We start from the raw sequence: 56,928 nt of genomic DNA on the forward strand, positions 1-56,928 counted from the left end.
ACGGGCGATGCGCCATTCGTCGGCAATTTCGCGACCTTTGTGGGCGTGGCCATGATCGTGGCTTATTCCTTCCAGGGAACGGAGCTGGTGGGCGTGGCGGCGGGCGAATCCGAGAATCCGCGCGAGAACGTGCCGCGTGCGATTCGCCAGGTCTTCTGGCGCATCCTGCTGTTCTATGTGCTGGCGATTGTCGTCATCGGCTTTCTGATTCCCTATACCGATCCGCAGCTGCTGCGCACCGATGTGGCCGATATCGCCGTGAGTCCGTTCACGCTGGTGTTCCAGCATGCGGGTCTGCTGTCGGCGGCCACGGTGATGAATGCGGTGATCCTGACCTCGGTGCTGTCGGCCGGCAACTCGGGCATGTATGCGGCCACGCGCATGCTCTACAACATGGCAACCGAGGGCAATGCACCGCGCATCTTCTCCCGGCTGACCCAGAACGGCGTGCCGCTGGTGGCCTTGATCGGCAGCACGCTGGTCGCCAGCCTGTGCCTGTTTTCCTCGCTCTACAGCCCGCAGGCCGTCTATATCTGGCTGCTGAACCTGGCCGGCATGACGGAGTTCATCGTCTGGCTGGGCATTGCCGTCAGCCACTACCGCTTCCGTCGCGGCTATGTCATGCACGGCCATGATGTGGGCCTGCTGCCCTACAAGGCCGGCGCCTTCCCCTTCGGACCCATCTTTGCCTTTGTGCTGTGTCTGGTGGTGACGCTGGGCCAGAACTACCAGGCCTTCCTGGAAGATCGCATCGATTGGGGCGGCGTGGTCTCGACCTATCTGGGCATTCCGCTGTTCCTGCTGTTCTGGCTGGGTTACTGGCTGGTCAAGCGCAAGACCTGGATCAGCTATGCGGATATGCGCTTTGACGAGCTCGAAGACATCAAGCAGGGCAAGGTGTCGTCCTGAGGCGGTTTGAGCCTTCCCCTTCTCCAGGCGGGTAGGGGTAGCGGCAGGGGCCGGCGCTGCTTGCTGTTTCCCGGTGCCCGTGTGCTTGTTTGACGCATGGCTGCTGTCTCTTGCCAGCGCAGGCAAAATCGGCACTGTGAGCGATCTACCCACCAGCCCCGAGTCCAGGCCCAGGCGCATAGCGCATCTGGACATGGATGCGTTCTACGCCTCCGTGGAGCTGCTGCGCTACCCGCAGCTCAAGGGGCTGCCGGTGGTGATCGGCGGCGGGCGGCGCAGCTTTGACGAGGAGCTGCTGGCGCGGCATGCGGGGCGGCCGCTGTCCGAGATTCCGGTGGCGGATTTTCCGCTGCTGCGCGATTACACGGGGCGCGGCGTGATCACCACGGCCACCTATGCGGCCCGGCAGTTCGGCGTGGGCTCGGCCATGGGCATGATGAAGGCCGCCAGGCTGTGCCCGCAGGCGATTCTTCTGCCCGTGGACTTTGCCGAGTACCGGCGCTTTTCGCGGGCCTTCAAAGAGATCATCGTGTCGATTGCGCCGCTCATGGAAAACCGTGGCGTGGACGAGGTCTACATCGATTTCACCGACGTGCCTGGCGGCCAGCGCGAAGGCGGACGCGTGCTCGCCCGGCTGATCCAGAAATCCATCTTCGACGCCACGGGCCTGACCTGCTCGGTCGGTGTGGCGCCCAACAAGCTGCTGGCCAAGATGGCCAGCGAGTTCAACAAGCCCAACGGCATCTCCGTCGTCCAGCCCGAAGACCTGCAAAGCCGGATCTGGCCGCTGGCCTGCCGCAAGGTCAACGGCATAGGGCCCAAGGCCGATGCCAAGCTCAAGAGCCTGGGCATAGAAACCATTGGCGACCTGGCCGCGCAAAGCCTGCCGCAGCTGCTGCACTGGTTTGGCAGAAGCTATGGCCACTGGCTGCACGAGTCGGCCTGGGGGAGGGACGAGCGTGCCGTGGTGACCGAGAGCGAACCGGTGTCCATGAGCCGCGAGACCACCTTCGAGCGCGATCTGCATGCCGTGCGCGACAAGGCCGAGCTGGGTGCCATCTTCACGGACCTGTGCGAGCGGCTGGCCGAGGATCTGCGGCGCAAGGGCTATGTGGGGCGCACCGTGGGCATCAAGCTGCGCTATGACGATTTCAGGATCGCCACGCGGGATCAGACCCTGAACCTGCCGATACAGGATGCGGCCGCCATCCGTCTGGCCGCAGGCCAATGCCTCAAGCGCGTGCCGCTGGGCAAGCGCATCAGGCTGCTGGGGGTCAAGGTCTCGGGCCTGATCGCCGAGCAGCTCTGGCAGGCCAGTGCCCACGATCCGGTGGCGCGAGAGTTGCTGCTCAGGCCTCCTGGTTTGATCTCCATCAAGCATGCGGATCCCTATACCGCATCTCTGTTCTGAGCCTGGGGGCTCGGGAATCCTCACTGTGCGATGATCCAAGTGTGAATTTGTGTATCTGGTTAACCAGCTGCCTGCGGGATGCCTGATCGCTCACTCTCGAACAAAAACTACATAGGCCTATTGGAGGAGTGCAAAGCATGCGCCTGAACCTGCCGGTATCTCAACAAAACTACGACTTTCCGGGTGACGAGCTGCTGGTCTCCAGCACCAACACCAAGGGCGAGATCACGCATTGCAATCCCGCCTTCGTGCGCGTCAGCGGCTTTGGCTACGAAGAGCTGATCGGCCAGCCGCACAATCTGATTCGCCATCCCGACATGCCGGCTGCCGCCTTCAAGGACATGTGGCGCACCATCGCCCATGGCTATCCCTGGACGGCACTGGTCAAGAACCGCCGCAAGAACGGCGATCACTATTGGGTGCGCGCCAATGTCACGCCCATCATGGAAGGTGGCAAGCCAAGCGGCTATCTGTCGGTGCGCACCAAGCCTTCGGCCGCCGAAGTGGCCGCAGCCGAAGCGCTGTATGCGCGCATGCGCAACGAGGAAAAGCAGGCCCGGGCCAGCTTCCGGCTGCGTGCCGGCGCGGTGCGCCGTCTGGGGCTGATGGGCTGGTGGGACGGCCGCAAGGATGTGGGTCTGGTGGCGCGCATGGCCTGGCTGCTGGCCATCGTGGCCTTGATCGCCATGCTGCCCGATTTGCTGGGCTGGCAGGGCGCGGCGGCCTGGGGCTGGCGTGCTGCCAGCCTGGTGGCCGGCGGCGCATTCGTGCTGTGGCGCTTTCAGCAGCGCTGCGTGGCGGGATTGGAGGAAGCCAGCCGCTTTGCGGCCGATGTGGCGGCCTGCAATCTGAGCACCGAATGCAGCCAGAGCTACAGCGGCGCCATGGGGGCGCTGATGCTGAGGCTGCAGCAGATACAGATCAATCTGCGCGCCGTGGTGGGCGATGTGCGCACCGAGGTGCAAGGCTTTGCCCGGACCGCCCATGAAATCGCCCAGAGCAGCTTTGACCTGGCAGGGCGTACCGAATCCCAGGCCACCAGCTTGCAGCAGACGGCGGCCTCGATGGAGGAAATTTCGGGCACCGTGTCCCAGACGGCCGATACGGCCCAGTTCATGGCCGGTGCCAGCGACGAGAGCAGCAAGGTGGCCAGCCGCAGCGGCGTGGCCATCAGCGAGGTGGGCCAGGCCATGGAGCATATCCGCGGCTCCTCCACCCGCATGAGCGAAATCATTGGCGTGATCGAGAGCATTGCCTTCCAGACCAATCTGCTGGCGCTGAACGCGGCCGTGGAAGCGGCGCGGGCCGGCGAGCAGGGGCGCGGCTTTGCCGTGGTGGCGGGCGAGGTGCGGGCACTGGCCCAGCGCAGTGCCGAGGCGGCCAAGGAGATCAGCGTGCTCATCAACCGCACGGTCGATGGCATCAACGATGGCAATGCGCGCATGCGTGCTGCAGGCCAGACCATAGACGGCATGGTGCAGGCAGTGGACAAGGTCGGCTCCCTGGTGCACCAGATCAGCATTGCCACGCGTGAGCAGTCGATAGGCATCTCCCAGGTCAACGAGGCCGTGGCCCAGCTCGACTCCGTGACCCAGCAGAATGCGGCGCTGGTGGAGCAGTCGACCAGCGCAGCGCAATCGCTGCGCCAGAGTGCCAAGACACTGGAGCGTTCGGTGGACGTGTTCCATCTATAGGCTTTTGTGGTCTTGCTCTGAAAAGGCAGCCGTGGAGCTGCCTTTTTCGCATCGGCTTTCGGTAGGATTGCGGCATGAGTGTTGTGCTGACCCTGATCGCCATTGCGGCGCTGGCCCTGTGTTTGCTGATCTGGCTGATATCGCGTTTGCGCGCTGACGCCAGACCCGCGTCGTCTGCAACTGCCGGCCAGGAGGCCGAGCCGTCCGTGGCCCAGGCCAGAACGGCGTCGGAGGTTGCGGCGCAGACGCTCTCCGATCAAGAGCTTGCGGCGCAGGCGGATATGGCGTCAGAGGCCAGCAGGGATGTGAATTTTCGTCCCCAGGGCGAGCGCGGCATGGGCGGCCCCATCTATGGCGATGTGCTGTGTGCGGACGGCGTCTACCTGCCCCATGTCTGGGAGATGGACATGCACACCTCCTATGACGGGCGCTGGCTGCGCACGGGCTTTTATGACAGCGAGACCGCCCATCTGGTCGACCGCAAATCGCGTCGCAGCTGGGTGATCAGCAAGCCTGAAGGCGAGCTGCTGGATGCCATCCACTGGCGCATGCCGCGCTGGAGTGGCGAGAGCATCAACGAAAGCGGCATTGCCGACGATGCGCATGTGATCATGTCCGATGCCAGCTTCGAGGCCTGGCTGGGCGAGCATATGTCTGCGCAGCCGCAGCCCCTGCTGCAGGTGGTGGATCTCTGGGTGCCGGCAGACTGCCTGCCGGCCGAAGTTGCCCGGCCCATGCCGACTCTGCCGCAACCGGCTCAGCCCACCCCGGTGCCGCCGGTGCTGCTGCAGCGCCACTGGCCGGCTTCGCTGCGCAAGCTGCGCTACCCCATGGCTCCGCTCCAGAATCCGCACTGGCAGCTGATGCTGGGTGAGACCGCCCAGCCCTGGGTGCTCGATGAGAGCCACAGCATGGTCTGGCGTGCCGATGCCCAGGCCTTTGCGCTCTATGCCTACCCTACCCAGGGCGATGCCAGCCAGGCCAGCCTGCGGCTGGCCGTCTGGATGATGGAGCGAGGCTGGCAGCAATGGCCGCAGCTGATGCCCGAGGATCGCAAGCCCTGGGCTCTGGGCCTGCCGGATCTTGAGCCGCCGAGCGAGCCGCAAGCGCCAGCGGTTTTGCCGCTGAGCTGGCTCAATGAACTGCTGCTGCAGAGAGTGCAGCTCGATAGGCCCGAGACCGAGCGCCTGCACGATGGCACCAGCATCAGCTGCGCCATGAGCGAGGTGGATGTCTGCGCTGCCCATCAGCGCGATGGACTGCCCATCCTCAAACCCTCGCTTCCCGTGAGCTTAGACTGGCTGCGTGATCCGGCGCAGCCCGCGCTGTGGCGCGCGCAGAGCGAGCCACTCAAGGGGCAGCGCCTGATCTGGACCCTGTCCAAGCCCGCCCGGGAGGAGCTGGGCGAAACGGCGGCCTACAACCTGCAATGGGGTGAACGCCATTTGCCCGGCACCTGGGCGCTGGAACATGTGATCGTGCAGGGGCGCTGGGCGATTCTCATGCCGCATGGCCGTGCACCGATTCGCGGTGGCAGCGGCAGCCTGCAGGTCTGGGACGGGGAGCGGCTGCAAAGCGTGGACCTGCCCTGGCCCGTGGTGCGGCTGGCCGCTGTGCCGTCGGTCAAGGGCGGCATGGCCGCTCGCCTGCGCGTGTTGGCGCTGACGGCCAGTCTGGCGGACAAGGACTGGGACCCCTCGACCGCATCCTGGCGCTGGCCTCTGCAGTCCGTATCGGCCAGCCATCTGGCAAGACCCGACTGGCGTCCGCTTTACTCCGAGCGTGAACTGGCGCCCGATGCGCAAGGGCGCTGGCAGTTGCTGCCGCGCTGGCGCGAGGTGAGACAGATCCAGCATCCCTGCTCCGACGGTGACTATGTCTGGCGCGACGATGTGCGCGGCGACACCGTCTGGTGGTGGGGCGGCGTGAACGAGCGCGTCAACCACTATTGGCAGCATGATGAACCTCGCAAGGACGGCGTGATCATGACGCGAAGCGGTCTGGCGTTCTGCGGTGTCGGGCCCTGCGCCTGTCCCCATCCTTCAGGCGAAGGCTGGGCCTTGCTGGAGCCGGTGGAGACACGCTACGGCGAACTGGGTCAATGGCAGCTGCACTGGCTCAACCCTGTGGAAAAGGAAGTGCGCACGCTGACGCTCAAGGCGCGCATGCCGGTGCTGCAGGGCTGGGATGCCCAGGGCCTGCATTGGCAGGATCTCCCCTTGCCTGACGAAGCGGCGCTGCAGGGCGAGGCCAGCGCGGTTCACAAGCCCCAGTCGGAGCCCGCAGCGGCGCGTCAGCTGGTGGTGGCGCAGACCTGGCAGCGTGCTGGCGTCGAGCCTCTGCGCCAGGGCATCAACGGGCTGTGGCTGCGCATTCAGGATCTGCGCTATGCAGAGGCTTTGCTGGGGCAGGATGACTGCCCTTGGAAGAATTGATCCCCCTGAGCCGCTTTGCGGCTTCCCCCTGAGGGGGGCGGCAGCCTTGCTGTGGGCCGCCCCTTGCTTGCTGCCCTTGACTGGGCAGTGCCGGTGCTACTGGCGTGCCGTACGCACATTGGCGGGCAGGGCGCCCGGGTGGCTGGTGCGCAAGGGGTTGATGTCCAGGCCGCCGCGGCGCGTGTAGCGGGCGTAGACGGCCAGCTTGATGGGTTGGCAGCGGGTCCAGATGTCCATGAAGATGCGCTCCACGCATTGCTCATGGAATTCGTTGTGGTTGCGAAAGCTCACCAGGTACTGCAGCAGACCTTCCTGCTCGATCTGCGCACCGCTGTATTGAATCTGCACGCTGCCCCAGTCGGGCTGGCCGGTGACCAGGCAGTTGCTCTTGAGCAGATTGCTGACCAGGGTCTCGCTGACGGGTGCTTCGTCGTGGTTGGCACGCAGCAGCTCGGGAGCCGGCGTGTACCGGGTGCACTCCACATCGAGGCGGTCCAGCAGCAGGCCGTCCAGCTCATGCACTTGCTGGGCATCGAACTGCTCTGCCTGCAGCAGCCGCACGCCCACGCTGCCCTGGACCTCGCTGCCGCGCCAGGTGGCTTCGGACAGATCGGTGCGCAGGCGCGCCAGCACCTCGCTGGCATCGGCAAAGCGGGTGTTGTTGAAGCTGTTCAGATACAGCTTGAAGGACTTGCTTTCGATCAAGTTGGGCGTTTCACAGGGGATGGTGAAATGCGCCAACGCCACCTGGGGCTTGCCACGCAGATTGAGCCAGGAAACTTCGAATGAGGTCCACAGATCGGCGCCAAAGAACGGCGGGTTGATGGCAGCGCCGATTTCCTCGCGCTTGGTCAGGCGTGGCAGGGGAAAGAGCAGGGACGCGTCGTACTGGTCCACATAGGCCGAGCTTTTGCCCAGCTGCGATTGTTCAGGGGTGTGCATGATTCAAAAACAGAATGGCAAGCAGTAAAAAAGATAGCTGCTGGCGCTTTGTGAGTAAGGGCTGGAGCCTGTTTTACTTGAACTCTCGTTCGCGTAGCCACTTGGTGGCAATCCATTTTTCGCCCTCCAGCACGGGAGCGCCGCCGTGCAGGGTCTTGGTCGCCGGGTCGGGCCGGTTGTAGCTGAAGAATACGGCATTGCCACGGCGGGGAACGACCTGCAGCCCTACATCGGGAAAGGTGGTTGCGCCGCCGCGCGCGGGCTCGTTGAGATACATGACCAGGGTTCCCACGCGCTGGCCGCCACGCTTGAGTATGGTCGGCGTGCCGGGCTCGTTGGGGGCGAAGTAATCGTAATGCGGCTTGTATTCGGCGCCTGGGCGGTAGTGCAGCACCTGCATGCCTTCGCCGTTTTCCAGCGGCCAGTTCAGCAGCCTGGCAATGCGCTGTTCCACACGGCAGATGAGGTCGTTTTCTCCACGCTGGAAGAACATGCCATTGCTGGTGCGGTCGTCGTTGACGGCCTCGCCACCGCTCTGGTTGTCCACGGTCAGCGAGCGCTGCATGCGCGGGCCGGCGGCGGCGATGATGGCATCGCACTCCTCGTCGGAGAGCAGGTTGCCGAACACCACGACCCGGGGGTGACGCATATTCATCAGCACATGGACCTCGCGATCGCCGGCGTTGATGCAACAGGGATCGGTCTGCAGATCGGGCTCGGGCACGCCGGACTCGTGAATCTGCACGTTCACCCCGGCCTCGGGCCTGGCCGCCGCGAACGCCTGGGGCAGCTCCCCTTCTTCGGGCAGGGCCAGTGCCCGGCGTGCCAGGTGCTCTGCCCAGCCAGCCTTGCGCATGGATTGCAGCAGCGATGGCAGCGGCACGCCGGAGGCGCTTTGCGTGCGTACCCATTGCATCAGCTCGGGTGTCAGGCCGGGAGGTGTGACGAACTCGTCTTGGGTGGAGGTGCTCATGCCGACAATGCTAGTGTGCACTGATGCCGATTTCAATGCGCGACGTCAGTCTTGCAGCTTGCGGCGGAACACCAGCTTGCCGGGCGTGCTGGCCTGCTCGGCCAGCGCATAGCCTTCCAGATCGAACTTGCGCAGGTCGGCCACCTTCCTGGCCTTGTGCCGTACGGCCCAGCGCACCATCAGCCCGCGCGCGCGCTTGGCATGGAAGCTGATGATCTTGTACTTGCCGCCCTTGAAGTCCTCGAAAACGCATTCGACCACGGGGGCCTTGAGCGTCTTGAGATCCACGGCCTTGAAATATTCCTGCGATGCCAGGTTGACGACAATGCGCTCGGCCTGGGCGGCACTGCGCTCGTTCAGATAGTCGGCAATCTGGGTTCCCCAGAACTGATAGAGGTTGCTGCCCTTGGCGTTTTCCAGCCGGGTACCCATCTCCAGGCGATAAGGCTGCAGCAGGTCCAGCGGGCGCAGCACGCCATAGAGGCCGCTCAGGATCACGACATGCTCCTGGGCCCAGTCCAGTTCCCCGGGCTTGAGGCTGGCGGCATCCAGACCTTCGTAGACATCGCCATTGAAGGCCAGCACGGCCTGGCGCGAGTTCTTGGCGGTGAATCTGGCACTGAACGCTTCGTAGCGGCCCACATTGAGCACGGCCAGCTTGTCGCTGATGCTCATGAGCTCGGAAATCTGCTGGGGCGACTTCTCGCGCAGAACTTCAATCAGTTCCAGGGGCTGCTTTTTGAATACAGGCAGCGTGTGTGGCAGCTCGGCGGAAATAGGGCTTTCATAGTCCAGCGATTTGGCCGGAGAGATCAGAAACAACATGGCTTGACGTTCACTCAATCAAAGAAAGGGCGCATGAAAAAGGGCCAAGGCCCCATCCACGGAAGTGGACAGTCCCCTTGGCCCTGTGATGCCGCAAGGCAGTCTGCTTAGGCGTTGACGCCTGCAGCCTGTTCTTCCTTCTCGAATGGCAGCTGCATCAGGCTCAGATCCTTGCGGGTCTCGACCAGAATCAGCGGGCCTTCGTCGAGCACCACCACGGGCGGGCGCTCGCGCGGAATGCGCACGGGCTTGGGCTCGGCGGCAATCGCAGCCTGGACGGCGGCGATCTTTTCGGCATCGGAGTTGATCCATTCCAGACCCGATGCGGCTGCCAGGGCTTGCAGCTCTGCAATCGGCAGCGCATAGCTCTGTGCCTTGGGCGTTGCGACTGCGGGAGCAGGAGCCACGGTTTCAGCCACAGGTTCCACGGCGGCTACGGCTACGGCAGCAGCAGGCTCTGCCTGCACGGGCTGGGCGGGCTCTGCCGCAGGAGCGACAGCCGTCACGGCTTCTTCTGCAACCACGGGTGCCGGCACTTCTGCAGCAACAGGCGCATGTTCTGCCTGAGCCTGAGGTGCAACAGCATCAAAGTAGCTGCGGCGTGCCGGCTGCTCGCCAGCGTCTGCGGCAGGCACTTCGACGGGGGCCTGGGCTTCGGCTGTCTGCTCGGCAGCCTGGCCTTCTGCCTGGGCGTCGCGCGGTGCACGGTCGCGGCGGTCACGGCCATAGCGATCGCGCGAACGGCGCTGACGGGGCTCGCGAGCCTCGCCGCCTTGTGCGCCATCCTGCACCTGAGCGTCAGAACCTTCGACCTGGGCGGTGTTAAGTGCCGCTTCGTCGGCCACGGCCTGCATGGCGGGCTGGGCATCGGGGTTGCGATTCTGGCGCTCGCGGCGGCCTTCACCGCGTTCGCCGCGCTCATTGCGTTCCGAACGTTCCCCGCGTTCCTGGCGGTTGCGCTCGGGCTTGGGGGCTGCAGCCTGAGTATTGAACTCTTCGCCATTCAGCGCGGCTTCTGCCACCTGGGGCTGGCGGTCGTCGCGGCGCTCGTTGCGTTCGCCACCGCGGCGGTTGCCGCGCTCGGGGCGGTCCTGGCGCTGTTGCTGCTCGGGACGCTCGTTGCGTTGCTGCTCATCACGGCCCTGGGCATTGCGGCGGTTGTTGCGGTCCGTGCGTTCGCTGCCATTGCGCTCCGCGCTGTTGCGGTCGCTGCGCTCGTTGCGGTCACCGCCACGGCGGTTGCGGTCACCGCCACGGCCTTCGCCTCGGCGGGCGTCGCGGCTGCCTTCACGGGCGGCAGGAGCGGCAGCCTCGGCTGCGGGAGCGGGTGCCGCCACGGGAGTCGGTGCGCCAAAGCCGAACAGATTCTTGAGCCAGGCAAAGAAGCCTTGCTCGCGCACCACGGGGCGGGCCGCTACGGGAGCGGGCGTCGCAGCGGCAGCGGCAGTGCGCGGCTGGCGCGGTGGGCGAGGCTCGGCAATCGGCGCGGGAGCATCGGGCAGCACCCCCTTGATGACGGGAGTCTGCTTGTTGGTGGGCTCCTGCGAGCGGCGGGTGACGGTGGTCACCTCTTCGGGCTCGTCGGCCAGCTTGTAGCTGGCTTCCATGGATTCCAGACGCGAGTCGTCGTGCTTGAGGCGCTCGAGCTTGTAGTGCGGCGTGTCCATGGACTTGTTGGGCACCATGATCACGTTGACGCGCTGCTTGAGCTCGATCTTGGTGATTTCGCTGCGCTTCTCGTTGAGCAGGAAGGAGGCCACTTCCACGGGCACCTGGCAGTGCACGGCGGCCGTGTTGTCCTTCATGGACTCTTCCTGGATGATGCGCAGAATCTGCAGTGCCGAGCTTTCCGTGTCGCGGATGTGGCCGGAGCCGCCGCAGCGCGGGCAGTTGATGTGGGCGCCCTCGGACAAGGCGGGCTTGAGGCGCTGGCGGCTCATTTCCATCAGGCCGAACTTGCTGATGGTGCCGAACTGCACGCGGGCGCGGTCCTGGCGCAGCGCATCGCGCAGGCGGTTTTCCACTTCGCGGCGGTTCTTGGCCTCTTCCATGTCGATGAAGTCGATCACGATCAGGCCGCCCAGGTCGCGCAGGCGCATCTGGCGCGCCACTTCGTCGGCTGCCTCGAGGTTGGTGCGGGTCGCGGTTTCCTCGATGTCGCCGCCCTTGATGGCGCGGGCCGAGTTCACGTCCACGGAGACCAGGGCTTCGGTGTGGTCGATCACGATGGCGCCGCCCGAGGGCAGGGTCACGGTGCGCGAATAGGCGGACTCGATCTGGTGCTCGATCTGGAAGCGCGAGAACAGGGGAGCGTCGTCGCGGTAGCGCTTGACGCGGGCAGCATGCTCGGGCATCACATGTGCCATGAACTGCTGGGCCTGTTCGTAGATGTCATCGGTGTCGATTAGGATGTCGCCGATGTCATTGTTGAAATAGTCGCGGATGGCGCGGATCACCAGGCTGGATTCCTGATAGATCAGGAAGGCGCCCTTGGAGGCCTTGGCGGCACCGTCGATGGCGCTCCACAGCTTGAGCAGGTAGTTCAGGTCCCACTGCAGCTCGGGAGCCGAGCGGCCGATGCCGGCGGTGCGCGCAATGATGGACATGCCCTTGGGGTACTCGAGCTGGTCCATGGCCTCCTTGAGCTCGGCGCGGTCCTCGCCCTCGATGCGGCGCGAAACGCCACCGCCACGGGGGTTGTTGGGCATCAGCACCACATAGCGGCCGGCCAGCGAGATGAAGGTGGTCAGGGCTGCGCCCTTGTTGCCGCGCTCTTCCTTTTCGACCTGGACGATCAGCTCCTGACCCTCGCGGATCACGTCGTTGATGCGGGCCTGGCTGGGCGAAACGCCTTCGGCAAAGTATTGCTTGGAGATTTCCTTGAAGGGCAGAAAGCCGTGGCGGTCTTCACCATAGTCCACGAAGCAGGCTTCGAGGGAAGGTTCGACGCGGGTCACGACGGCCTTGTAGATATTGCCCTTGCGTTGTTCGCGACCTTCGATTTCGATCTCGTAGTCCAGCAGCTTCTGGCCGTCCACAATGGCCAGGCGGCGTTCTTCAGACTGCGTCGCGTTAATCAGCATCCGTTTCATGATGCGCTTCCTTTATTCGTTTTATGGGGCACGCTGGTCACAGACCAACGTGCCTTTGACTGGTAATCAAAGACAGGCTCAACAGGAGCCGTGATGCCAGACGAACGCGTTGAAACGGATGAGGAATCTGGGGCGGTACAGGACGGCGCTACTGGCCTGATCTCAAGTCAGTAGCGGAGGTACAGGCCGGGGGACGAGCGGGAGAGGACGCGCATGCAGACAGGGTACAAAAGAAGCCGATGCGCGTGCTAGGGAGGTGGGTGGTTTCTTCGAGACATGACTCGTCCCGGGGGCCGGCCGTGCCTTGCCCCAGAGGTTGATCAGCAATGTCCAAAAGATCCACATGCTCGTTGAGAGAACCGGCAGTTGCAGGCTGCTTTTGCCTGGTCAACTGCGCGGTATGAGATTCCGTATCAGTGTTTCAATTCGTCAGCCTTTGCCAGGCTTTCACAGGCTGCTGCAGCTCTTCTTGACTGCAATTTGCGTGTGCAAAACTGGCGGGCATCGACCTGCCTGTGCGGTGGGAAATGATTGTTTGGACTAAACTCCATGCGAATCAATCACTTACAACTAAGCTCGGCACAGGTGAAACACATTATAGAGGGCAAACCGGCGCAGGACCGGTCACAGAATACGGCCACGGCCTCGGTACGGCTGATCGAGGTCGATGAAGACTCCGCCGGACAGCGACTTGACAACTTTCTCATGCGCCACCTCAAGGGGGTGCCCAAGACCCATGTCTACCGCATCATCCGCAGCGGTGAAGTGCGTATCAACAAGGGACGCGTGAGTGCCGAGACCCGGGTCCAGCCCGGCGATGTGGTGCGTCTTCCCCCGGTCCGGATTTCCGACAAAGTGGCTGAAAAGGCGGAACGCCCGGCGCCGGCTAAGGACTTTCCCGCCCTGTTGGATGACGAACACATGCTTGCATTGTCCAAGCCTGCCGGTGTGGCCGTGCATGGAGGTTCGGGCGTGAGCTTTGGCGTCATCGAGCAACTGCGCCAGGCACGTCCCGATGCCAAGTTTCTCGAGCTGGTGCACCGGCTGGATCGCGAAACTTCGGGCATTTTGCTGGTCGCCAAAAAGCGCTCCGCACTCATCAATCTGCAGGACCAGTTTCGCGAGCGCGAGACCGGCAAGACCTATCTGGCACTGGTGCAGGGGGCATGGCCGGCCAACAAGAAGGTCATCGACCTGCCGCTGCACAAGTATCTGCAGGCCGACGGCGAGCGCCGCGTGCGCGTGACCACGGCCGATGACCCGGATGGAATGCGCTCCATCACCCTGGTCAAGGTCAGAAAGCTGATCGAGCCGCGCCCTTTGCAGGGACTGCCAGCCATGAGCCTGCTGGAGGTGACCATCAAGACGGGGCGTACCCACCAGATTCGCGTGCATCTGTCATCGCAGGGCCATCCCATCGTGGGCGACGATAAATATGGCGATTTTGATCTCAACCGTCGTGTGCAAAAGCAGGGGCTCAAACGCATGTTTCTGCACGCCTGGCGGCTACAGTTCAATCATCCCGCCAGCGGCGAGCGTGTCGAGCTGCGCGCCGAGCTGCCGCCGGAACTGGCGGATTTTGTGAACTGACTAGGCTTCATGACTACTGAAAACCATAGCGCCCGGCGACCACGCCGCTTCGATCTGATTGCATTCGACTGGGATGGGACCGTGGCGGACTCCACGGCCATCATCAGTCGCAGCATCCAGGAGGCGGTGCGTGATGTGGGCGGTACCGTACCCAGCGACGAGCAGGCAGCCTATGTGATCGGCATGGCGCTGATGCCGGCCCTGGCCCGCGCGGCACCCGATGTGCCGCCCGAAAAATATCCTGAGCTGGCCAATCGCTATCGCTTTCACTTCTTCAAGCATCAGGACGATATCTGCGTGTTTGACGGCATCCTGCCGTTGCTTGCCGAACTGCGCGAGCGCGGCCACTGGCTGACCGTGGCCACGGGCAAGAGCCGCATGGGGCTCAACCATGCGTTGCAGGACCCGCAGCTCAAGGGATTGTTCGACGGTTCGCGCACGGCCGACGAGACCGCCGGCAAGCCCAGTCCGCTGATGTTGCACGAGCTGATGGCCGAATTCGGTGTGGAGCCCGAGCGCACGCTGATGATTGGCGACACCACGCACGACTTGCAGATGGCGCAGAATGCCGGCTGTGCCTGTGTAGGGGTGTCCTATGGTGCCCATGCACCCGACGGCTTTGCCCAGTTCGATCCGCTGTTCGTGGCCGATTCCGCGGCGCAACTGCGGGCCTGGCTGTTGGCCAACGCGTGAAACCGGATATGACAGATACCGTGGAGCTGTGCGCCAGTGCGGATCTGGTCGACGGTGGCCGGGCGGTGGGCTTTGATGTGCTGTATGCCGGTCAGAGCAGCCGCGCTTTTGCGATTCGCTACCAGGGGCAGGTTTATGCCTATCTGAATCGCTGCAGCCATATCCCCATGGAAATGGACTACCAGGAAGGTCAGTTTTTTGACGAGTCCGGTCGCTGGCTGTTGTGTTCTACCCACGCAGCGGCCTACGAACCTGACAGCGGTGCCTGTGCAGGCGGTCCTTGCCGGGGCGGGCTGGTAAAAATCGCCTTGAGCGAAAGCGGCGGCTTGGTGCACTGGCATACTGGGCCACAACTGAAACCTCTGAAGTTTTGAGATGAGTACTCCTGACAACCATGATTCCCAGTCGCATGTGACGCCGGGCGCGGACCTCTGGTCCAAGGCGCCTGCTGCGTCCGCTGAGGCGTCCGCCGCTGCGGCCAAGGCCTCCGGGAACGGGGGCTGGGAGCGCGATGTGCTGGAAAAGCTGGTGTTCGCCTCCATCAAGGAGCAGCGGGCGGCCCGGCGCTGGCGCTTTTTCAGCCGTCTGCTGTGGTCTGTGGTGGTGCTCCTGGTGCTGTGGGCCGTGTTCTTCAAGGATACGGCCACCAAGACCAGCACCTCACCCCATACTGCGGTGGTGGAGATCAAGGGCGAGATTGCCTCGGGAGCGGACGCCAGTGCCGAGTTCGTGGTGGCGGCCATGCGCAGCGCCTTTGAGGATTCGGGCTCGCGCGCCGTGGTGCTGCTGATCAACTCGCCCGGCGGCAGCCCCGTGCAGGCCGGCATCATCAACGACGAGATGACGCGTCTCAAGGCCAAGTACAACAAGCCTCTGTATGCGGTGGTCGAAGAGTCTTGTGCCTCGGCGGCCTACTACATTGCGGCGGCGGCCGACGAGATCTTCGTCGACAAGGCCAGCATCGTGGGCAGTATCGGCGTGCTCATGGACGGCTTTGGCTTCACCGGCGTGATGGACAAGGTCGGCGTGGAGCGCCGCCTGTTGACGGCCGGCGAGAACAAGGGCTTTCTCGACCCCTTCAGCCCCATGTCGTCGCAGCAAAAGGAATTTGCGCTGCAGATGCTGGAGCAGATTCACCAGCAGTTCATTGGCGTGGTCAAGGCCGGTCGCGGTGACCGCCTGCATGAGAGCCCCGAAATGTTCAGCGGACTGTTCTGGACCGGTCAGCAGGCCGTGGAGCTGGGTCTGGCCGACAAGCTGGGCAGCCTCGACTATGTTGCGCGTGAGGTGGTCAAGGCCGAGGAAGTCATCGACTACACCCGCCGCGACAACGTGGCCGAGCGTCTGGCCAAGCGCTTTGGCGCCGCCATCGGCGAGGGCTCGGTCAAAGCCATGCGCGGCCTGATGCCCAGTATTCGCTGATCAAGCGTTGAGAATGCCGCCAGCACTTTCGGAAGAAGCGCTGGTAGCTATCAAAAAAGCCTGCGGTATTGGCCGCAGGCTTTTTTGATTTCAGGCGCTTAGCGGCCTATGGCAAACACCACCGGTGTGCGGTTGTCGGGAGGTGTATTGCGCTGGCGCCATTCGCGCACCAGATGGCTTTCGATGCGCGCCGTCTCCAGCGTCAATCCGCTCGCCAGGGCCAGTCTGGTATTGGGCTGCAAGGTTTGCAACAGCGCCTGCCAGAGGGCAGCATTGCGGTAAGGCGTCTCGATGAACTGCTGGGTTTGGCCTTGTCGCAGGGCCAGGCTCTCCAGCTCCTTGATGCGGGCCGTGCGCTCGGCGCCATCCTGTGGCACATAACCGACAAAGGCGAAGTTCTGGCCATTGAGGCCGCTGGCCGCCAGGCCCAGCAGCAGCGAGACCGGTCCCGTCAGTGGTACGACGCGAATGCCCAGATCATGGGCGGCACGCACGATGGAGCTGCCCGGGTCGGCCACGGCGGGCATGCCCGCCTCGCTGATCAAGCCCATGTCCTGCCCGGCCAACGCCGGTGCCAGCAGGGGCTTGGGGTCGAAGACGGCGCCGCCCTTGTTGCCATGGTCGCCTTTTTTGTGGGCTTCGCGTGGCAGCTCGGCAATGTTCTGGGCCTGCAGCGGCGCAGCCAGCGGGAACAAGGCGTCGATGCGCTTGAGATAGGCGCGTGCCGTCTTGGCGTTTTCGCTGACCCAGTGAGTCAGGGAGGCGGCGCGGCGCAGTGTGCCCTCGGGCAGCACCTCGGTCAAAGCGGTCTGGCTTTCGCAGCCGAAATCGAGTGGAGCCGGCACCAGATAAAGGGTGCCGGCCTTGCCCTTAGATGTGTCGCTCATGGCAGAACCACTCCTGCGGCACGCAGCAACTGGCAGGTGCGGATCAGCGGCAGGCCTATCAGTGCCGTGGGGTCGTCGCTGACGATGGCCTCCAGCAGGGCGATGCCCAGGCCTTCACTCTTGGCCGAGCCTGCGCAGTCATAAGGCTGCTCGGCATGCAGATAGCGCTCGATCTCGAGGTCGTTCAGCGCGCGAAAGCGCACTTGCACCGTGACCACGCTGGACTCTAAAAAGCCGGTTTCGGCACAGCTCACGCAGACGCCGGTGTGGAAATTCATCTGGCGGCCGCTCATCTGGCGCAACTGCTCGGTGGCGCGCTCGTGGGTGCCGGGCTTGGACAGGGGCTGGCCGTCGAGCTCGGGCACCTGGTCGGAGCCGATAACGATGGCGCCGGGGTGCAGCTGGGCCACGGCTTGTGCCTTGGCCACGGCCAGACGCAGGCTCAGCTCGTAGGGTGTTTCGCCGCTGAGCGGGGTTTCATCCACTTCGGGAGACACCGTCTCGAACGGCAGTTGCAGACGGCTGAGCAGCTCGCGGCGGTAGCGCGAGGTGGAGCCAAGAATCAATGGACGCTCAAGTCGTCCGGCAATCAATAAGTCGGGCATTGCGGGATTCTCTTACACTGGCTGCATGAGCAAGGATTTTTCTGCGACCCGGCTGGACGTGCGTGCTTTCGCGCAGGCCGCAGGTCATCTGCATGGTCAGGCACCATTGTCGGACTTCAAGCGTCTGGCGGCCGATGCGCTGGCGATTACTGGCGAGCAGCCTCTGGTGCGCTGGGAAGCCGAAGGCGAGCTGGTCGAGCAAAAGGGCGGCAGCGGCCATGTGTGGCTGCACCTGAGTGCCGAGGTGGATTTGCCACTGACCTGCCAGCGCTGCCTGACCGAGGCCGATATTCCCCTTTATGTGGATCGGTCATTTCGCTTCGTTCCTGACGAAGCGACGGCAGAGCTGGAAGATGACGACAGCGATGAGGATGTGCTGGCATTGAGCAGCGAGTTCAATCTGCTGGAGCTGATCGAGGACGAGCTGCTGATGGAAGTTCCGGTGGTGCCTCGCCATGAGGTCTGCCCGGTGCCCGTCAAGCTGGAGGTCAGCGATGACGGCTTCGAGCAGGCCAACGAGCAAAAGGAGAACCCTTTTGCCGTGCTGCAATCTCTCAATGTAGGCAAGTCTGCCGACTGATCCAGCCCGGAGCACGGTGGGGATTTGATTTTGCGTAGGCCATGAAAAGCGTTTGCGCTATAATCGTGAGCTTCGCGCGAAACCCCCTCGTGTCTTTAATGGGCTGATCGCGTTTTTTTAGGACTTGCACAGACAAGAGCGCACTTACTCTCGGTAGGTGCGTCGAAAGGCAGAGTTTTTTGCCCGGTCTTGCTGTGTGGGTCGTGTTACCAACCCTTTCAAGATACACAGGAGCCATCATGGCTGTTCAGCAAAACAAGAAGTCTCCCTCCAAGCGCGGCATGCACCGTTCGCACAATGCACTGAATGTGCCTGGCATTGCTGTTGAAGCCACTACCGGCGAGACACATCTGCGCCACCACATCAGCCCCAACGGCGTGTACCGTGGCCGTCAAGTGCTGAAGAACAAGTCCGAAGCCTAAGCGACGACTGCATTCGCAAAGCCTGTTGCTACATTTTTTGTAGCAACAGGCTTTTGTTTTTATGGGAGATATTTGCAAAATCAGCCTTGGCTGGCCTTGCTGCACAATTCCAGGGCTGGTTTTGCAGATAACTCCTGTGGTGGTCCCTGGACCATTCAGTTCATTACCCCAAACCCGATTGGACCTGTCAGTCGCCCATGATTACTTTGGCTGTTGACTGCATGGGGGGCGATCATGGCCCCCGCGTCACGCTGGCCGCGTGTCGTCAGTTTCTGAATTTACACCCCGATGCGCATCTGTTGCTGGTCGGCAAGGCCGATGAATTGGCTGGCTTCAAGCACGAGCGTGTGACCGTCGTCCCCGCCACGGAAGTGGTGAGCATGGATGACCCCGTTGAAATAGCCCTGCGCAAGAAAAAGGACTCGTCCATGCGCGTGGCTGTGCAGCAGGTCAAGAATGGCGCGGCTCAGGCTGCAGTGTCTGCCGGCAATACCGGAGCGCTGATGGCGATCTCGCGCTATCTGCTCAAGACTCTGGATGGCATCGATCGTCCTGCCATTGCCTTTGGTTTGCCCAATGCCAAGGGCAGCGACACCACCATGCTGGATCTGGGAGCCAATGTGGACTGCACGGCGGAGCACCTGCTGCAGTTTGCGGTCATGGGCTCGGCCCTGGTGTCGGCGCTCAAGAACACCGAGGCGCCCAGCGTCGGCCTGCTCAATATCGGCGAAGAGCTGATCAAGGGCAGCGAAGTCATCAAGCGCGCCGGCGAGCTGCTGCGCGCTGCTGGCGATGCGGGCAATCTCAACTTCTACGGCAATGTCGAGGGCAACGACACCTTCAAGGGTGTGGTGGACATTGTGGTGTGCGATGGTTTCGTTGGTAACGTTGCACTCAAGACCACCGAAGGGGTTGCCTCGATGATCTCGGGGATTCTCAAGGAAGAGTTCAAACGCAATATCTTCACCAAGATTGCCGCCATCATTGCCTATCCGGTGCTATCTGCGCTGATGAAGCGTGTCGATCACCGTCGGTACAACGGTGCTGCCTTGCTGGGTCTGCGCGGACTGGTCTTCAAAAGCCATGGCTCGGCCGATGCAATGGCATTCGAGCATGCTTTGAACCGCGCGTATGATGCGGCACGCAACAACCTGCTTGACCGTGTCCGCAGCCGTATTGCTGCTGCCGCCCCCTTGTTGCTGGCAGCGCAGACGGAATCTGGAACTTCGGCGCCCTGATAGAAGACATGAGACGCTACGCACGCATCATCGGCACCGGCAGTTACCTGCCGCCCCGCCGCCTGACCAATAACGACCTCGCAGCCGAGCTGGCTCAGCGTGGCCTGGAAACCTCGGACGAATGGATCGTCGAGCGCACCGGCATTCGTGCCCGCCACTTTGCCGAACCCGATGTGACCAGCAGCGATCTGGCTCTTGAAGCCAGCCGCAAGGCCATCGAGGCTGCAGGCATAGAGGCTTCGGACATCGATCTGATCATTGTCGCCACGTCCACCCCGGACATGGTGTTTCCCTCGACGGCGGCCATCCTTCAGCACAAGCTGGGCATCAGCAATGGTTGCCCTGCCTTTGATGTGCAGGCGGTGTGCAGCGGTTTCGTCTACGCCCTGACGGTGGCGGACTCCATGATCCAGTCCGGCGCTGCCAAGCGCGTGCTGGTGGTGGGCTCCGAAGTCTTCAGCCGCATCCTGGATTTCAACGACCGCACGACCTGCGTGCTGTTCGGCGATGGCGCCGGCGCCGTGGTGCTGGAGGCCTCCGACGAGCCCGGCATCCTGTCCACCGAGCTGCACGCCGATGGCAGCCATGTCGGCATTCTCTGCGTGCCGGGCAATGTCTCCGGCGGCAATGTGCTGGGCGATCCCTTGCTCAAGATGGACGGTCAGGCCGTGTTCAAGCTGGCAGTGAGCGTGCTGGACAAGGCTGCTCGCTCCGTGCTGGAAAAGGCGGGCCTGACGGATGCCGACATCGATTGGCTGATTCCGCACCAGGCCAATATCCGCATCATGCAAAGCACCGCGCGCAAGCTCAAGCTGTCCATGGACAAGGTGGTGGTGACCGTCGATCAGCATGGCAACACCTCGGCGGCCTCGATTCCCCTGGCGCTGGACCATGGCGTGCGCAGCGGCCAGGTCAAGAAAGGCCAGACGGTGCTGCTCGAAGGCGTGGGCGGTGGCTTCACCTGGGGGGCTGTGCTCCTCAAGATGTAGCTGTAGACGCAATATAAATAAGCGTTTCAGGCAATTTTTATACTAAGAAATATGAAGAAATTCGCATTTGTATTTCCTGGCCAGGGTTCGCAGTCCGTGGGCATGCTGGATGGCTGGGGGGATCATCCCGTCGTGGCCCAGACCGTGGCCGAAGCCTCCGAGGCTCTGGGCGAGGATGTGGGTCTGCTGATCAAGCAAGGCCCCAAGGAAGCTCTGGCGCTGACCACCAATACCCAGCCCGTGATGCTGGTGGCCGGTGTGGCGGCCTGGCGTGTCTGGCAGGCCGAAGGCGGCGCGCTGCCCGATGCCGTGGCCGGTCACTCCCTGGGTGAATACTCGGCGCTGGTCGCCTCCGGCGTACTGACGCTGGCTCAGGCCGCTCCACTTGTGCGTCTGCGCGCCGCAGCCATGCAGGATGCCGTGCCCGTGGGCACGGGCGGCATGGCGGCCGTGCTGGCCCTGGATGCCGAAAAGGTAAAGGCGGTCTGCGCAGAGGTGACGGCCCAGCTGGGCGGCGCCGAAGTGGTGGAAGCCGTGAACTTCAACGATCCCGGTCAGACCGTGATCGCCGGCAGCAAGCTGGCCGTGGAAAAGGCCTGTGAAGCGGTCAAGGCGGCCGGTGCCAAGCGCGCCCTGCCTCTGCCGGTCTCCGCACCTTTCCACTCCAGCCTGATGAAGCCCGCTGCAGAAAAGCTCAAGACCGCGCTGGCCGAGCTGACGCTGGCTGCCCCCTTGATTCCCGTCATCAACAATATCGACGTCACCGTCCAGACGGACGCTGATTCGATTCGTGATGCCCTGTATCGTCAGGCCTTTGGCCCGGTGCGCTGGGTGGAATGCGTGCAGTCCATCAAGGCGCGCGGCGTCACCCATATCGTGGAATGTGGACCCGGCAAGGTGCTGGCCGGCATGGTCAAGCGTATTGACGCCGACCTGACGGGTGCTCCCCTGTTTGATACAGCCACCCTGGCTGACGTGAAAGAATTGCTCGCATGACTGATAACCAGACCAAGCCCCAGGTTGCCCTGGTCACCGGAGCCACTCGTGGCATTGGTGCCGCCATCGCGCAGGAGCTGGCCTCCAAGGGCTATCAAGTGATCGGCACGGCCACCTCGGATGCCGGTGCCGAGAAGATCAGCCAGGCGCTGTCCGCCTTCGGCGGCCGCGGTGTCACGCTGAACGTGACCGACGGCGCTGCCGTGGATGCCCTGATCGACTCCATCGTCAAGAACGACGGCGGCCTGCATGTGCTGGTCAACAATGCCGGCATCACGCGCGACACCCTGGCGATGCGCATGAAGGATGACGACTGGGATGCCGTCACCGACACCAATCTGAAGGCTGTTTTCCGAGTCAGCCGTGCGGCTATTCGCCCCATGATGAAGCAGCGTTTCGGCCGCATCATCAGCATCACCAGCGTGGTCGGTGCCTCGGGCAATGCCGGTCAGGCCAACTACGCGGCAGCCAAGGCCGGCGTGGCAGGCATGACCCGTGCTCTGGCCAAGGAACTGGGCAGCCGCGGCATCACCGTGAACTGCGTGGCTCCCGGCTTCATCGCCACGGACATGACTGCAGACCTGCCAGAGGCGCAGAAGGCTGCGCTCAAGGCGCAGATCGCCATGGGCGATCTGGGTCAACCCAGCGACATCGCGCATGCCGTGGCCTATCTGGCCTCTGCCGGTGCCGGCTATGTGACGGGGCAGGAATTGCACGTCAACGGCGGCATGTACATGTAAGAGATTTCGGCAGCTTGCGTGGTGTCTGCCACACTTGCTGCCAGAGGCTGAACATTTTTGCAAGTTCAGTGGCCGTTTCCTCGCGACGGCCAGCCGCCAAGGGGCTTCTCCCGAAACGGCTAGAATCGCGGGTTCATTCACAACCCCCTGAGGGAAACCATGAGCGATATCGAAGCACGTGTCAAAAAAATCATTGCTGAACAACTCGGCGTTGAAGAGTCCCAAGTGACCAACGAAAAGGCCTTCGTGGCTGACCTGGGCGCTGACTCCCTGGACACAGTGGAACTGGTGATGGCCCTGGAAGATGAATTCGGCATCGAGATCCCTGACGAAGACGCAGAGAAGATCACGACGGTGCAAAACGCCATCGACTACGCCAATACCCACCAAAAGGCCTAAGGTCTTTTTTCAGCGATCAGTTAAAGGTTTGAACGCATGAGCCGTCGTCGCGTTGTCGTGACCGGTCTGGGCTGCATCTCCCCCGTGGGTAACACGGTGGGCGAAGCCTGGGCCAATCTTTTGGCCGGCCAGTCCGGTATTGACCTCATCACCAAGTTCGATGCGTCGAACTTCTCCTGCAAGATTGCGGGTGAGGTCAAGGGATTTGATGTGGAGAAGTACATGAGCGCCAAAGATGCGCGCTCCATGGATACCTTCATTCATTACGGCATCGCGGCTGCGGAGCAAGCCGTTCTGGACGCAGGCCTGCCCACAGGCGAAGCCCTGTCCGAAGACCTTGCCACACGCATTGCCTGCGTGATCGGCTCGGGCATTGGCGGCCTGCCGCTGATCGAGAACACTCACGCAGAACTGGCTGCCCGCGGTCCTCGCCGCATCACGCCGTTCTTCGTGCCTGCTTCCATCATCAATATGGTGGCAGGGCATGTGTCCATGCGATTTGGCTTCAAGGGGCCGAATCTGTCGATCGTGACTGCCTGCACCACAGGTCTGCACTGCATCGGCGAAGCCGGACGCATGATCGAATACGGCGATGCAGACATCGTCGTGGCCGGTGGCACGGAAGCCACTGTCTCGCCTCTGGGTGTCGGCGGCTTTGCTGCCATGCGGGCGCTGTCCACGCGCAACGACGACCCCAAGGCTGCCTCGCGCCCCTGGGACAAGGACCGTGACGGCTTTGTACTCGGTGAAGGTGCCGGTGTGCTGGTGCTCGAAGAGTACGAACACGCCAAGGCCCGTGGCGCCAAGATTTACGCGGAGCTGGCAGGCTTTGGCATGAGTGCCGATGCCGGTCACATGACGGCTCCCAACATGGACGGCCCCCGCCGCGCCATGCTCAATGCTTTGCGCAATGCCGGTGTGAACCAGGATCAGGTCAATTACCTGAATGCGCATGGCACGTCCACGCCGCTGGGCGATGCGAACGAGTCCAATGCCATCAAGGCAGCCATGGGCGAGTTTGCGAAGAAGAATCTGGTGGTCAGCTCGACCAAGTCCATGACGGGTCACCTGCTGGGTGGCGCGGGCGGCATCGAGAGCGTTTTCACCGTGATGGCGCTGCACGATCAGAAGATTCCTCCGACCATCAACCTGATCAACCAGGATCCCGAGTGCGATCTGGACTATTGCGCCAACACGGCGCGTGACGCCAAGCTGGAAGTTGCCGTGAAGAACAACTTCGGTTTCGGCGGCACCAACGGCACGCTGGTTTTCAAGCGCGTCTAAGTCGCTGCTAGCCCTTCTGTACAAGCCCGCACAGGCCCAGGCCTTGCGGGTTTTGTTCTATGTGCGGCTTGATCGTGCTTTCCCTAGCTTTGCGGCAGCCGGGTTTTCGCACATGGTCTGCCCATGAGTGCTCGCTACCATGCTCCCGCCGTTGCCTATGTCTTCGAGCGGCCAGTCTGGGCTGCCGGGGTGCTGCTGTTGATCGGGGCAGGCCTTTTGACGGTCCTGCTGGCCTGGTGCCTGCAGGCCAGGGAGAACGGTCTGCAGCTGCTGCTGACCCTACCGGCTCTGACCTTGGCCGCGGCGCTGCTTTGCGCACAGTGGCGGAACTGGCCCCAAGGACGCCTGCTCTGGAATGGCGGGCATTGGTCGCTGGAGGCCAAAAACCTGTCAACTGCACAGTCATTGCCCGTGCAGCTGGGAGTGGGGCTTGATGGTGGCCATTGGCTTTGGCTCAGCGTTTCGGATGTCGTGGTGTTCAGAGCCAGGGGTGGCAGGCGCAGAGTGCTATGGATTTTCCTGTCCCAACGACACAGCCCCGAGCAATGGGGAGACTTGCGGCGTGCGGTATATTCCTCCATCGTGCCGCTGGCAGAGCAAGGCTAGGCCTTCGCCGGTTATGGCAGCACGCCGCTTGGCCTTTCATGACACCACCCGATTTTCCCACTCCCTCTGCCGACAGCGATCAGGCTCTGGTCGAACGAGCCAATGCTGGCGACACACGGGCTTTTGAGCTGCTGGTCATCAAATACCAGCGTCGCATCGAACGTCTGGTGGGCCGCATGGTGCGCGATGTCGATCTGGTGCCTGACATCACGCAGGAAACCTTCATACGCGCCTACAAGGCCTTGCACCAGTTTCGCGGCGAGGCCCAGTTCTATACCTGGCTGTACCGCATCGCCGTCAACACGGCCAAGAAGGCCTTGATGGAAATGCATCGCTCGCCGGTGATGACCGAGAGCGCGTTACACACTGGGGACGATGAGGATGAAACTTCTGTTCACAGACAGGAACTAACGACTCAGGAAACCCCGGAAACAGTATTGGCGGCGCGTGAAATTGCCGAAGCCGTCAATGCCGCCATGGAAGCTTTGCCCGAGGATTTGCGTCAGGCGGTTACGCTGCGTGAAATCGAAGGGCTCAGCTATGAAGAAATCGCTCAGGCGATGGACTGTCCCATAGGCACGGTGCGCTCGCGCATCTTTCGGGCACGCGAGGCGATCTCGGCCAGGGTCAAGCCCCTGCTGGAGCGCCAGGGCGGGAAGCGTTGGTAGTACAGGCAAGACGAGCAGGTGAACTTCATGAATGACGATCTGATCAAGCAGGAACAGTTGTCGGCCCTGGTGGATGGCGAGGCTTCCTCGGTCCAGATGCAGGCCGTGCTTTCCTATGCGGAAAGCGACGAAGGCCAGCAGTCCTGGGCCATGTATCACCTGATTGGCGATGTGCTGCGTTCTCCCGAGCTGGCCCATCACAGTCAGCACGATATTTTGAGCGGCGTGCGCGCCCATATGGAGCGCGAGCCTATCCGTGGCATTCATCTGCCCGGTGTGAGCGCAGATGCGGCCAGTTCCCTGGGTCTGGGCAGTCTGGAGCAGATTACCGCAGCCGAGGAACGCGAGCGGGCGCTGGGCAATGGCGCAGCCGTGGTCAGCCTGCCCGGTCGTCAGGCGGCCAATGCATCGGTCTTTCGCTGGAAGATGGCAGCCGGCTTTGCCTCGGTGGCTGCCGTGGCCGCCGTGGGATGGGGGGCGATGCTTGCGGGCTCGGGCGGCCTGTACGGTCGCCAGGGCGGCGCTCAGCTTGCGGCTCTGAGCCCGAATGTCGTCGTGGCCGCCGCGCCCGCTGCGTCGCTGGGTTTGAGCCAGCCGGTCTCCGGCGCTGAGGAAGCGGTCATGCCACTGAGCTCGGAAGCCCAGTCGTCCACCGTCGTGGCAGTTGCCAGCCCCAACGGCCAGACCGTGATGCTGCGTGATCCGCGCCTGGACGAGCTGCTGGCTTCGCACCCTCAGCAAAGCAGCGCACCGAATCTGCAGATGCCGGCCAGCTTCCTGCGCAATGCAAGCTTTGCCACGGCTACCCGCCATTGATGCTTCTCGGTATGGCAGTCCTCTGCCTGGATTCGTGGTTTTTCAGCCTTGAGTCTTGTGCAGACTACGCAAGCTGCTATTGATTTCAATACAGTTGGCCGCAGATGCTGTCTCATCTGCGGTCAATTCGATGGGGCAGGGCACTTTCGGCCGATGCCGGCTTTTGCCAGAATGAACGTTCGACGCTCCTACCCGCTTTCTCTCATGGGTCTGATTTCACGACCGCTTGTGTCAGACGATTCGAACAAGGAATAGAAACGATGCGCACACCCGCCCGGATGACGCTCAAGTCCCGTGTTTCGGCTACAGCCCTGGCCAGCGCCATGGCAATCGCGGCCCTGGCCGCAGGAGCCGTGCTGCCGGTCACCGCCGCTCATGCCCAAAGTGCTGCAACGGCGCGCGGCCTGCCGGACTTCACGGATCTGGTCGATCAGGTCGGCCCTTCGGTGGTCAACATCCGTACGCTGGAGAAGGTCTCCAACAACAGCGCCGAAGCTCTGGGCATGGATGAAGACATGCTGGAGTTCTTCCGCCGCTTCGGCCTGCCCGTGCCCAATGTGCCGCGCCAGCGTTCGCCCAAGGGCGGTCAGTCCGAGGAAGAGCAGCCGCGTGGCGTGGGTTCGGGCTTCATCCTCACCGCCGACGGCTACGTGATGACCAATGCCCATGTGGTCGATGGCGCCGATGAGGTCATCGTCACGCTGACCGACAAACGCGAGTTCAAGGCAAAGATAGTCGGCGCGGACAAGCGCACCGATGTGGCCGTTGTCAAGATCGATGCCAAAGGCCTTCCCGCGGTCAAGATCGGTGATGTGAGCAAGCTGCGCGTGGGCGAGTGGGTCATGGCGATTGGCTCGCCCTTCGGACTCGAAAACTCGGTGACGGCCGGCATTGTCTCGGCCAAGCAGCGCGATACCGGCGACTATCTGCCCTTCATCCAGACCGATGTGGCCATCAACCCCGGCAACTCGGGTGGCCCGCTGATCAATATGCGGGGCGAGGTGGTGGGGATCAACAGCCAGATCTACTCGCGCTCGGGCGGCTTCATGGGCATCAGCTTTGCGATTCCTGTGGATGAAGCGATCCGTGTCAGCGATCAGCTGCGTGCCACCGGCAAGGTCACGCGCGGCCGTATCGGCGTGCAGATCGGCCCCGTGACCAAGGATGTGGCCGAGTCCATCGGCCTTGGCAAGCCCGAGGGCGCACTGGTGTCGGCTGTCGAGCCGGACTCTCCTGCGGCCAAGGCCGGTGTGGAGGCGGGCGACGTGATCACCAAGTTCGATGGCAAGGCCATCGAGAAGGTCTCCGATCTGCCGCGTCTCGTGGGCAATACCAAGCCCGGCACCAAGAGCACCATTACCGTGCTGCGCCGCGGCAAGCTCAAGGAACTGAGCATGGTGATTGCCGAAGTGCCTTCCGACGAATCTGCCAAGGCCAAGGCTGGCAGCGGTGGGGCAGGCAAGACTCCCCCCTCCGGCACGCTGGAGAACAAGGCTCTGGGCCTGACGCTGAGCGAGCTGACGGCTGCCCAGAAGAAGGAGCTGGCCATCAAGGGCGGCGTGCGCGTGTCGGCTGCGGTGGATGCCGCAGCCCGTGCTGGCCTGCGCGAGGGCGATGTGATCCTGCAACTGGCCAATGTGGAAGTCTCCGATCTCAAGAGCTTCGAGGCGGCCTGGGCCAAGGCCGACAAGTCCAAACCCGTGAATGTGCTGGTGCGCCGCGGTGACTGGGCGCAATATGTGCTCATTCGCCCAGCCAAATAAGGGTGACGAAAAGCCGGCAAGAGCTTGTTGTCATTTCGCGATCTGAAATGGCAACAAGCCCTCAGCCTGCCAGTGCCCCTATGCCATTGGGTAGAATCCCACGCAAATGCATGGTGGTTGGACGCAAAAAATCACGCTGACAAGCGGTTTTCAAGCGGTGCAAAAGCCTTTGCAATCTCCTGCTGCTGATGGCTAAACGGCGTTTTCCGGTCTGTGGATAATTTGTTGATAAATGAATTTGAGAATCACAAACCGGAACTTGTCAAGCCTTGCTGGGTCTTGGTTTGCGGCCAGTTTTGCCTACAATAAAGTCCCAACTATCGCAGTTGCCAGAGATTGTTGGTTAAGGGCGCGCCGCTTGAGGGACGCGCCCTTTTTTCTTGCTGCTGCAGGCCACTTTTTTCAATTCCAAGCTGTCTTTCTCGTTGATGAATCACATCCGTAATTTCTCCATCATTGCGCATATCGACCATGGCAAGTCCACGCTGGCGGACCGCCTGATCCAGCGCTGCGGAGGCCTCGCCGACCGCGATATGGAAGCCCAGGTGCTGGACTCGATGGACATCGAGAAAGAGCGCGGCATCACCATCAAGGCCCAGACCGCGGCCCTGCAATACAAGGCCAAGGACGGGCAGGTCTACAACCTGAACTTGATCGACACCCCCGGCCACGTGGACTTTTCCTACGAAGTCTCGCGCTCGCTGTCGGCCTGCGAAGGCGGTCTGCTGGTGGTTGATGCCTCTCAGGGCGTGGAAGCCCAGACCGTGGCCAATTGCTACACCGCGCTCGACCTGGGCGTGGAGGTGTTCGCCGTCCTCAACAAGATGGACCTGCCTCAGGCCGACCCCGAGAATGCCAAGGCCGAGATCGAGGACGTGATCGGTATCGATGCCAGCGACGCCATTCCCTGTTCGGCCAAGACCGGCATGGGCATCGACGAGATTCTGGAAGCCATCGTGGCCAAGGTGCCGGCTCCAAAGGGCAATCCCGATGGCCCTCTGCGTGCCATGATCGTGGACAGCTGGTTCGATCCCTATGTGGGCGTCGTGATGCTGGTGCGCGTGGTGGATGGCGAGCTCAAGAAGAATGAGCGCTTCAAGATGATGGCCAGCGGCGCTGCCTATGAAGCCAACAGCATCGGCGTGTTCACCCCGGCCAACCAGCCGCGCGAGATGCTCAGGGCCGGCGAGGTGGGCTACATCATTGCCGGCATCAAGGAGCTGAAGGCCGCCAAGGTCGGTGACACCATCACGCTGGAAAAAAAGCTGCCCAACAACCTGGGTCCTGCCGAGAAGCCTCTGCCGGGCTTCAAGGAAGTCAAGCCCCAGGTTTTCGCGGGTCTGTACCCCACCGAAGCCTCTGAATACGACCAGTTGCGTGATGCGCTGGAAAAGCTGCAGCTCAATGATGCGGCGCTGCAGTTCGAGCCCGAGGTCTCGCAGGCTCTGGGCTTTGGCTTCCGCTGCGGCTTCCTGGGTCTGCTGCACATGGAAATCGTGCAGGAGCGACTGGAGCGTGAATTCGACCAGGATCTGATCACCACGGCCCCCAGCGTGGTCTATCAGGTGATCAAGGGCGACGGCGAGCTGATCGACGTGGAGAACCCCTCCAAGATGCCCGATATCGGTCGCATCCAGGAGATCCGCGAGCCCATCGTGACCGTGCATCTCTACATGCCGCAAGACTATGTGGGTCCGGTGATGACGCTGGCCAACCAGAAGCGTGGCGTGCAGATGAATATGCAGTACCACGGTCGTCAGGTCATGCTGACCTACGAGATGCCGCTGGGCGAAATCGTGCTGGACTTCTTCGACAAGCTCAAGAGCGTCTCGCGCGGCTATGCCTCCATGGACTACGAGTTCAAGGAATATCGCGCGTCCGACGTGGTGAAGGTCGATATCTTGCTCAACGGCGAGAAGGTCGACGCCTTGTCCATCATCGTGCACCGTTCGCAGTCCGTGTATCGCGGCCGTGCCGTGGTGGCAAAGATGCGCGAGATCATCAGCCGCCAGATGTTCGACGTGGCCATTCAGGCCGCCATCGGCGCCAACATCATTGCGCGTGAGACCGTCAAGGCCATGCGCAAGAACGTGCTGGCCAAGTGCTACGGCGGCGACATCACGCGTAAGCGCAAGCTGCTCGAAAAGCAGAAGGCCGGCAAGAAGCGTATGAAGCAGATCGGTTCGGTAGAAGTGCCGCAGGAAGCCTTCCTGGCCATTCTGCAAGTGGAGGATTGATGCAAGTCATGCAGTGGATCACGGCCGCCATCCTGGCGGCCTTTGTAGGCTATATCGCGGCCTGGTACACCGGCTCCATCGAAGGCAACTTCGCGCTGCTGCTGTTTCTGGCAACCGTGGTGACCGGTGTGTACTGGCTGGCCGAACGCTTTTATTTCTGGCCACGGCGCCGAGCGGCTGCGGCCGCGCTGGAGCAGGCTGCCGTCGAGCGCCGCGCCGAGCTGGACCGCATGGGCATTGCCAAGACTGACATCGAAGTCTCCGAAGACGCCAAAGGTCGCATTCTCATGCAACCCTGGTGGCTGGACTGGACTGCCGGTCTGTTCCCGGTGATCGCCATCGTCTTCGTGCTGCGTTCCTTCCTGTTCGAGCCGTTCAAGATTCCCTCGGGCTCCATGATTCCGACGCTGATGGTGGGTGACCTGATCCTGGTGAACAAGTTCACCTACGGCATCCGTCTGCCCGTGATCAACAAGAAGATCACCGAAGGCAACAAGCCCCAGCGTGGCGATGTGATGGTGTTCCGCTATCCCCCCCAGCCCACGCTGGACTACATCAAGCGTGTGGTGGGTGTACCCGGTGATGAAGTGGCCTATATCAACAAGCGCCTGAGCATCAACGGCAAGGAGCTGCCCGTGCGCGATCTGCCGGACTTTCTGGACCGCGACGTGATGCGTTACTTCAAGCAGTTCGAGGAAACCCTGGGCGAGCAGCCGCACCGTGCCATCGTCAACAACGATGTACCGGCCTTCATCCAGGGGGCGAGCAACTTCGAGTACAAGGAAAACTGCCGCTATAGCGTTGAAGGCGTGACCTGCAAGGTGCCCGAAGGCTATTACTTCATGATGGGCGACAACCGCGACAACTCGCTGGATTCGCGCTACTGGGGCTTTGTGCCGGACCAGAACATCGTGGGCAAGGCTTTTTTTGTCTGGATGAACTTCGGTGATCTGAGCCGTATCGGCCGTTTCCACTGAGCACCGGCAAACGTTTCGTCATTTTTCGGGGATACACGGGCAGGAACATGCCCGGCTTGAGAGGGGAAAAGCATGAAAAATCTGGCATTGCGCTCCAGGCAGCGTGGTCTGTCCTTCATCGGTCTGGTGTTTCTCGTGGCCATCATCGTGGCAGTTGCCGCAATTGGCGCACAATCGGTGCCCGTCTTCCTGGAGTACCAGGCCATCACCAAGGCGGCCAACAAGGCCGCCGCTGAAGGCAGTACCGTTGCCGAAGTCAAGGCCAGCTTCGATCGTTCGGCCTCCATTGATGACTTCAAGTCCATCTCCGGCAACGATCTGAACGTGACCAAGGTCAACGACAAGATCGTCGTGGGCTTCGAGTATTCCCGTGAGATTCATCTGGCAGGCCCTGCCTACCTTGTTTACCGTTTCAAGAAATAGACCTTTCAGGTGGAACCTGCTCTAGTCGCTCTGCAGCAAAGGCTGCAACATCAATTTGCCAACCCGGCGCTGCTGCAGCGTGCCATCACGCACCGCAGCTTTTCGGCCGACAACAACGAGCGACTGGAGTTTCTGGGCGACTCGGTGCTCAGTCTGGCCATCTCCAGCCTGCTCTATGCCAAGCTGGCCTCCATGCCCGAAGGCGATCTCTCGCGTGTTCGGGCCAATCTCGTCAAGGAAGGCACGCTGCACAAGATTGCGCTGAAGTTGCAGCTGCCCGATCTGCTGCGTCTGGGCGAAGGCGAGGCCAAGTCCGGTGGCAAGCAGCGCCCGTCCATCCTGGCCGATGCCGTGGAGGCGCTGATCGGTGCCGTCTACCTCGATGCCGGCTTTGCCGCAGGCGAGAAAGTCGTCCACCACCTCTTCGAGGGCGTGGACATCAACCCCCATATGCGTGCGGCCGACAAAGACCCCAAGACCGCACTGCAGGAATTGCTACAGGGCAAGCGCATGAAGCTGCCGCAATACCATGTGGTGGAAATAAGTGGCGCGGCGCACAAGCAGACCTTCAAGGTCGAGTGCACGATTGCCGAATGGAATATCAGCGCCCAGGGCTCGGGAGCATCCCGTCGCATGGGCGAGCAGGCAGCCGCCGCTGCCTTGCTGGAAAAAGTGAAAGCCAAAAATCCATGACCGATGCTGCTAAGAAAAAGATAGCGGGCACCGCAGGTGCAGAAAAAGCCAAGGGCCAAAAAGGCCCCAAGTCTGTGACTACCGATATCAGCGACCCCAGCCTGGACTACATCAGCGCCATGCTGGCCGCTGCCAAGCCCGGCAGCACGCCGACCGCCATCCGCGACCAGGAGGAAGAGGCTCCGGCTCGCGTCTACGCGCCCGAAGAGCAGCGCTGCGGCCTGATCGCCATCGTCGGCAAGCCCAATGTGGGCAAGTCCACGCTGATGAACGCGCTGGTGGGCCAGAAGATCTCCATCACTTCGCGCAAGGCCCAGACCACGCGCCACCGCATCACCGGCATCCGCACCAAGGACGAGACCCAGTTCGTCTTTGTCGATACCCCCGGTTTCCAGACCAAGCATTCCACCGCCCTGAACAAGTCGCTCAACAAGACCGTGATGGGCGCGATCGGCGATGTGGACCTGATCCTGTTCGTGGTGGAGGCGGGCAGCTTCACGCTGGCCGATGCCAAGGTGCTGAGCCTGTTCAAGCCCGGCATTCCCACGCTGCTGATCGCCAACAAGCTCGACACCGTGGGTCGCCGTGCCGAGATCGCACCCTGGCTGCGCGACATGCAGGAGCGCCATCCTTTTGCCGAGTTCGTGCCCATGTCGGCCAAGAACAAGAAGGATATCGAGCGCATGTATGGCATCTGCGCCAAATACCTGCCGCAGCAGCCTTGGTTCTACGGCGAGGATGAACTGACCGACCGCAGCGAGAAATTCCTGGCTTCCGAAACCCTGCGCGAGAAACTGTTCCGCTTCACGGGCGACGAGCTGCCCTATACCTCCACCGTGGTCATCGATAAGTTCGAGGAGGAGCCCAGCCCCAAGTTCGGCCGCTTCATGCGCGTTGCCGCCACCATCGTGGTCGAGCGCGACGGCCACAAGGCCATGGTGATCGGCCAGGGCGGCGAGCGCCTCAAGCGTATCTCCACCGAAACCCGCCAGGAGCTGGAAAAGCTGCTCAATGCCAAGGTGTTCCTGGAAGTCTGGGTCAAGGTCAAGTCCGGCTGGGCCGACGACGAGGCCCGGGTCAAATCCTTCGGCTACGAGTAAAGCTTTTTGACCCCCACGCTCGCTCACTGCGTGTGCTCGCTGCCCCCTGAGGGGGCCCTGACCCGGCTTAGGCCGGGTTTTGCCTTGGGGCGGCCCGGCGGCAAAACCGCCCCCTTCACATTTTTGTTGTGGTACGGAGCAAGTCATGGCTAGCGCCAAACGCGTCGGCGACGAACCCGCATACATCCTGCACCAGTACGACTGGAGCGAATCCAGCCTGATCCTGGAGGTGTTCACACGCCATCGCGGGCGTGTTGCGCTCGCGGCCAAGGGTGTCAAGCGTCATACCTCCAACTTTCGCCCTGTGCTGCTGCCGCTGCAGCCGCTCAAGCTCAGCTACACGCTGGGAGCAGAGGGCAATGCCGAGATTCACACGCTCAAGGGCGCGGAATGGGCGGGCGGCCATGTCATGCCCCAGGGCGATGCGCTGTGGTCGGGCATGTACCTGAACGAGCTGCTGCTGCGCCTGCTGGCGCGCGACGACCCGTATGCGGCGCTGTTCGACATCTATGCCGGGGTGGTGCGCGTGCTGGCGGGTCAGCATGGCGGCACGACCGAGGCCATCGAGCCCGTGCTGCGTGCCTTCGAGCTGGTGCTGCTGCGCGAGCTCGGCCATCTGCCCGATCTGAGGCAGGAAAGCGCCACGCTCAGCCAGCTCAACAGTGTTTTGCGCTACACGCTGGTGGCTGATGGAGGTCTGCGCCAGGCCGCCGGTTACGAGCGCGCGGCGCTGAGTGGCCAGCAGTGGCAGACCATAGAGCTGGCGCTGCAGGCCGAGCAGCCATTTCCGCGAACCCTGAACGCACTGGCTGAGCCCGAAGTGGCCCAGGCCCTGAAGCCGCAATTGCGCCATCTTCTGCAATACCATTGCGGCTCAACCATGCTGCGCACCCGCCAGCTGATGATGGATCTGCAATCGCTATGAATACCTCTGCCTTCCCCCGCACCGCGCTTTCGGTCAATGTCAACAAGGTGGCGCTGCTGCGCAATACCCGCCATCTGGGCATTCCATCGGTGACGCGTGCGGCGCAGATCTGCCTTGAAGCGGGAGCGCAGGGCATCACCATTCACCCGCGTCCCGATGAGCGCCATATCCGTGCGCAGGATGTGTTCGAGCTGCACGATCTGCTCAAGAACTGGCCTGAGGCCGAGTTCAATATCGAAGGCAATCCCACGCAGAACCTGATGGATTTCATCCGCCAGACGCGCCCGCACCAGGCCACCTTCGTGCCCGACAGCGAAGACCAGTTCACCAGCGACCATGGTTGGAGCTTTCCCCAGGATGCCGAACGCCTCCAGCCGCTGATTGCCGAATGCAAGGCCCTGGGCGTGCGCGTGAGCCTGTTCATGGACCCCATCCCCGAGCAGATGGCGGCTGCCAAGGCAGTCGGCGCTGACCGCGTGGAGCTCTACACCGAGCCTTTTGCCGCCAACTGGGGCAAGGCCGAGCAGGAGCAGCAACTGCAAACCTATGCCAGGGCCGCGCAGGCCGCGCTGGAGGCCGGGCTGGGTATCAATGCCGGCCATGACCTGAATCGCGACAATCTGGCCGCCTTTGTAGCCCGGGTGCCGGGTCTGGCCGAAGTCTCTATCGGCCACGCCCTGATTGCCGATGCACTGGAGCTGGGCTATGCCGAGACCGTCAAGGCCTATCAGGCCTGCATCGACGCTGGCATGGCAGGCAGGAATTCCTGAAAAGATAGCTGCCAGCGCTTTGTGGGTAAGCGTTTAAGGCCTTTTTCTCTGTAAGGAGCCATGGATGATTTACGGCATCGGCACCGATATCTGCGACGTGCGCCGCATTCGCGCCAGCCTGGAAAAGCATGGCGAGCGCTTTGCCCTCAAGGTGCTGGCCGAGGGTGAAATGGCGACCTGGAAGGCGCGCAGCGCCCGTTGGCCCGAGCGCGGCATCCGTTATCTGGCCACGCGCTTTTCGGCCAAGGAGGCGTTCAGCAAGGCCGTGGGAATGGGCATGGTCATGCCCATGACCTGGCGCCATTGCGAAGTCATCAAGCTGCCCAGCGGCCAGCCTGCGATTCGTCTGCATGGCGAACTCAAGGAATGGTTCGAGAAAAACAATCTGACGGCCCATCTTTCGGTCACCGATGAATCCGACTATGCAGCCAGCTTTTGCGTGGTCGAGAGAAAAGAATGAAATATGGAGCTGGCGCTTAATGGATAAGCGCTAGCAGCTATCAAAAACAAAGTACATCATGAGCATGCACGCCCCTCTCATCATCGATATTGCAGGTACATCGCTGACCGATGTGGACCGCGAGCGCCTGGCCCATCCTCTGGTCGGCGGCATCATTCTCTTCAAGCGCAACTGGCACGATCGCAGCGCGCTGGTCCAGTTGTGTGCCGATATCAAGGCCGTCAAGCCCGACCTGCTGATCAGCGTGGACCACGAGGGCGGTCGTGTGCAGCGCTTTCGCACCGATGGCTTCACGCATATTCCGCCGATGCGCGCCTTTGGCGAGATGTGGATGGATGACGGCGGCAAGGGCCGGAAATACCGCGAAGGCAGTGGCGCCATGCGGGCCATGAACGCCGCCACGGCCGCCGGCTATGTGCTGGGTACGGAGCTGCGCGCCTGCGGTGTGGATTTCAGCTTCACGCCCGTGCTGGATCTGGACTACGGCGAATCCTCGGTCATCGGTGACCGCAGCTTTCACCGCGACCCGCGGGTGGTGGCCACCCTGGCCAGGAGCCTGATGCAGGGTCTGCTGCAGGCCGGCATGGGCAATTGCGGCAAGCATTTCCCCGGCCATGGCTTTGTGAAGGCCGATTCGCATGTGGACATTCCCGTCGACAGGCGCAGCCTGACGGCCATTCTCGACGAAGACGCCGCTCCCTATCCCTGGCTCTCCAGCGTGCTTACCGCCGTCATGCCCGCCCATGTGATCTATCCCAAGGTGGACAAGCGCCCGGCAGGCTTCAGCGAGAAATGGCTCAAGGAGATCCTGCGCGCCCGTCTGCGCTATGACGGAGCCATCTTCAGCGACGACCTCAGCATGGAGGGTGCACGCCGCATCGATGGCGCACTCATCAGCTACACCGATGCCGCGTTGACGGCCCTGAATGCGGGCTGCGACATGGTGCTGCTGTGCAACCAGAGCCTGGGTCTGGGGGAGCATGTGGACGAGTTGCTGGACGGCATGGATGCCGCGCTGCGCGATGGCCGCTGGGTGCCCGATATCGACTCCGAATCGCGCCGTGTCTCGCTGCTGCCCGACACCGAGCCCCAGGCCTGGGACGATCTGATGCGTCAGCCCGCCTATCTGCAGGCGCTGGATCTGTTGCCCTAGGCGGCACTGAGCCGGCCCCGCCATCCGCTGCCTTTGACGCAAGGGCAGCGGATTTTTTGATGTCTTTCGAAGGCCGGGCAGGGCGGCTGCCGGCATTTAAGTCTGGCCTCAGCTAGCCGGCTTAGGGTGAGTTCAGGAGCCTGGCAGCGGCATCGCCGCGGCACCAGTTGTTCATGAATCACCGAAAGCCTGCATGACTTCCAAGAGCCTGGGACCTGAGTCCCGCAAACACCGGTCGGGCGTTCTGCGCCAGGCCTTTTCGCTGACCCGGCCCTATTTCCAGTCCGAGGAGAAATGGAAGGCCTGGGGGCTGCTGGCCGCCATCGTGGGCCTCAATCTCGCCGCGGTGTTCATGCTGGTTCAGATCAATGAATGGAACCGGGTGTTCTATGACGCATTGCAGAACAAGCAGGCCGAGGTGTTCTGGCAGCAGCTATGGCGCTTTCTCTGGCTGGCCCTGGTGTATATCGTCATCGCGGTCTACAAGTTCTATCTGACGCAGTTGCTGCAGCTCAACTGGCGGCGCTGGCTGACCGAGCACATGTTGCAGCGCTGGCTGTCGGCCAAGGCGTTCTACCGGCTGGAGCTGGGGCGCTATGGCGTGGACGGCAGTGCCAAGGCCCCCGACAACCCCGACCAGCGGATTCAGGAGGACCTGAATCTGTTCACCACCTATACCGTGTCGCTGTCCATGGGGCTGCTGAATGCGGCCGTCACCTTTGTGAGCTTTGTCGGCATTCTGTGGAGCCTGAGTTCCGTCGTCGATATCGGTCTGCCGGCACTGCTCGGCGGAGGGCAGCTGCAGGTTTCCGGTTTCATGGTCTGGATGGCCGTGCTGTACTGTCTGGTCGGCAGTGCAATCACCTTCTGGATCGGCAAACCCCAGGTCTGGCTCAACAGCCGCCAGCAGCAGTTGGAGGCCAACTTCCGCCATCACCTGATCCGCGTGCGCGAACATGCCGAAGCCATCGCCCTGGACGGTGGCGAGCGCGTGGAGGGTGCCCAGATCGGCCTGCGTTTCGGTGATGCCCTTGGCAACTATCTGAACCTGATCAAGAAGCAGAAGAGCCTGGGCTGGTTTACCAATTTCTTCGGCCAGGCAGCCGTGGTCTTTCCCTTCATCATTGCCGCACCGCGTTTTTTCAGTGGCGCCATCCAGCTGGGCCAGCTGATGCAGATAGGCTCGGCCTTCAATCAGGTGCAGGACTCGCTGAGCTGGATCGTCAGCAACTACTCCGATATTGCGGCCTGGCGGGCCACGACCTTGCGCCTGGCCGGTTTTGATGAGAGCCTGCGCGAGCAGGAGGTGCATCCGGTCGGCGTGCAGCTTGCAGCTTCGAACCAGTTGCAGACCCGGAATCTCGATGTCTCCCTGCCCGCAGGAAGCCCCATCGTGGCGGACGCCAGGCTGCTGATACGCCCGGGCCAGAGGCTTTTGATCAGCGGGCCTTCGGGCAGCGGCAAGTCCACCTTGCTGCGGGCGTTTGCAGGCATCTGGCCCTATGCGCGAGGCCAGGTGGAGCGGCCTCTGGACGCAATGTTCATCCCTCAGCGCCCTTATTTTCCCGACGGCAGCCTGCGCGATGCCCTGGCCTATCCGGAGCCGGCGGCAAGCTACAGCGATGCACAGCTCAAACAGGTCTTGCGCGAGGCGCAGTTGCCGCAGCTGCAGGAGCGGCTGGACAGCCAGGCGGCCTGGAACAGCAGCCTGTCGGGAGGCGAGCAGCAGCGGCTGTCCGTGGCGCGGGTCTTGCTCAAGCGTCCGGCCTGGGTGTTTGCGGACGAGGCCACGAGCGCGCTGGACAATGCCGCCGAAGCGCAGATCTACAGCCGGCTGGTGCAACTGGTGCAGGGCAGAGGCGGGGCACTGGTTTCGGTGGCGCACCGCGACAGCGTGACGGAGTTCCACACGTCCCGCTGGCTGCTGCAGCCGCAGCAAGGGATCCGGGAGGCCGACCTGCCCGGGAGCCGCTGAAGCAGGCAGGTTCAGGGACAAGCAGTCTCAACCGGGGTGCAGGCATGGGAGGCGCTGGCAGCGGCTTTCTCGTGGGATGATGTGCATTCGAGAATCTTTGGAGAGCGAGCCCATGCGCGTTGGTGTGCTGACCGGTGGCGGCGATTGCCCCGGCCTCAATGCGGTGATCCGTGCGGTCACCAAGTCCCTGATCAACCATGGCCAGTGCGAGGTACTGGGCATTGCCGACGGCTTTGAAGGGCTGATGGATGCGAGCCCGCGCGTCAGAGCGCTGAGCTGGGACGAGGTCAGCGGCATTCTGCATATCGGCGGCACGATCCTGGGCACCAGCAACAGCGCCAATCCATTGCGCGATGCGGCCACGCTTGCCCAGGTGGGGCGCAATGTCAAGGCTCTGACACTGGATGTGGTGGTCGCCATCGGCGGCGACGGCACCATGAGTCTGGCCCATGGCCTGGCGCAGGTGGGACTGCAATGCGTGGGCGTGCCCAAGACCATCGATAACGACATTGCCAACTGCGAGCGCAGCTTCGGCTTCGATACCGCCGTGGCCACGGTGACCGAAAGCCTGCGCCGCATCGAGAGTACGGCCATGAGCCACCACCGGGTGATGATCGTGGAGACCATGGGTCGCCACGCGGGCTGGCTGGCGCTGGAGTCCGGCATCGCCGGTGCTGCCGACATCATTTTGCTGCCCGAGATCGATTACGACCTGCAGTCCATCATCAAGGTCTGTCAGGAGCGCGAGCGGCGTCAGCGCTACACCATCATCTGCATCGGCGAGGGGGCCAAGGAAAGCGGCCAGAGCCTGACGGTGCGCGAGCGGATTGCGCACAGTCCCGACCCCGTGCGTCTGGGCGGCGTCGGCCATGTGCTGCGCGAGCGCCTGCAACCCCATCTCCAGAGCGAGGTGCGCACCACGGTGCTGGGGCATGTGCAGCGCGGCGGCGATCCGACCCCGTTTGACCGGGTGCTGGCCACGCAGTTCGGCCACCATGCGGCGCAGCTGGTGCTGGGCGGCCAGCTGGGCCATATGGTCACGCTGCAGAACGGCCGCATTGGCAGTGTGGCGATTGCCGATGTGGCCAATACCCAGCGCACCGTGCCGCTGGACAGCCCGCTGCTGACCATGGCGCGCGATATCGGAATTTGCTTCGGCGAGGCCTGAGCTGCGCTAAGGTGTGAGCCTGCGCGCACTTTCGGCGCGCCGGAGAAATTCAGCATGGACCGACATGAAGAAGCCGTGATGCAGCTGCTCACGGCCAACGGTGAGACTTTTGTGGCCCCCAAGTACGAGGTGGCCGATGGCTGGCAATGTCCGGCTTTCGTGGCATTGCGCCCGGCTCGTCGCCAGGTCTATGTGGTCGAGGTATCGGCTTCCGGCTATCCGCTGGCGCTGGTCAACCGTCTCAACGAGCGGGTCGAGAAATGGTATGCCCCGCTACTGTCGCAGCTGCACGGCCTGGGCATCACGCAGCCCGACTGGGAGATTGCCTGTCTGGTGTTTGTGCGCAGCGACCAGATCGACTGGCTCAAGGAACGCGTCAAGGACTTGAGCGGCGTGCATGTGCTGGGTCTGGAGCAGGCCAGCAGCCCCTGGGTCTGGGACGATGCGGTCTGGACTTCCGAGATGCGATTCGACGCGGGAAGCATTCCGCAGCGTGGCGGCAAGGCTGTCGGTCTGACGCACTGATACCCACCGAAAAATTTCAAGATATGGGCCTCAATCCCTTTTTCTTGAAGCGGTTGAAGCTATCTGTTGGGTAGAGATGCTGGCCCATGAACACCACTCAGTTGCAGGTAGGCAGATGACTCTTTTCCGAATTCTGATCGTGGCGGCTTTGACCGCCTGCGCCGCTGCCGCCCAGGCTGCAGACTGGCAGATCTGCGATCTCAAGGTGCAGGTGCGAGAAAAGCAAAGCGGTGGCCGCGCGCTGCAGACCCGCGTGCTCGAAGCCAAAGCCAGCGGCGATGCCGAATGTCCGCAACCAGGCACGGCGCTGAGCTTCAGGCCCGAAACGATGGACTATCAAAGCGAGCTGCCGCGCAGGCAGTGGCCCAGTCCCGGTGCTGCCGTGACGGTACGCTTTCGCTATATGGACGGGCAATGCAAGAATCGCGGCGCCTGCCGCATCGAGCATTACTCGCCGATGCCGCATTGAATCTTCAATCAGCCGCGCCATGTGCTTCGTCGGTCGGCGCTGAAAGCGGCCGAATTGCCAAGCTGCAGTCACGAGAGGCTTGCCTGCTCGCCTATGATCGCAGGCTCGGCCCCATATATGCAGGATGCAACCATGACCACCCTAGGAACCCCTCTCTACCCCAATGCCACCAAAGTCATGCTGCTGGGCAGCGGCGAGCTGGGCAAGGAAGTGCTGATTGCCCTGCAGCGCCTGGGCGTGGAAACCATTGCCGTGGACCGCTATGAAAACGCGCCTGGCCAGCAGGTGGCCCACCATGCGCGCACCATCACCATGAGCGATCCGGCCCAGCTCAAGGCGCTGATCGAAGAGGTCAAACCCGATCTGGTCGTGCCCGAGATAGAGGCCATCGCCACGCCCATGCTGGAAGAGCTGGAGGCCGCAGGCGTCATCACCTGCATTCCCACGGCCCGCGCCGCGCGTCTGACCATGGACCGTGAAGGTATTCGCCGTCTGGCCGCAGAAACCCTGGGCCTGCCCACCAGCCCCTATCGTTTCTGCGACTCTCTGGCCGAGCTGCAAGCTGCGATCGACGGCAGCGACGGCCAGCCCGCCATCGGCTACCCCTGTGTGGTCAAGCCTGTGATGAGCAGCTCGGGCAAGGGCCAGAGCAAGATCGACGGCCCGGCCGATGTGGCCAAGGCCTGGGATTACGCCATGGCCGGCGGCCGTGTCGCCAAGGGTCGCGTGATCGTCGAAGGCTTTATCGACTTCGATTACGAAATCACCCAGCTGACCGTGCGCGCCAAAGGTGCGGATGCCCAGATCGAAACCCATTTCTGCGATCCCGTGGGCCATATCCAGCAGGCCGGCGACTATGTGGAGAGCTGGCAGCCTCACCCCATGCACCCTGCAGCGCTGGAGAAATCGCGCCAGATTGCCAAGGCGGTCACCGACGACCTGGGCGGCCTGGGCCTGTTTGGCGTGGAACTGTTTGTGAAGGGCGAGCAGGTCTGGTTCAGCGAAGTCTCGCCGCGTCCCCATGACACAGGTCTGGTGACGCTGTGCACGCAATGGCAAAGCGAGTTCGAACTGCATGCCCGCGCGATTCTGGGTCTGCCCGTGGATGCCAGCCTGCGCAACCCTGGTGCCAGTGCCGTGATCTACGGCGGTCAGGATGCAGAAGGCCTGGTGTTTGACGGCGTGGACCAGGCACTGGCCGTGCCCGATACCGATCTGCGCCTCTTCGGCAAGCCCGAGAGCTTCGTCAAGCGTCGCATGGGCGTGGCCCTGGCGCGCGCTGGCGATGTGGAGCAGGCTCGCGTGAATGCCAAGCTGGCCGCCAGCAAGGTCAAGCCGCGCCTGCCTTGAGGGAGTCAAAAAAGGGCTTCTCAGTAAGCCCTTTTGCATGGATGCCGGGTATCAGCCGGTCTCAGCCCGAGGCAGCGGCGTTGCCTCCAGGAGTCGTGATGGCCACGGCGCAAGCTTCCTCCTGGCTGGTGGCCGGCGTGTTCTCCGTCACCACCGGCATGCCGCCTTTCCAGCGGCGAATGACGCGCTGGAAGATCAGGGAGTTGGGAATCTGCAGCAGATTGGGCATGCCCGCCGGTGCGCTGTCATCCTGCAAGGTGATGTAGAGCATATTGAGGTCGATCACGCGGCCCTTGGCTCCAGGCTTCTCGGCAGTGTCGAGCACCTCGATATAGTCGCCCAGCCTGAATGGGCCGACGGTGACGATCAATAACGCGCAGAACAGGTTGGAGAGCACGCTCCAGGCCGCGAAGAAGGCAACGGCGCCCACGGTGGCAAAGCCGGTGAAGGCCGTCCAGAGCACGGTGGCCGACATGCCCAGGCGCTCGAGAATCGCCAGCACGGCGGCGGCGATGATGATCCAGCGAAACACGCCGCGCAACGGCATGAGCAGCTCATGCGGCAGGTCATAGGCCTTGCCTGCGCGCGAGATGATGCGCTTGATGAGCCAGTTGATCAGCCAGGCCACCAGGATGATGAGAAAGATCTGAATCCCGGGAATCAGGATTTCAAGCCAGTCCTGCATCCAATCGGGCAGGTGCATTTGAAGACGACGCATAACCAGTCACTCGAGAAAAACGGCAGAGGTCAGCGCCGAAGGGCTGACAGGACAATGCATCAATCCTAGCGTCTCTTGAGAGCACAACCGGCAAGTGCAGACCGGACAGCTTGCGGGCAGGAGCGGGCAAGCCGCTGCAGGCTGCGACGCAGCGGCCTCAGATCTGCCTTTGCTCTATGGTGTCCATCTGCATCTCGAAGCTGAAGAAGCGGTTGCGCCCTTGTGACTTGGCAGCGTACAGGGCTTCGTCGGCGCGCATCAGCATGGATTCGGCGCTGGTGTGTTCGTCGGGAATGCAGGTGGTGATGCCGCCGGAGAGGGTCAGCGGAATGTCCTCGACCGTTCCTGGCGGACGAATCTTGAGGAACTTGAGCATCTGGCCAAGCGCACGTGCGAACGTCATCGAGCCGGAGCGCGGGGTGTTGGGCAGGACCAGGGCAAACTCTTCACCGCCGTAGCGTGCAGCGATGTCGCGCGGGCGCACGCAGACCTCGCGCAGCAGACGCCCGACCTGCTTGAGGCATTCGTCACCCTGGACATGGCCGTAGGTATCGTTGAAATGCTTGAAGTGATCGAGGTCGCAAAGCATCAGCGTCAGCGGCCTGCTCTCGCGCCTGGCCGCTGCAATTTCGGCATGCAGCATGCGGTCCAGCCCTCTGCGATTGACCAGGCCCGTGAGCGCATCGAGCTCCACCATCTCGTTGAGTTTCTGATTCGCCAGATGCAGCTCTGCTGATACGGAGACAAGGCGGCGACGCATGTCCAGCAGGCGGCGCATGGCACGCAGTTTGGCGACCAGCACAATGGGCTTGACGGGTTTGACCAGATAGTCGTCGCCGCCCGCTTCAATGCCGCGCCAGACATCCAGGTCGTTATCCAGCCCGGAGAGAAAGATGATGGGCGTCCACTCGCCGGGTTCGGCCTCGCGCAGCTGACGAGCGACCCAGTAGCCGTCCTCGCCGGGAAGGCGGATATCCAGCAGCACCAGATCGGGTCTTTCGCTGCGAAACAGTGCCAGCGCAGTGCGGCCGTTTTCGGCTTCCAGAACCTGCGTCACACCGGCCTGGCGCAGTTCGGTCACCAGGGCAGCACGCATGACGGCCTGATCCTCGACAACCAGCACGGAGAACGGGGTCGCAGAATCGGGTGACGAGAACCGTGCCCCGCTGGATTCGATGGCAGACAAAGCTGATGCAGAAGATGGCAGAGCTGTCATGGGAGGAAGATCAGGGTCGGACGCATCTGTAGTTCAGGCATGTGCCGGGAAATATATTGTTACTTTATACGCCGGTTTCGAGCAACAGGCTTTGCGAATGGTCACGCAGAGACTCAGGCCAATGCCAGGGCAGAGTGCGCCTTGCTGGATTCATCGTGCCAGAGCACAAAAGTCCGTGCCGCCGAGCACTGCGTCGTTGCGCCCAGCTGATCGATATAGCGACAGGCCGCGAACCGTGCCGATCTGGCCTCATAGTCCGACACCCACTGCTGGCGCGAAGCCTGGGAGGCGGCAGGCAGGGGCCAGCGCCTCTCCTGAGTGGACAGGCCGTTCAGGCCCATGCGCCAGGGTTTGCCGCTGACGCGAGCGCGAAAGCACTGCTGCTGCTGGCACAGCATGGCATACAGCGGGTCGACCTCGAGCTGCTGGAACAGCGCCTGAACCTCGGGGGAAGAGGGGCTGAATGCGGCGTGAGTGACGATGACGCGCAAGCCTTTGGGTGTTTCGTAGACGCGCAGACCCCAGTCAGGGTGGCTGGCGGAGAACGCCTGAATCTTTGCCAGCGCAAGATCGACAGGCGGTGGCTGCCGGGCATTGTTGCGTTGCGCCTTGCGGGCATGCAGCCATTGCGCAAGGCCCGACCAGAAGACCAGGCCAATGCTGGCCACCAGCAGCATCAACACCACAGGACCCAGACTCCAGGTCAGCGGGGTCACCCACAGCCAGGGCAGGGCCAGGGCCAGCAGCAGCGACGAGATGAGAGGGAAGCGGGCAGGCTTTTTCTGCGGTGGAAAGTCGATATCGGCAATGGCCACATGCTCCGTGTTCAGGCAGTGCGCGCCATAGCTGTTGCGGGTCATGACGGATTCATCACGCCGCTCCAGCACCTCTTCGCGAATGGGCGTGCCGCCGTCCAGGCCGTATTCACCACGCCATTCCATGCGCTCGAATCCCGCATCGAGGTGGCGTTGCGTGGGAGCGGCCAGCACGGCGTCCAGCGCTTCCTGGGCACGTTGCTGCGCATGGTTCTCGGCTTCCTGCTGGCTGTGGTCGGACCAGCCCCAACGCTGGACGGTCGCGCCGTGGCGTTGGCCGGTTGCATGGCGCAGCCGCGCTTGCGCCCAGTATTGAGGGATATGCATGGTGGGCCAGTATAGCCACGGGGTTGATAACGCAGTTGCCGCCCGGATGGTGGCAGCGATTGGATGAACGTGCGCCGGGTTTGGGCTTGTGCGGCTGCGCACGCCCTCAGGGTTGAATGGGTGCGAACGGCAGGTAGTCGATCTGCATGCCACGCACGACGATTGCCGTGGACTCGGGCACCTGGGCCCAGGCCTGCGGCAGATCGACCAGCGGCTCGGAAACGATCAAATAGGCATCGTAACCAACGGCCGCGATGCGCGGGTCGTCGGGGTAGAGCGCGTGAAGATGCTTGAAGGAGGTGCTGTGATAGAGCGAGCGCGGCGACTGGCCTTCGCTCGCGTAGCGCACGGCCACCAGTTGCTCGCCATCGCTGGCGCACACGGTCATGCTGAGCGGGTGTGCGATCCCGTGCCTGCGCGCCGTGGCCTCGACAAAACCCGCCATGCGCGCGATGGCCGGCACGGGAGTGTGCTCCAGCCCGAAACTCATGGCCAGAAGGAACATGGTCTCCGAGTCCGTCGAGCCTTCCAGCGAGGTGAAGAGCTGCGGATCGATGGCCATGAGCAGATCGCGCCTCACGCGCGGAAAGTCCTCGATCATGCCGTTGTGCATGAACATCCAGCGCCGGTGGCGGAACGGATGGCAGTTGGTCTCCTGCACCGGCGTGTGCGTTGCCGCGCGAACATGCGCAAGAAACATGGGCGCCGACACGGCGCGCGACAGCTCGCGCAGGTTGTGCTCGTGCCAGGCCGGCTGGATGCAGCGATAGCGAAAGGGCATGTCGTGCGGGTGCTGGTACCAGCCCAGTCCGAAGCCATCGCCATTGGTCGTCGTCGCTCCAAATCTCGAATGCAGGCTTTGGTCGATCAGCGAATGGCGTGCGTGGAACAGCATTGTTTCCAGGGAAACAGGATTGCCGGTATAGGCCAGCCAACGACACATGGCGCTCTCCTTGTGGACATGGAACCGAGGATTCATCCTATCGGCACCAGGCACCACCGGGGCAATACCGGTTTTTGCTGATTTTTTAATAGCTAATAACGCTTGCCCTGCTTGGTTTTCAGTAATAAAAATATCTGAAAACCAAGACAGTCAAGCGTTAATAGCTATCAATTTTCAGGCTTACTGTTCGCGACGCAGGGCAGGGAACAGAATCACGTCGCGGATGCTGGCGCTGTCGGTCAGCAGCATCATGAAGCGGTCGATACCGATACCGCAGCCACCGGTGGGAGGCATGCCGTATTCCAGGGCGCGCACAAAGTCGTGGTCGAAGTACATGGCTTCGTCGTCGCCGCCGTCCTTGGCTTCCACCTGGGCATTGAAGCGGGCCGCCTGGTCTTCTGCGTCATTGAGCTCGGAGAAGCCGTTGCCGAATTCGCGGCCGGTGATGTAGAGCTCGAAGCGCTCGGTCACTTCGGGGCGCTCGTCGTTGGCACGCGCCAGCGGCGAGATCTCGGTGGGGTGCTCCATGATGAAGGTGGGGTTCCACAGCTTCTCTTCCACCACCTCCTCGAAGTACAGCACCTGCAGGCTGGCCAGGGTGCGGGTGGACAGCTTGTCCTTGTCTTCCTTCATGCCCAGCTTCTTCAGGGCATTGGTCAGCCATTCGCGGTTGGCCACGTTGTCGCCGGCTTCGGTGTACTTGATGATGGCTTCGGGGATGGTCAGGCGCTCGAAGGGCTTGGCCAGATCCACGGGCTTGCCGCCGTAGCTCAGCTCCAGCGTGCCTACGGCCTTGATGGCCGCGTCGCGGATCAGCTTTTCGGTGTAGTCCATCAGGTCCTGGTAGTTCCAGTAGGCCGCGTAGAACTCCATCATGGTGAACTCGGGGTTGTGGCGCACCGAGATGCCTTCGTTGCGGAAGTTGCGGTTGATCTCGAAGACGCGCTCGAAGCCGCCGACGATCAGGCGCTTGAGATACAGCTCGGGCGCGATGCGCAGGTACATCTCCTGATCCAGCGCATTGTGGTGGGTGATGAAGGGCTTGGCATTGGCACCGCCGGGAATGGGGTGCAGCATGGGGGTCTCGACTTCCAGGAAGCCGTGCTCGACCATGAAGTCGCGGATGCCGGCCACCGCCTTGCTGCGGGCCACGAAGCGCTTGCGGGCTTCTTCGTCGGTCATCAGGTCCACATAGCGCTGGCGCACCTTCTGCTCCAGGTCGGCCATGCCGTGGAACTTGTCGGGCATGGGGCGCAGGCTCTTGGTGAGCAGGCGGATTTTCGCGGCCTTGATCGACAGCTCGCCGGTCTTGGTCTTCATCAGCTGACCTTCGACAGCGATGATGTCGCCCAGATCCCACTTCTTGAAGTCGGCGTAGACCTCTTCACCCACGGCATCGCGGGTGACATAGGCCTGGATGCGGCCCGTGGCGTCCTGCACGGTGGCAAAGCTGGCCTTGCCCATCACGCGCTTGAGCATCATGCGGCCCGCCACGCTGACAGCCACGCCAGCGGCGTCCAGGGCTTCGGCATCCTTGTCGCCGTGTTCGGCGATCAGGGCAGCTGCGCGATGCTCAGGCTTGAAGTCGTTGGGGAAGGCGACGCCGCCATGGGCCTTGGAAGACTCGCGCAGGGCCTTGAGTTTTTCGCGGCGCTCGGCGATGAGTTTGTTTTCGTCCTGAGGGGCGGTGTTTTCTGCCGCAGAAGAGGTGTTTTGTTCAGTCATGAAAAGAGAGCGCCAGCGACAAGCGCCGGTTGGAGGCCAGAAACAAGGGGCAGCCAAGATGGCAGCTGCCCGAAACCAGTGATTTTAAGTTTTTTGCCGAAGCAGCGGTAGGCGAGCGGGCAAAGCGCTGACGGGAGCTGCGGTATGCGGTCTCCACGGCTCAGGCTGCATTCGAGCAAGTCAGCTTTATGCGATCAAAAAAGTAGCCTTGTCGACCGTCAGCAAAGGGGTTAGACGTTTTCAGGCATCGTCCTGCGGGGGCGATCCGGTAATGCCGCTTTGCTCCAGCACATCGGCGATCAGCTCCAGCCGCAGCAGCGGGGCGTCCAGCGTCATCAGCTGCTGCTTGATCCGCACCGGCAGGGGCAGCATCTCGGCCCAGCGATTGGCAACCCAGGCGCAGTCGTGCATCTGCGCCGGAGTGGGCAGCTGCGCGTGATCGGGGTCGTGGTCGTGCAGGTTCAGCAAGGCCTGAGCCAGCGCATAGGAGGTGCTCAGCAAATGCTTGGGGACGGTGACCTTGGGGTCGTCGGGCAGCATGGCGACATCGGCCACCCACAGGCCATGCGGCAGCTGCCAGCAGCGCTGGATGTGAAAGCGCTGGGCGCCCTTGCATTGCAGATGCAGCAGCCCGGGCTGGGGCGAGTCGAGCTGGGCGATACGGGCCAGCACGCCTTCCGAGTGCAGGCGCTCGGTCTGGGCGCCGGCCTTGCGCACCTCCTGTCCCGCCTGCAGCGCCACCACGCCGAAAGGGGCGTCGGCATGCTGGCATTTGCGGATCATGTCCAGATAACGCACCTCGAAGACCTGCAGACTCAGCAGGCCTTCGGGAAACAGCACCGTGTTCAGCGGGAACAGGGGCAGGGAATGCAGACTTTGCGTATCGGTCATGGTGCCCGGCTATCATCCCATGAATAGGTGAGTTGCTCACTGTTTTCTGAATTGGGTCACATGCTGTTCGAAATCGTTTTGTTTCTGCTGGATGTCGTCGTCGGGTTGATCAGCGGGGCCTGCCTGCTGCGCATGTATATGCAGGCGCAACGAGTGCCGTTTGGCAATCCCGTGGGGCAGCTGGTCTTTGCGCTGAGCGACTGGATCGTCATGCCGTTGCGCAAGGTCGTTCCGGCCAAGGGCCGCTGGGACAAGTCCAGCCTGATTGCGGCCTTGCTGCTGCAACTGGTGCAGGTGCTGCTGATCTGGCTGCTGCTCGGTGCCAAGGGATCGGTACTGGCGCTGCCATGGCTGGCTTTTTGCGGACTGGTCAAGGTCATTCTGTCCGGCATGATGGGCGTCTTGCTGATCTACGCCATCCTGTCCTGGGTGCAGCCCTATTCCCCCATCTACGGCGTGCTGCAGCGCCTGGCCGATCCGCTGGTGGCACCGATACGCAAGGTGGTGCCCCTGATAGGCAATGTGGACTTTTCGGCGCTGATTGCCCTGATCGGCCTGCAGGTGCTGCTGATGGTGCTCAACTATGTGCAGGCTGGCGGCCTGTCCATGATTGCCGGTGTGCGCTAGGGGAGCTGCCCGGGCCGGCAAAGCTGTACCGCCTTGAGGTTTGCGGATGAAACCTCGTCAATTCCAAAGCCTGTTCTGAGCTGCTTTGTGAATGTCCCGAGGCATAAGAACCGATAAAAAAGGCTGACGCAGATGAATGCTGCGTCAGCCTTTTTGCTTTGGGTCGGGCGGTGCTTATTCCACGGCGTCCGCAGGCAGACGTTGCAGCATGGCCAGAGAGCTGGAGATGCGATCACGCAGCTCGCGGCGGTCGACGATCATGTCCACGGCGCCCTTGTCCTGCAGGAATTCGGCGCGCTGGAAGCCTTCGGGCAGCTTCACGCGCACGGTGGTTTCGATCACGCGAGGGCCGGCAAAGCCGATCAGGGCCTTGGGCTCGGCGATCACGATATCACCCACGAAGGCGAAGCCGGCGGACACACCGCCCATGGTCGGGTCGGTCAGCACGGAGATATAGGGCAGGCCCTTCTTGGCCAGACGTGTCAGCGCGGCATTGGTCTTGGCCATTTGCATCAGCGACAGCAGACCTTCCTGCATGCGGGCACCACCGGTGGCGGTGAAGCAGACGAAAGGCACTTTCTGCTCGATGGCGGTTTCCACGCCACGCACAAAGCGTTCGCCGACCACGGAGCCCATGGAGCCGCCCATGAAGTCGAACTCGAAGCAGGCCACGACCACATTGATGCTCTTGACAGAGCCACCCATGACGATCAGTGCATCGGTCTCGCCGGTGTTCTCCAGCGCTTCCTTCAGGCGCTCGGGGTACTTGCGGCTGTCCTTGAATTTCAGCGGGTCGACAGGAATCACTTCCTGTGCGATTTCATAGCGGCCTTCGGCGTCAAGGAAATGGTTCAGACGCGCGCGCGCGCCGATGCGGTGGTGGTGGCCGCAGGTCGGGCAGACGTTCTGGTTCTTTTCCAGATCGGTCTTGTACAGAACCGTTTCGCAGCTGGGGCACTTGATCCACAGACCTTCGGGAATCTGCTGGTGGCGTTCCGTCGGATTGGTCTGCTGGATTTTTGCAGGCAGAAGTTTTTCAAGCCAGGACATGGTGTTTCCTTTTCAGTTTCCACTGCACTGCACGCTACTCGCAACCCGTGAGAGCAGCATGGTACAGGCACTGGCGCAATCTCATCAGAGACAGCGAGCAAGGGCCGCCCCGCCGCGAAGCTGTCGTCCCCCTTCCAGGGGGAAGCGGCGCAGCCGCTCAGGGGGTGGCTAATTTCTAGGGGTGCATTATGCGTCGAGAGCCTTTCGCACACCACGCAGAAAGTCTATTGCCAGAGGCACGATCTTCTCGTGGGGCTGGTTGTCGAGCAGGTCAATGATGCGGCTGCCGATGATGACGGCGTCGGCTACCTGGCCCACGGTCTGTGCGGTCTGGGCATCGCGAATGCCGAAACCCACGCCCACGGGCACGCTGACATGCTGGCGAATGCGCGGCAGCATGGCCTCCACGGCCGAGGTGTCCAGAGCGCCCGAACCGGTCACGCCCTTGAGCGAGACATAGTAGACGTAGCCGCTGGCCACGCGCGCCACCTGTTGCATGCGCTCCTGCGTGCTGGTGGGCGCCAGCAGGAAGATCAGGTCCATGTCGCGGGCCTTGAGCTTGGCGGCGAACTCCTCGCATTCCTCGGGCGGATAGTCCACGATCAGTACGCCATCGACGCCGGCTGCGGCGGCATGGCTGACGAAGGCATCTTCGCCATGGATCTGGTCGTAGCGCTCCAAGGGGTTGGCATAGCCCATGAGCACCACGGGCGTGGTCTGGTCCTTTTTGCGGAACTCGGCCACATAGGCCAGCACCTGGCTCAGGCCCACGCCGTTGGCGATGGCCTTATCGCCTGCGCGCTGGATGGTGGGGCCGTCGGCCATGGGGTCGGAGAAGGGCACGCCCAGCTCGATCACGTCGGCACCGGCTTCCACCATGCCGTGCATGAGGGGAGGGGTGATGGCGGCGAACGGGAAGCCTGCTGTCACATAGGGAATCAAGGCCTTGCGGCCTTCTTCCTTGAGCTTGCTGAAAGTGGCGGTGATTCGGCTCATAACTTGTTGCCCCCTGCGGCAGCCTTGGCTGCATCATGTCCGGGAGCGCCCTTGACGGTGAGACCGCGCATGGAAGGACGGTCGAAGTATTCGGCACCCGACAGGTCGGCCACGGTGCCGATGTCCTTGTCGCCGCGGCCGGAGAGGCTGACGAGAATGGACTGGTCGGCGCGCATGGTCTTGGCCAGCTTCATGGCATAGGCCACGGCGTGGCTGGACTCCAGAGCCGGGATGATGCCTTCGGCGCGGCACAGGTAGTGGAAGGCGTCCAGCGCTTCCTGGTCGGTAATGCCCACGTACTGGGCGCGACCGATTTCCTGCAGCCAGGCATGTTCGGGACCCACGCCGGGGTAATCCAGGCCGGCGCTCACCGAGTGAGTCTCGGTGATCTGGCCGTTTTCGTCCTGCAGGATGAAGGTGCGGTTGCCATGCAGCACGCCCGAGCTGCCTTTTTGCAGCGAGGCCGAGTGCTTGCCGGATTCCAGGCCCTCGCCCGCCGCTTCCACGCCGAACAGCTTGGTGTTCTCGTAGGGGATATAAGGGTAGAAGATGCCCATGGCGTTGCTGCCGCCGCCCACGCAGGCGACCACGGCATCGGGCTGTGTGTCGGCGCCCAGGAACTCGGGCATCTGCGTCAGGCACTCGTTGCCGATGACCTTCTGGAAGTCGCGCACCATCATGGGGTAGGGGTGGGGGCCGGCCACGGTACCGATGATGTAGAAGGTGTTGTCCACATTGGCAACCCAGTCGCGCATGGCTTCGTTGAGCGCATCCTTGAGCGTTCGGGAGCCGGACTCCACGGGCACCACGGTCGCGCCCAGCAGCTTCATGCGGTAGACATTGGGGCTTTGGCGCTTCACGTCCTCGGCACCCATGTAGACGATGCACTCGAGGCCGTAACGCGCACAGATGGTGGCCGTGGCTACGCCGTGCTGGCCGGCGCCTGTCTCGGCAATGATGCGCGGCTTGCCCATGCGCTTGGCGAGCATGGCCTGGCCGATCACATTGTTGATCTTGTGTGCGCCCGTGTGGTTGAGGTCCTCGCGCTTCAGATAGATCTGCGCGCCGCCCATTTCTCGGCTCATGCGTGAGGCGTGATAGACGGGCGAGGGACGGCCTACGTAGTGGGCCAGCTCGGACTGGAATTCGGCAATGAATTCGGGGTCGTTCTGATACTTTGCGTAGGCCTCACGCAACTCGGTGAGGGCGTGGGTCAGGGTTTCGCTGGCGAAGCTGCCGCCGTAGCGGCCGAAATGGCCGTGGGCGTCGGGATACTGGTATTCAAACATGTGTCAGTCTGCAAAATTTGGGCATCAGCTGCGCGTACGGCAGCAATGAAGCGGTGAATCTTGTGGGCATCCTTGATGCCTTTGAGGGGCTTGCCGTCGGGGCCGTCGGCCTCGACACCAGAGCTCACATCAACGGCCAGAGACAACCCGCGAGGGCGCACTTGCAAGATGCCATCGGTCACGTTTGCAGGCGTGAGTCCACCAGACAAAACGAGGTGAGAGTCGACGCTTGTTGGCAGAAGTGACCAATTGAATGCCTTGCCGCCGCCACCATAACCATCGACATGGGCGTCGAGAAGGATGGCTTGGGCCTTTGAATAACGTTGGGCATATTCTACGAGGTCAAACTGGGCCGCATCGTCTCCAAGGGGTATGCGCGCCGCGCGCAACCAGGGCTGGACGCCCCGGGTGGAGGCTTCGCAATCCGTTGCCGATTCATCACCGTGAAATTGCACGCAGGCGTTTGGTATCCGGTCGCAGGCAGCTATCACATTGGTAGCTGTTTCATTCACAAAGAGCAAAACAGGTGTGACAAAGGGTGGCAGTCGCCGGGCCAGCTCGGCCGCGCGCTGCAGCGTCACGGCACGCGGGCTTGGCGCATAGAGCACGAAGCCGATGGCGTCGGCGCCGGCGGCCACCGCGGTGTCGACATCCTGCTCGCGGGTCAGGCCGCAGATCTTGATGCGGGTGCGGGAGGCAAGTGAAGGCATGACTAATCCCTGGCGTTGCAGCAATCGTTGGCAGGTGGCCGCTCAGGGCAGCCAGGCAAACGGGGGTGTGTCGGCAGGCAGACCCCAGCGTGTATCGTAAATGGGGCCGAGAAAGTACAGTCCGTCAGGGGAGAAGGTGGGGGCGGCCACCTCGCGCGAGCGTGCTTCCAGCACCTGCTGCATCCATTCCACGGGCTTGGAGCCCTGGCCCACGTAGATCAGGCAGCCCATGATGTTGCGGATCATGTGGTGCAGAAAAGCGCTGCCCTCGAACTCGAAGCGCCAGTAGCCGCATTGCATCTGCGTGTCGCGCATGGGGGCCTGGCCAGCGGGGCGGTAGTGGATGTCGATGCGGCGCAGGGTCTTGACCGGGCTCTTGGCCTGGCAGCCCGCGGCGCGAAAGGACGAAAAATCATGCTCGCCCAGCAGCAGATCGGCGGCTGCGCGCATGCGCTGCGCATCCAGCGTCTGAAACACCCAGCCGACCCGGCCCTGGTCCACGCTGGGGCGCACGGGAGACTGCAGCAGCACATAGGCATAGCGACGTGCGGTGGCACAGGCGCGGGAATGGAAGCCATCCGGGCCGTCTGCCACCTCGGCCGCCCATTGCACGGCAATGTCCTTGGGCAGAAAGGTGTTGGTGCCGCGCACCCAGGAGTTGGGTGTGCGCTGCAGCCCGGTGTCAAAGTGCACGACCTGCATCAGGCCGTGCACACCCGAATCGGTGCGACCGGCACAGATGGTGGAGACTTCTTGAGCAGCAAAGCGGCCCAGGGCCGCTTCGAGTTTGTCTTGTACGGTGTTGCCATCGGGTTGGCTTTGCCAGCCGCGATAGGCCTGACCGTTGTAGCTGACGCCAAGAGCTATGCGCATGGCATGGCTCCCGGCGCGGGGTCTGAATGCATCAAATCAATCAACCAATCTGAGAGAGAAGGCTGTGAGCCTTGGCCTTGAGATCGCCATGGGCCTCGGCGATCACTTCCTCGATCAGTGTACGCGCTCCGTCGCTGTCGCCGATGGCATTGAACTCTTCGGCCAGGGCCAGCTTGGTTGCCAGCGGGTCCTCGGGTTCGGAGGGCGCCGGCACGGCATCGATGGTTGCGGTGTCGTCGGAGGTGCCCAGGTCCAGCGACAGGCCGCTGAGGTCGAAGGTCACCTCGGGTTGTGCAGAAGCGGCGGCGGGGCTGTCGCTCTCCTCGGCAGTCTGCTGCAAGGTCAGCGCTTCGATGTCCTGCTCTGCGCCAGGGCCCTCCTGGCTGGAAGAGAGCTCCAGCGGAGCCGTTTCCTGTCCGCTTTCCGGCTCAGGCTGGGATTGCGAGGGCAGGGCGAAGCTGTCGAGGTCGAACTCGAGGGCATTCAGGGGGCCTGGCTCGGCGGGAGCCGGGGCTGTGACGGGTGCCGGAGCCTGAGAGGCCGTGGCGGGCAGGCTGAACGAAGCCAGATCGTCGAGGTTGAGGTTCAGGCCATTGTCTGCTGCGGGTGCCGGCTCGGATGTGCTGACAGGGGTGTCCCACTGTGCCAGTGCCGCGAAATCCTGCTCGTTGGGCAAGGAAACGGGCTCGGAGGCCACGGGCGCTGCGCTGGCCGCGGTGTCGGGCAGGCCTGCTGGCAGTTCCAGATCCATGTCGAAGTCCATGCCGGCTGGCTCCGTCGGAGGGCCTTCGCGGCTGGCCGCCGCTTCGGCGGCCTGTGCAGCAGCCAATGCCGAGCCGAAGCCTACGGCTGCGGCCACGCCGCCTTGCAGCGCGGTCGATGGGGCGGTGGGGCTGAAGGCGTTGGGCGCAGCCGCTGTGCCTGCTTGCGGCTGGGGAGCGCCGCCCAGCTGGTAGGTCAGATTGTCGGGGTCCAGGATGCGGCCCTGATCGGCCAGTCGCTGCCATTCGGGGCCCTTGCCCTGGGTCAGCGCAAAGACGTTGTTGGCAACCGAGGCGTAGGCCATGCGGTCATGGCGCTTGGCATAGATTTCAGCGAGCTTCTGGTGCAGCACCAGGCGGTTGGGGTCGGTGCGCAGCGCTTCCTTGAGGATTTCCTCGGCCTGCAGGTCGCGGCCATAGGCCAGGTAGACATCGGCTTCGGCCAGCGGGTCCACATCTCCGGCGTCGAGCTGGCTGGGAGAGTACTGCATGGACTGGCCCGACATCTGGCTGCTGCTGGTCGTGGTGTCCACGCGCTGGCCGCCGCTGGCGCCGAAGAAGGAGTCCGCCGACAGCTGGCTGTCGCCCAGCGTGCTGTCCGCGCTTGCCGCAGCGGCCTTGCGACGCTGGGAAACACGGTAGCCGCCATAGCCCAGCAGCAGGGCCAACAGTGCCGCACCTGCCAGCGGGATGGTGGGATCTTCCATCAGGCTGTCGATAAAGCTGGGCTCTTCGGGAATGGGGGCAGGTGCCGCCACAGGCTTGGGGGGGGCAACCGGTGCCGGTGCCGGTGCAGGCGCTGCAGGCTCGGCTGCGGCTTGTGCCTCCGGTGCGGCCGCAGCGTCGCCAGGCTTGCCGGCCTCGGCTGGTGCAGCGCCAGCGGCCGCAGCTGTGGCTGCCACAGCATCGGCTGCCACAGCATCGGCTGCCACGGCCGGCGCCGGGGCTGGTGCTGCAGGTGTTGCAGCGGCAACCGGAGCTGAAGCAGGCGCTGCCACATTGGCGGCACCGGTCGCTGGCACGGCGACGCTGGGGCCTGCCGCAGGCGCAGCTGCTGCCGGCGTGCCAGCCGCGGGAGCTGCAGCCGTACCGGCGGGTTTGGTCGCGGCCGCAATCTGGCTCAACTCGGCCATATTGCGCTTGAGTTCATCGGCGCGCGCAGACTGGTCGGCAGCCTGCTTTTGCTGGGCCATCTGCTCGTCGGCGGCAACGCCCTTGACGGAACCCTTGGACAGGGTCAGCTTGTCGGGGGCGGCGGTAGCGGCCTTGGCATCTGCGACATGGGCCTGAACCTGGCCGGAGGCGCTGCGCGACGCCGCTTCCACGGTGGCCACAGGTGCAACGCCTGCGAGTTGACGGCGGAACTGGTTGAAATCCTGAGACTGGGCCGCCATGATCTGGCGTGCTTCCTTGGCCGAGGTGGCCTGGGCCGCTGCCTGATCGGGCATCTGAACCACGACGCCGCTGCGCATGCGGTTGATGTTGCCATTGACGAAGGCCTGGGGGTTGCTGCGCAGCATGGCCACCAGCATCTGGTCGAGCGAGACGCCTGCGGGCTTGTGTGCCGCAGCAAGGCGTCCGGCGGTGTCGCCGGTTCTGACGCGGACTTCGTCACCGCCAGCAGGTGCTGCAGCGGCGGCCTGGCGCTTGCGCAGCGGCTTCGCAGCGGCTTCGTCCTGGTCGCGGTCATTGCGCAGGTCCCGGCCGGTGGTGCCGACAGGGCTGGAGGCAGCCCGTGTGGTCACGGCGGCACGTGCTGGCGCTGGTGCAGGCACCGCGGCAG

At 62.9% G+C, this 56,928-nt stretch carries 53 protein-coding genes (2 of these 53 cut by a window edge); 35 read left to right on the top strand and 18 right to left on the bottom strand.

Annotated elements, in window-relative coordinates:
- The 4 genes from FSY59_RS07245 to FSY59_RS07260 form a co-directional block, all read left to right on the top strand.
- Positions 1-909, top strand: partial view of an amino acid permease gene (locus FSY59_RS07245; RefSeq protein ID WP_019043807.1) — the 3' portion only. It extends 612 nt beyond the left edge of the window; the window shows 909 of its 1,521 coding nt (coding positions 613-1,521); the start codon falls outside the window, past its left edge; it ends in the stop codon at positions 907-909.
- 193 nt (positions 910-1,102) lie between these two features.
- Entirely contained in the window at positions 1,103-2,320 is a 1,218-nt protein-coding gene (dinB, locus tag FSY59_RS07250; protein WP_003058103.1) for a DNA polymerase IV, read from the top strand.
- Between the two features lie 137 nt (positions 2,321-2,457).
- Positions 2,458-4,014 carry a PAS domain-containing methyl-accepting chemotaxis protein gene (locus FSY59_RS07255; protein ID WP_148728720.1) on the top strand — a complete coding sequence of 519 codons (1,557 nt, stop codon included), beginning with the start codon at positions 2,458-2,460 and terminating at the stop codon, positions 4,012-4,014.
- Positions 4,015-4,088: 74 nt separating this feature from the next.
- The gene (locus FSY59_RS07260; RefSeq protein ID WP_043371048.1) at positions 4,089-6,449 is read left to right on the top strand and encodes a hypothetical protein; all 2,361 of its coding nucleotides are present in this window, start codon (positions 4,089-4,091) and stop codon (positions 6,447-6,449) included.
- 96 nt (positions 6,450-6,545) lie between these two features.
- Here FSY59_RS07260 and queF read toward each other — a convergent pair whose 3' ends face one another.
- From queF to FSY59_RS07280, 4 genes are all read right to left on the bottom strand, one after another.
- Positions 6,546-7,391: an NADPH-dependent 7-cyano-7-deazaguanine reductase QueF gene (queF, locus tag FSY59_RS07265; RefSeq protein ID WP_148728721.1), complete on the bottom strand. Its 846-nt coding sequence runs from the start codon at positions 7,389-7,391 to the stop codon at positions 6,546-6,548.
- Positions 7,392-7,464: 73 nt separating this feature from the next.
- Positions 7,465-8,364 (bottom strand): 2OG-Fe(II) oxygenase, encoded by a 900-nt coding sequence (locus tag FSY59_RS07270; RefSeq protein WP_003058091.1) that lies wholly within the window; start codon positions 8,362-8,364, stop codon positions 7,465-7,467.
- A gap of 45 nt (positions 8,365-8,409) precedes the next feature.
- Positions 8,410-9,189, bottom strand: a complete 780-nt coding sequence (yaaA, locus tag FSY59_RS07275) for a peroxide stress protein YaaA (protein ID WP_003058087.1) — start codon at positions 9,187-9,189, stop codon at positions 8,410-8,412.
- Positions 9,190-9,296: 107 nt separating this feature from the next.
- Positions 9,297-12,281 (bottom strand): Rne/Rng family ribonuclease, encoded by a 2,985-nt coding sequence (locus FSY59_RS07280; RefSeq protein WP_148728722.1) that lies wholly within the window; start codon positions 12,279-12,281, stop codon positions 9,297-9,299.
- 585 nt (positions 12,282-12,866) lie between these two features.
- Between FSY59_RS07280 and FSY59_RS07285 the strand changes: the two genes are divergently transcribed.
- From FSY59_RS07285 to FSY59_RS07300, 4 genes are read left to right on the top strand one after another with little or no spacing between them, the layout of a single operon-like run.
- Positions 12,867-13,871, top strand: coding sequence for an RluA family pseudouridine synthase (locus FSY59_RS07285; protein WP_034400767.1), 1,005 nt, complete (start codon positions 12,867-12,869; stop codon positions 13,869-13,871).
- A gap of 9 nt (positions 13,872-13,880) precedes the next feature.
- Positions 13,881-14,564: an HAD family hydrolase gene (locus FSY59_RS07290; protein ID WP_003058077.1), complete on the top strand. Its 684-nt coding sequence runs from the start codon at positions 13,881-13,883 to the stop codon at positions 14,562-14,564.
- An 8-nt stretch (positions 14,565-14,572) separates the two neighbouring features.
- Entirely contained in the window at positions 14,573-14,938 is a 366-nt protein-coding gene (locus FSY59_RS07295; protein ID WP_003058074.1) for a Rieske 2Fe-2S domain-containing protein, read from the top strand.
- Between the two features lies 1 nt (position 14,939).
- Positions 14,940-15,986, top strand: coding sequence for a S49 family peptidase (locus tag FSY59_RS07300; RefSeq protein ID WP_003058072.1), 1,047 nt, complete (start codon positions 14,940-14,942; stop codon positions 15,984-15,986).
- A gap of 98 nt (positions 15,987-16,084) precedes the next feature.
- On the opposite strand, the gene FSY59_RS07305 is transcribed toward FSY59_RS07300, so the two are convergent.
- Together FSY59_RS07305 and FSY59_RS07310 are read right to left on the bottom strand one after the other, a co-directional pair.
- Positions 16,085-16,873 carry an SAM-dependent methyltransferase gene (locus tag FSY59_RS07305; protein ID WP_003058070.1) on the bottom strand — a complete coding sequence of 263 codons (789 nt, stop codon included), beginning with the start codon at positions 16,871-16,873 and terminating at the stop codon, positions 16,085-16,087.
- The gene (locus tag FSY59_RS07310) at positions 16,870-17,478 is read right to left on the bottom strand and encodes a Maf family nucleotide pyrophosphatase (protein WP_148728723.1); all 609 of its coding nucleotides are present in this window, start codon (positions 17,476-17,478) and stop codon (positions 16,870-16,872) included. The genes FSY59_RS07305 and FSY59_RS07310 overlap by 4 nt, the downstream gene beginning before the upstream one ends.
- A 25-nt stretch (positions 17,479-17,503) precedes the next feature.
- Here FSY59_RS07310 and FSY59_RS07315 point away from each other — a divergent pair, with 25 nt between their 5' ends.
- The 26 genes from FSY59_RS07315 (at position 17,504) to purT (ending at position 42,204) form a co-directional block, all read left to right on the top strand.
- On the top strand, positions 17,504-18,058 hold the full coding sequence (locus FSY59_RS07315) for a DUF177 domain-containing protein (RefSeq protein ID WP_043371056.1): 555 nt from the start codon (positions 17,504-17,506) through the stop codon (positions 18,056-18,058).
- A 239-nt stretch (positions 18,059-18,297) separates the two neighbouring features.
- Positions 18,298-18,480, top strand: a complete 183-nt coding sequence (rpmF, locus tag FSY59_RS07320; protein ID WP_003058062.1) for a 50S ribosomal protein L32 — start codon at positions 18,298-18,300, stop codon at positions 18,478-18,480.
- A gap of 197 nt (positions 18,481-18,677) precedes the next feature.
- The gene (plsX, locus tag FSY59_RS07325) at positions 18,678-19,718 is read left to right on the top strand and encodes a phosphate acyltransferase PlsX (protein WP_050872210.1); all 1,041 of its coding nucleotides are present in this window, start codon (positions 18,678-18,680) and stop codon (positions 19,716-19,718) included.
- 8 nt (positions 19,719-19,726) lie between these two features.
- The gene (locus tag FSY59_RS07330; RefSeq protein WP_003058057.1) at positions 19,727-20,707 is read left to right on the top strand and encodes a beta-ketoacyl-ACP synthase III; all 981 of its coding nucleotides are present in this window, start codon (positions 19,727-19,729) and stop codon (positions 20,705-20,707) included.
- Between the two features lie 51 nt (positions 20,708-20,758).
- The gene (gene fabD, locus FSY59_RS07335) at positions 20,759-21,703 is read left to right on the top strand and encodes an ACP S-malonyltransferase (RefSeq protein ID WP_148728724.1); all 945 of its coding nucleotides are present in this window, start codon (positions 20,759-20,761) and stop codon (positions 21,701-21,703) included.
- Entirely contained in the window at positions 21,700-22,443 is a 744-nt protein-coding gene (fabG, locus tag FSY59_RS07340) for a 3-oxoacyl-ACP reductase FabG (protein WP_003058052.1), read from the top strand. The genes fabD and fabG overlap by 4 nt, the downstream gene beginning before the upstream one ends.
- 159 nt (positions 22,444-22,602) lie before the next feature.
- The gene (gene acpP / locus FSY59_RS07345; RefSeq protein ID WP_003058049.1) at positions 22,603-22,842 is read left to right on the top strand and encodes an acyl carrier protein; all 240 of its coding nucleotides are present in this window, start codon (positions 22,603-22,605) and stop codon (positions 22,840-22,842) included.
- Between the two features lie 36 nt (positions 22,843-22,878).
- Entirely contained in the window at positions 22,879-24,126 is a 1,248-nt protein-coding gene (fabF, locus tag FSY59_RS07350; RefSeq protein WP_003057981.1) for a beta-ketoacyl-ACP synthase II, read from the top strand.
- A gap of 123 nt (positions 24,127-24,249) precedes the next feature.
- The gene (locus tag FSY59_RS07355; RefSeq protein WP_003057980.1) at positions 24,250-24,732 is read left to right on the top strand and encodes a hypothetical protein; all 483 of its coding nucleotides are present in this window, start codon (positions 24,250-24,252) and stop codon (positions 24,730-24,732) included.
- 38 nt (positions 24,733-24,770) lie between these two features.
- Positions 24,771-25,400: an RNA polymerase sigma factor RpoE gene (gene rpoE, locus FSY59_RS07360; protein WP_003057978.1), complete on the top strand. Its 630-nt coding sequence runs from the start codon at positions 24,771-24,773 to the stop codon at positions 25,398-25,400.
- Between the two features lie 27 nt (positions 25,401-25,427).
- Entirely contained in the window at positions 25,428-26,216 is a 789-nt protein-coding gene (locus tag FSY59_RS07365) for a sigma-E factor negative regulatory protein (RefSeq protein ID WP_003057976.1), read from the top strand.
- A 260-nt stretch (positions 26,217-26,476) separates the two neighbouring features.
- Entirely contained in the window at positions 26,477-27,979 is a 1,503-nt protein-coding gene (locus FSY59_RS07370; RefSeq protein ID WP_003057974.1) for a DegQ family serine endoprotease, read from the top strand.
- Between the two features lie 428 nt (positions 27,980-28,407).
- Positions 28,408-30,216: a translation elongation factor 4 gene (gene lepA, locus FSY59_RS07375; protein ID WP_003057972.1), complete on the top strand. Its 1,809-nt coding sequence runs from the start codon at positions 28,408-28,410 to the stop codon at positions 30,214-30,216.
- Positions 30,216-31,193, top strand: a complete 978-nt coding sequence (gene lepB, locus FSY59_RS07380) for a signal peptidase I (protein WP_003057970.1) — start codon at positions 30,216-30,218, stop codon at positions 31,191-31,193. The genes lepA and lepB overlap by 1 nt, the downstream gene beginning before the upstream one ends.
- 72 nt (positions 31,194-31,265) lie before the next feature.
- Positions 31,266-31,616 (top strand): DUF4845 domain-containing protein, encoded by a 351-nt coding sequence (locus FSY59_RS07385; protein ID WP_003057968.1) that lies wholly within the window; start codon positions 31,266-31,268, stop codon positions 31,614-31,616.
- Between the two features lie 9 nt (positions 31,617-31,625).
- The gene (gene rnc / locus FSY59_RS07390; RefSeq protein WP_003057967.1) at positions 31,626-32,309 is read left to right on the top strand and encodes a ribonuclease III; all 684 of its coding nucleotides are present in this window, start codon (positions 31,626-31,628) and stop codon (positions 32,307-32,309) included.
- A complete protein-coding gene (gene era / locus FSY59_RS07395) occupies positions 32,306-33,409 on the top strand; it encodes a GTPase Era (protein ID WP_003057966.1) in 1,104 nt (367 codons plus the stop codon). Before rnc ends, era begins: the two co-directional genes overlap by 4 nt.
- A gap of 145 nt (positions 33,410-33,554) precedes the next feature.
- Positions 33,555-34,334, top strand: coding sequence for a DNA repair protein RecO (gene recO, locus FSY59_RS07400; protein ID WP_003057965.1), 780 nt, complete (start codon positions 33,555-33,557; stop codon positions 34,332-34,334).
- Positions 34,331-35,104, top strand: coding sequence for a pyridoxine 5'-phosphate synthase (locus tag FSY59_RS07405; protein ID WP_148728725.1), 774 nt, complete (start codon positions 34,331-34,333; stop codon positions 35,102-35,104). The genes recO and FSY59_RS07405 overlap by 4 nt, the downstream gene beginning before the upstream one ends.
- Positions 35,105-35,168: 64 nt before the next feature.
- The gene (gene acpS / locus FSY59_RS07410; RefSeq protein ID WP_003057963.1) at positions 35,169-35,564 is read left to right on the top strand and encodes a holo-ACP synthase; all 396 of its coding nucleotides are present in this window, start codon (positions 35,169-35,171) and stop codon (positions 35,562-35,564) included.
- Positions 35,565-35,622: 58 nt separating this feature from the next.
- Positions 35,623-36,717, top strand: a complete 1,095-nt coding sequence (nagZ, locus tag FSY59_RS07415) for a beta-N-acetylhexosaminidase (protein ID WP_148728726.1) — start codon at positions 35,623-35,625, stop codon at positions 36,715-36,717.
- A 193-nt stretch (positions 36,718-36,910) separates the two neighbouring features.
- Entirely contained in the window at positions 36,911-38,692 is a 1,782-nt protein-coding gene (locus FSY59_RS07420; RefSeq protein WP_050872216.1) for an ABC transporter ATP-binding protein/permease, read from the top strand.
- 112 nt (positions 38,693-38,804) lie between these two features.
- Positions 38,805-39,860, top strand: a complete 1,056-nt coding sequence (locus FSY59_RS07425) for a 6-phosphofructokinase (RefSeq protein ID WP_148728727.1) — start codon at positions 38,805-38,807, stop codon at positions 39,858-39,860.
- Positions 39,861-39,914: 54 nt separating this feature from the next.
- Complete coding sequence (locus FSY59_RS07430) at positions 39,915-40,385, top strand: hypothetical protein (protein WP_003057958.1); 471 nt, start codon at positions 39,915-39,917, stop codon at positions 40,383-40,385.
- 115 nt (positions 40,386-40,500) lie between these two features.
- Positions 40,501-40,854, top strand: coding sequence for a hypothetical protein (locus tag FSY59_RS07435; protein ID WP_148728728.1), 354 nt, complete (start codon positions 40,501-40,503; stop codon positions 40,852-40,854).
- Between the two features lie 132 nt (positions 40,855-40,986).
- On the top strand, positions 40,987-42,204 hold the full coding sequence (gene purT, locus FSY59_RS07440) for a formate-dependent phosphoribosylglycinamide formyltransferase (protein WP_148728729.1): 1,218 nt from the start codon (positions 40,987-40,989) through the stop codon (positions 42,202-42,204).
- A gap of 61 nt (positions 42,205-42,265) precedes the next feature.
- On the opposite strand, the gene FSY59_RS07445 is transcribed toward purT, so the two are convergent.
- The 6 genes from FSY59_RS07445 to FSY59_RS07470 all read right to left on the bottom strand — a co-directional run bounded on the left by FSY59_RS07445 (position 42,266) and on the right by FSY59_RS07470 (position 48,839).
- Positions 42,266-42,922 carry a mechanosensitive ion channel family protein gene (locus FSY59_RS07445; protein ID WP_003057955.1) on the bottom strand — a complete coding sequence of 219 codons (657 nt, stop codon included), beginning with the start codon at positions 42,920-42,922 and terminating at the stop codon, positions 42,266-42,268.
- Between the two features lie 157 nt (positions 42,923-43,079).
- Positions 43,080-44,138 (bottom strand): diguanylate cyclase domain-containing protein, encoded by a 1,059-nt coding sequence (locus FSY59_RS07450; protein WP_019043798.1) that lies wholly within the window; start codon positions 44,136-44,138, stop codon positions 43,080-43,082.
- A 113-nt stretch (positions 44,139-44,251) separates the two neighbouring features.
- Positions 44,252-45,280 (bottom strand): hypothetical protein, encoded by a 1,029-nt coding sequence (locus FSY59_RS07455; RefSeq protein ID WP_003057952.1) that lies wholly within the window; start codon positions 45,278-45,280, stop codon positions 44,252-44,254.
- A gap of 106 nt (positions 45,281-45,386) precedes the next feature.
- Positions 45,387-46,223, bottom strand: a complete 837-nt coding sequence (locus FSY59_RS07460; RefSeq protein ID WP_148728730.1) for a class II glutamine amidotransferase — start codon at positions 46,221-46,223, stop codon at positions 45,387-45,389.
- A 180-nt stretch (positions 46,224-46,403) separates the two neighbouring features.
- On the bottom strand, positions 46,404-47,948 hold the full coding sequence (gene lysS, locus FSY59_RS07465) for a lysine--tRNA ligase (RefSeq protein WP_148728731.1): 1,545 nt from the start codon (positions 47,946-47,948) through the stop codon (positions 46,404-46,406).
- Positions 47,949-48,188: 240 nt separating this feature from the next.
- A complete protein-coding gene (locus FSY59_RS07470) occupies positions 48,189-48,839 on the bottom strand; it encodes an LON peptidase substrate-binding domain-containing protein (RefSeq protein WP_003057947.1) in 651 nt (216 codons plus the stop codon).
- 60 nt (positions 48,840-48,899) lie between these two features.
- Between FSY59_RS07470 and FSY59_RS07475 the strand changes: the two genes are divergently transcribed.
- On the top strand, positions 48,900-49,466 hold the full coding sequence (locus FSY59_RS07475) for a YggT family protein (protein WP_148728732.1): 567 nt from the start codon (positions 48,900-48,902) through the stop codon (positions 49,464-49,466).
- Positions 49,467-49,640: 174 nt separating this feature from the next.
- On the opposite strand, the gene accD is transcribed toward FSY59_RS07475, so the two are convergent.
- The 6 genes from accD to FSY59_RS07505 form a co-directional block, all read right to left on the bottom strand.
- The gene (gene accD, locus FSY59_RS07480; RefSeq protein WP_003057944.1) at positions 49,641-50,516 is read right to left on the bottom strand and encodes an acetyl-CoA carboxylase, carboxyltransferase subunit beta; all 876 of its coding nucleotides are present in this window, start codon (positions 50,514-50,516) and stop codon (positions 49,641-49,643) included.
- A gap of 186 nt (positions 50,517-50,702) precedes the next feature.
- On the bottom strand, positions 50,703-51,512 hold the full coding sequence (gene trpA / locus FSY59_RS07485) for a tryptophan synthase subunit alpha (RefSeq protein ID WP_003057943.1): 810 nt from the start codon (positions 51,510-51,512) through the stop codon (positions 50,703-50,705).
- On the bottom strand, positions 51,509-52,801 hold the full coding sequence (gene trpB, locus FSY59_RS07490; protein ID WP_043371074.1) for a tryptophan synthase subunit beta: 1,293 nt from the start codon (positions 52,799-52,801) through the stop codon (positions 51,509-51,511). The genes trpA and trpB overlap by 4 nt, the downstream gene beginning before the upstream one ends.
- On the bottom strand, positions 52,726-53,511 hold the full coding sequence (locus FSY59_RS07495) for a phosphoribosylanthranilate isomerase (protein WP_019043796.1): 786 nt from the start codon (positions 53,509-53,511) through the stop codon (positions 52,726-52,728). The genes trpB and FSY59_RS07495 overlap by 76 nt, the downstream gene beginning before the upstream one ends.
- A gap of 42 nt (positions 53,512-53,553) precedes the next feature.
- A complete protein-coding gene (truA, locus tag FSY59_RS07500; protein WP_003057941.1) occupies positions 53,554-54,384 on the bottom strand; it encodes a tRNA pseudouridine(38-40) synthase TruA in 831 nt (276 codons plus the stop codon).
- A gap of 40 nt (positions 54,385-54,424) precedes the next feature.
- A protein-coding gene (locus tag FSY59_RS07505; protein ID WP_148728733.1) for a FimV/HubP family polar landmark protein crosses the window boundary here: on the bottom strand, positions 54,425-56,928 show its 3' portion. 451 nt of this gene lie beyond the right edge of the window; only the last 2,504 of its 2,955 coding nucleotides appear in the window; its start codon lies beyond the right edge, outside the window — the gene reads right to left on this strand; the stop codon is at positions 54,425-54,427.

Origin of the sequence: Comamonas sp. Z3 (assembly GCF_008121565.1) — a bacterium.
In the GTDB taxonomy this organism is placed as follows: domain Bacteria; phylum Pseudomonadota; class Gammaproteobacteria; order Burkholderiales; family Burkholderiaceae_C; genus Comamonas; species Comamonas brasiliensis.

Bases quoted from the DNA above. Each gene is read 5' to 3' on its own strand.
- dinB (WP_003058103.1), top strand. From the start codon at position 1,103: ATGGATGCGTTCTACGCCTCCGTGGAGCTGCTGCGCTACCCGCAGCTC.
- FSY59_RS07255 (WP_148728720.1), top strand. From the start codon at position 2,458: ATGCGCCTGAACCTGCCGGTATCTCAACAAAACTACGACTTTCCGGGT.
- FSY59_RS07260 (WP_043371048.1), top strand. From the start codon at position 4,089: ATGAGTGTTGTGCTGACCCTGATCGCCATTGCGGCGCTGGCCCTGTGT.
- queF (WP_148728721.1), bottom strand. From the start codon at position 7,391: ATGCACACCCCTGAACAATCGCAGCTGGGCAAAAGCTCGGCCTATGTG.
- FSY59_RS07270 (WP_003058091.1), bottom strand. From the start codon at position 8,364: ATGAGCACCTCCACCCAAGACGAGTTCGTCACACCTCCCGGCCTGACA.
- yaaA (WP_003058087.1), bottom strand. From the start codon at position 9,189: ATGTTGTTTCTGATCTCTCCGGCCAAATCGCTGGACTATGAAAGCCCT.
- FSY59_RS07280 (WP_148728722.1), bottom strand. From the start codon at position 12,281: ATGAAACGGATGCTGATTAACGCGACGCAGTCTGAAGAACGCCGCCTG.
- FSY59_RS07290 (WP_003058077.1), top strand. From the start codon at position 13,881: ATGACTACTGAAAACCATAGCGCCCGGCGACCACGCCGCTTCGATCTG.
- FSY59_RS07295 (WP_003058074.1), top strand. From the start codon at position 14,573: ATGACAGATACCGTGGAGCTGTGCGCCAGTGCGGATCTGGTCGACGGT.
- FSY59_RS07300 (WP_003058072.1), top strand. From the start codon at position 14,940: ATGAGTACTCCTGACAACCATGATTCCCAGTCGCATGTGACGCCGGGC.
- FSY59_RS07305 (WP_003058070.1), bottom strand. From the start codon at position 16,873: ATGAGCGACACATCTAAGGGCAAGGCCGGCACCCTTTATCTGGTGCCG.
- FSY59_RS07310 (WP_148728723.1), bottom strand. From the start codon at position 17,478: ATGCCCGACTTATTGATTGCCGGACGACTTGAGCGTCCATTGATTCTT.
- FSY59_RS07315 (WP_043371056.1), top strand. From the start codon at position 17,504: ATGAGCAAGGATTTTTCTGCGACCCGGCTGGACGTGCGTGCTTTCGCG.
- rpmF (WP_003058062.1), top strand. From the start codon at position 18,298: ATGGCTGTTCAGCAAAACAAGAAGTCTCCCTCCAAGCGCGGCATGCAC.
- plsX (WP_050872210.1), top strand. From the start codon at position 18,678: ATGATTACTTTGGCTGTTGACTGCATGGGGGGCGATCATGGCCCCCGC.
- FSY59_RS07330 (WP_003058057.1), top strand. From the start codon at position 19,727: ATGAGACGCTACGCACGCATCATCGGCACCGGCAGTTACCTGCCGCCC.
- fabD (WP_148728724.1), top strand. From the start codon at position 20,759: ATGAAGAAATTCGCATTTGTATTTCCTGGCCAGGGTTCGCAGTCCGTG.
- fabG (WP_003058052.1), top strand. From the start codon at position 21,700: ATGACTGATAACCAGACCAAGCCCCAGGTTGCCCTGGTCACCGGAGCC.
- acpP (WP_003058049.1), top strand. From the start codon at position 22,603: ATGAGCGATATCGAAGCACGTGTCAAAAAAATCATTGCTGAACAACTC.
- fabF (WP_003057981.1), top strand. From the start codon at position 22,879: ATGAGCCGTCGTCGCGTTGTCGTGACCGGTCTGGGCTGCATCTCCCCC.
- FSY59_RS07355 (WP_003057980.1), top strand. From the start codon at position 24,250: ATGAGTGCTCGCTACCATGCTCCCGCCGTTGCCTATGTCTTCGAGCGG.
- rpoE (WP_003057978.1), top strand. From the start codon at position 24,771: ATGACACCACCCGATTTTCCCACTCCCTCTGCCGACAGCGATCAGGCT.
- FSY59_RS07365 (WP_003057976.1), top strand. From the start codon at position 25,428: ATGAATGACGATCTGATCAAGCAGGAACAGTTGTCGGCCCTGGTGGAT.
- FSY59_RS07370 (WP_003057974.1), top strand. From the start codon at position 26,477: ATGCGCACACCCGCCCGGATGACGCTCAAGTCCCGTGTTTCGGCTACA.
- lepA (WP_003057972.1), top strand. From the start codon at position 28,408: ATGAATCACATCCGTAATTTCTCCATCATTGCGCATATCGACCATGGC.
- lepB (WP_003057970.1), top strand. From the start codon at position 30,216: ATGCAAGTCATGCAGTGGATCACGGCCGCCATCCTGGCGGCCTTTGTA.
- FSY59_RS07385 (WP_003057968.1), top strand. From the start codon at position 31,266: ATGAAAAATCTGGCATTGCGCTCCAGGCAGCGTGGTCTGTCCTTCATC.
- era (WP_003057966.1), top strand. From the start codon at position 32,306: ATGACCGATGCTGCTAAGAAAAAGATAGCGGGCACCGCAGGTGCAGAA.
- recO (WP_003057965.1), top strand. From the start codon at position 33,555: ATGGCTAGCGCCAAACGCGTCGGCGACGAACCCGCATACATCCTGCAC.
- FSY59_RS07405 (WP_148728725.1), top strand. From the start codon at position 34,331: ATGAATACCTCTGCCTTCCCCCGCACCGCGCTTTCGGTCAATGTCAAC.
- acpS (WP_003057963.1), top strand. From the start codon at position 35,169: ATGATTTACGGCATCGGCACCGATATCTGCGACGTGCGCCGCATTCGC.
- nagZ (WP_148728726.1), top strand. From the start codon at position 35,623: ATGAGCATGCACGCCCCTCTCATCATCGATATTGCAGGTACATCGCTG.
- FSY59_RS07420 (WP_050872216.1), top strand. From the start codon at position 36,911: ATGACTTCCAAGAGCCTGGGACCTGAGTCCCGCAAACACCGGTCGGGC.
- FSY59_RS07425 (WP_148728727.1), top strand. From the start codon at position 38,805: ATGCGCGTTGGTGTGCTGACCGGTGGCGGCGATTGCCCCGGCCTCAAT.
- FSY59_RS07430 (WP_003057958.1), top strand. From the start codon at position 39,915: ATGGACCGACATGAAGAAGCCGTGATGCAGCTGCTCACGGCCAACGGT.
- FSY59_RS07435 (WP_148728728.1), top strand. From the start codon at position 40,501: ATGACTCTTTTCCGAATTCTGATCGTGGCGGCTTTGACCGCCTGCGCC.
- purT (WP_148728729.1), top strand. From the start codon at position 40,987: ATGACCACCCTAGGAACCCCTCTCTACCCCAATGCCACCAAAGTCATG.
- FSY59_RS07445 (WP_003057955.1), bottom strand. From the start codon at position 42,922: ATGCGTCGTCTTCAAATGCACCTGCCCGATTGGATGCAGGACTGGCTT.
- FSY59_RS07450 (WP_019043798.1), bottom strand. From the start codon at position 44,138: ATGACAGCTCTGCCATCTTCTGCATCAGCTTTGTCTGCCATCGAATCC.
- FSY59_RS07455 (WP_003057952.1), bottom strand. From the start codon at position 45,280: ATGCATATCCCTCAATACTGGGCGCAAGCGCGGCTGCGCCATGCAACC.
- FSY59_RS07460 (WP_148728730.1), bottom strand. From the start codon at position 46,223: ATGTGTCGTTGGCTGGCCTATACCGGCAATCCTGTTTCCCTGGAAACA.
- lysS (WP_148728731.1), bottom strand. From the start codon at position 47,948: ATGACTGAACAAAACACCTCTTCTGCGGCAGAAAACACCGCCCCTCAG.
- FSY59_RS07470 (WP_003057947.1), bottom strand. From the start codon at position 48,839: ATGACCGATACGCAAAGTCTGCATTCCCTGCCCCTGTTCCCGCTGAAC.
- FSY59_RS07475 (WP_148728732.1), top strand. From the start codon at position 48,900: ATGCTGTTCGAAATCGTTTTGTTTCTGCTGGATGTCGTCGTCGGGTTG.
- accD (WP_003057944.1), bottom strand. From the start codon at position 50,516: ATGTCCTGGCTTGAAAAACTTCTGCCTGCAAAAATCCAGCAGACCAAT.
- trpA (WP_003057943.1), bottom strand. From the start codon at position 51,512: ATGAGCCGAATCACCGCCACTTTCAGCAAGCTCAAGGAAGAAGGCCGC.
- trpB (WP_043371074.1), bottom strand. From the start codon at position 52,801: ATGTTTGAATACCAGTATCCCGACGCCCACGGCCATTTCGGCCGCTAC.
- FSY59_RS07495 (WP_019043796.1), bottom strand. From the start codon at position 53,511: ATGCCTTCACTTGCCTCCCGCACCCGCATCAAGATCTGCGGCCTGACC.
- truA (WP_003057941.1), bottom strand. From the start codon at position 54,384: ATGCGCATAGCTCTTGGCGTCAGCTACAACGGTCAGGCCTATCGCGGC.